44 protein-coding genes and 3 pseudogenes (1 of these 47 running past the window's edge) are annotated in these 57,671 nt (G+C 67.6%); 23 read left to right on the top strand and 24 right to left on the bottom strand.

Annotated features, from left to right (window positions below; genetic code table 11):
• The 3 genes from recF to dnaA all read right to left on the bottom strand — a co-directional run.
• A protein-coding gene (gene recF / locus ACGFZ3_RS15505) for a DNA replication/repair protein RecF (protein WP_392923041.1) crosses the window boundary here: on the bottom strand, positions 1 to 678 show its 5' portion. 420 nt of this gene lie to the left of the window's left edge; 678 of the gene's 1,098 nt are visible here — the first part of the coding sequence; the start codon lies at positions 676 to 678; its stop codon lies beyond the left edge, outside the window.
• Positions 679 to 1,475: 797 nt separating this feature from the next.
• Complete coding sequence (gene dnaN / locus ACGFZ3_RS15500; protein WP_068848019.1) at positions 1,476 to 2,576, bottom strand: DNA polymerase III subunit beta; 1,101 nt, start codon at positions 2,574 to 2,576, stop codon at positions 1,476 to 1,478.
• 276 nt (positions 2,577 to 2,852) lie between these two features.
• A complete protein-coding gene (gene dnaA / locus ACGFZ3_RS15495; RefSeq protein WP_392923038.1) occupies positions 2,853 to 4,187 on the bottom strand; it encodes a chromosomal replication initiator protein DnaA in 1,335 nt (444 codons plus the stop codon).
• Between the two features lie 253 nt (positions 4,188 to 4,440).
• Between dnaA and rpmH the strand changes: the two genes are divergently transcribed.
• From rpmH to ACGFZ3_RS15465, 6 genes and pseudogenes are all read left to right on the top strand, one after another.
• Entirely contained in the window at positions 4,441 to 4,581 is a 141-nt protein-coding gene (gene rpmH / locus ACGFZ3_RS15490) for a 50S ribosomal protein L34 (protein WP_006404565.1), read from the top strand.
• A gap of 5 nt (positions 4,582 to 4,586) precedes the next feature.
• Positions 4,587 to 5,075 carry a ribonuclease P protein component gene (rnpA, locus tag ACGFZ3_RS15485; protein ID WP_392923035.1) on the top strand — a complete coding sequence of 163 codons (489 nt, stop codon included), beginning with the start codon at positions 4,587 to 4,589 and terminating at the stop codon, positions 5,073 to 5,075.
• The gene (gene yidC / locus ACGFZ3_RS15480) at positions 5,075 to 6,766 is read left to right on the top strand and encodes a membrane protein insertase YidC (protein ID WP_392923032.1); all 1,692 of its coding nucleotides are present in this window, start codon (positions 5,075 to 5,077) and stop codon (positions 6,764 to 6,766) included. The genes rnpA and yidC overlap by 1 nt, the downstream gene beginning before the upstream one ends.
• A gap of 122 nt (positions 6,767 to 6,888) precedes the next feature.
• Positions 6,889 to 9,565, top strand: a pseudogene (locus ACGFZ3_RS15475) (polysaccharide deacetylase family protein).
• Between the two features lie 3 nt (positions 9,566 to 9,568).
• A complete protein-coding gene (mnmE, locus tag ACGFZ3_RS15470; RefSeq protein WP_392923028.1) occupies positions 9,569 to 10,912 on the top strand; it encodes a tRNA uridine-5-carboxymethylaminomethyl(34) synthesis GTPase MnmE in 1,344 nt (447 codons plus the stop codon).
• 157 nt (positions 10,913 to 11,069) lie between these two features.
• Complete coding sequence (locus ACGFZ3_RS15465; RefSeq protein ID WP_392923026.1) at positions 11,070 to 12,107, top strand: glycerophosphodiester phosphodiesterase; 1,038 nt, start codon at positions 11,070 to 11,072, stop codon at positions 12,105 to 12,107.
• Here ACGFZ3_RS15465 and ACGFZ3_RS15460 read toward each other — a convergent pair whose 3' ends face one another.
• Positions 12,108 to 12,878, bottom strand: a complete 771-nt coding sequence (locus ACGFZ3_RS15460) for a rhomboid family intramembrane serine protease (RefSeq protein ID WP_392923024.1) — start codon at positions 12,876 to 12,878, stop codon at positions 12,108 to 12,110.
• A gap of 99 nt (positions 12,879 to 12,977) precedes the next feature.
• Positions 12,978 to 13,934, bottom strand: a complete 957-nt coding sequence (locus ACGFZ3_RS15455) for a TerC family protein (protein ID WP_392923021.1) — start codon at positions 13,932 to 13,934, stop codon at positions 12,978 to 12,980.
• Between the two features lie 277 nt (positions 13,935 to 14,211).
• Between ACGFZ3_RS15455 and ACGFZ3_RS15450 the strand changes: the two genes are divergently transcribed.
• Positions 14,212 to 15,384, top strand: a complete 1,173-nt coding sequence (locus tag ACGFZ3_RS15450) for a class I SAM-dependent rRNA methyltransferase (protein WP_392923017.1) — start codon at positions 14,212 to 14,214, stop codon at positions 15,382 to 15,384.
• Between the two features lie 114 nt (positions 15,385 to 15,498).
• A complete protein-coding gene (locus ACGFZ3_RS15445; protein WP_392923014.1) occupies positions 15,499 to 16,767 on the top strand; it encodes a dipeptidase in 1,269 nt (422 codons plus the stop codon).
• A 102-nt stretch (positions 16,768 to 16,869) separates the two neighbouring features.
• Here ACGFZ3_RS15445 and ACGFZ3_RS15440 read toward each other — a convergent pair whose 3' ends face one another.
• The 4 genes and pseudogenes from ACGFZ3_RS15440 to ACGFZ3_RS15425 all read right to left on the bottom strand — a co-directional run.
• Positions 16,870 to 18,300, bottom strand: coding sequence for an amino acid permease (locus ACGFZ3_RS15440; RefSeq protein ID WP_392923011.1), 1,431 nt, complete (start codon positions 18,298 to 18,300; stop codon positions 16,870 to 16,872).
• Positions 18,301 to 18,364: 64 nt separating this feature from the next.
• Positions 18,365 to 18,784, bottom strand: a complete 420-nt coding sequence (locus tag ACGFZ3_RS15435; RefSeq protein WP_392923009.1) for a hypothetical protein — start codon at positions 18,782 to 18,784, stop codon at positions 18,365 to 18,367.
• A 164-nt stretch (positions 18,785 to 18,948) separates the two neighbouring features.
• Entirely contained in the window at positions 18,949 to 19,575 is a 627-nt protein-coding gene (leuE, locus tag ACGFZ3_RS15430) for a leucine efflux protein LeuE (protein ID WP_392923006.1), read from the bottom strand.
• A gap of 17 nt (positions 19,576 to 19,592) precedes the next feature.
• Positions 19,593 to 20,557 (bottom strand): annotated as a pseudogene (locus ACGFZ3_RS15425) (LysR family transcriptional regulator); the annotation flags it as partial.
• Positions 20,558 to 20,644: 87 nt separating this feature from the next.
• On the opposite strand from ACGFZ3_RS15425, the gene ACGFZ3_RS15420 reads away from it, so the two are divergent.
• Positions 20,645 to 21,652: a zinc-binding alcohol dehydrogenase family protein gene (locus tag ACGFZ3_RS15420; RefSeq protein ID WP_392923003.1), complete on the top strand. Its 1,008-nt coding sequence runs from the start codon at positions 20,645 to 20,647 to the stop codon at positions 21,650 to 21,652.
• A 3-nt stretch (positions 21,653 to 21,655) separates the two neighbouring features.
• Here the strand turns inward: ACGFZ3_RS15420 and ACGFZ3_RS15415 are convergent.
• A pseudogene (locus ACGFZ3_RS15415) lies at positions 21,656 to 22,275 on the bottom strand (glutathione S-transferase family protein).
• Positions 22,276 to 22,324: 49 nt separating this feature from the next.
• On the opposite strand from ACGFZ3_RS15415, the gene rmuC reads away from it, so the two are divergent.
• The 3 genes from rmuC to ACGFZ3_RS15400 are packed head-to-tail and all read left to right on the top strand — an operon-like array spanning position 22,325 to position 24,814.
• Positions 22,325 to 23,788, top strand: a complete 1,464-nt coding sequence (rmuC, locus tag ACGFZ3_RS15410) for a DNA recombination protein RmuC (RefSeq protein ID WP_392923000.1) — start codon at positions 22,325 to 22,327, stop codon at positions 23,786 to 23,788.
• Positions 23,789 to 23,846: 58 nt separating this feature from the next.
• Positions 23,847 to 24,224 carry a hypothetical protein gene (locus ACGFZ3_RS15405; protein ID WP_392922996.1) on the top strand — a complete coding sequence of 126 codons (378 nt, stop codon included), beginning with the start codon at positions 23,847 to 23,849 and terminating at the stop codon, positions 24,222 to 24,224.
• A gap of 29 nt (positions 24,225 to 24,253) precedes the next feature.
• On the top strand, positions 24,254 to 24,814 hold the full coding sequence (locus tag ACGFZ3_RS15400) for a glutathione peroxidase (RefSeq protein ID WP_392922993.1): 561 nt from the start codon (positions 24,254 to 24,256) through the stop codon (positions 24,812 to 24,814).
• Between the two features lie 36 nt (positions 24,815 to 24,850).
• Here the strand turns inward: ACGFZ3_RS15400 and ACGFZ3_RS15395 are convergent, their stop codons facing one another.
• From ACGFZ3_RS15395 to ACGFZ3_RS15370, 6 genes are all read right to left on the bottom strand, one after another.
• On the bottom strand, positions 24,851 to 25,867 hold the full coding sequence (locus ACGFZ3_RS15395) for a VacJ family lipoprotein (RefSeq protein ID WP_392922989.1): 1,017 nt from the start codon (positions 25,865 to 25,867) through the stop codon (positions 24,851 to 24,853).
• 1 nt (position 25,868) lies between these two features.
• Positions 25,869 to 26,180 (bottom strand): lipid asymmetry maintenance protein MlaB, encoded by a 312-nt coding sequence (locus tag ACGFZ3_RS15390; protein ID WP_392922986.1) that lies wholly within the window; start codon positions 26,178 to 26,180, stop codon positions 25,869 to 25,871.
• A complete protein-coding gene (locus tag ACGFZ3_RS15385; protein WP_392922984.1) occupies positions 26,170 to 26,829 on the bottom strand; it encodes a phospholipid-binding protein MlaC in 660 nt (219 codons plus the stop codon). Before ACGFZ3_RS15385 ends, ACGFZ3_RS15390 begins: the two co-directional genes overlap by 11 nt.
• Positions 26,826 to 27,350 carry an outer membrane lipid asymmetry maintenance protein MlaD gene (gene mlaD, locus ACGFZ3_RS15380; protein WP_282246564.1) on the bottom strand — a complete coding sequence of 175 codons (525 nt, stop codon included), beginning with the start codon at positions 27,348 to 27,350 and terminating at the stop codon, positions 26,826 to 26,828. Before mlaD ends, ACGFZ3_RS15385 begins: the two co-directional genes overlap by 4 nt.
• Positions 27,351 to 27,414: 64 nt before the next feature.
• On the bottom strand, positions 27,415 to 28,164 hold the full coding sequence (locus ACGFZ3_RS15375; RefSeq protein WP_068847974.1) for an MlaE family lipid ABC transporter permease subunit: 750 nt from the start codon (positions 28,162 to 28,164) through the stop codon (positions 27,415 to 27,417).
• Positions 28,164 to 28,952: an ABC transporter ATP-binding protein gene (locus ACGFZ3_RS15370; protein ID WP_392922979.1), complete on the bottom strand. Its 789-nt coding sequence runs from the start codon at positions 28,950 to 28,952 to the stop codon at positions 28,164 to 28,166. Before ACGFZ3_RS15370 ends, ACGFZ3_RS15375 begins: the two co-directional genes overlap by 1 nt.
• Positions 28,953 to 29,186: 234 nt before the next feature.
• On the opposite strand from ACGFZ3_RS15370, the gene recC reads away from it, so the two are divergent.
• Genes recC through recD form a run of 3 tightly spaced genes read left to right on the top strand, consistent with a single transcriptional unit; the run spans position 29,187 to position 38,058 of the window.
• Positions 29,187 to 32,531, top strand: a complete 3,345-nt coding sequence (recC, locus tag ACGFZ3_RS15365; RefSeq protein WP_392923580.1) for an exodeoxyribonuclease V subunit gamma — start codon at positions 29,187 to 29,189, stop codon at positions 32,529 to 32,531.
• Positions 32,528 to 36,175 (top strand): UvrD-helicase domain-containing protein, encoded by a 3,648-nt coding sequence (locus tag ACGFZ3_RS15360; RefSeq protein WP_392922976.1) that lies wholly within the window; start codon positions 32,528 to 32,530, stop codon positions 36,173 to 36,175. Before recC ends, ACGFZ3_RS15360 begins: the two co-directional genes overlap by 4 nt.
• Positions 36,172 to 38,058, top strand: coding sequence for an exodeoxyribonuclease V subunit alpha (gene recD / locus ACGFZ3_RS15355; protein WP_392922973.1), 1,887 nt, complete (start codon positions 36,172 to 36,174; stop codon positions 38,056 to 38,058). The genes ACGFZ3_RS15360 and recD overlap by 4 nt, the downstream gene beginning before the upstream one ends.
• Positions 38,059 to 38,085: 27 nt before the next feature.
• Here the strand turns inward: recD and ACGFZ3_RS15350 are convergent, their stop codons facing one another.
• From ACGFZ3_RS15350 to ACGFZ3_RS15325, 6 genes are all read right to left on the bottom strand, one after another.
• Complete coding sequence (locus ACGFZ3_RS15350) at positions 38,086 to 38,508, bottom strand: hypothetical protein (RefSeq protein ID WP_392922970.1); 423 nt, start codon at positions 38,506 to 38,508, stop codon at positions 38,086 to 38,088.
• A 36-nt stretch (positions 38,509 to 38,544) separates the two neighbouring features.
• Complete coding sequence (locus tag ACGFZ3_RS15345; RefSeq protein WP_392922967.1) at positions 38,545 to 40,569, bottom strand: FUSC family protein; 2,025 nt, start codon at positions 40,567 to 40,569, stop codon at positions 38,545 to 38,547.
• 3 nt (positions 40,570 to 40,572) lie between these two features.
• Positions 40,573 to 42,084, bottom strand: coding sequence for an efflux transporter outer membrane subunit (locus tag ACGFZ3_RS15340; RefSeq protein WP_392922964.1), 1,512 nt, complete (start codon positions 42,082 to 42,084; stop codon positions 40,573 to 40,575).
• Positions 42,081 to 42,995 carry an efflux RND transporter periplasmic adaptor subunit gene (locus tag ACGFZ3_RS15335; protein ID WP_392922961.1) on the bottom strand — a complete coding sequence of 305 codons (915 nt, stop codon included), beginning with the start codon at positions 42,993 to 42,995 and terminating at the stop codon, positions 42,081 to 42,083. The genes ACGFZ3_RS15340 and ACGFZ3_RS15335 overlap by 4 nt, the downstream gene beginning before the upstream one ends.
• Positions 42,992 to 43,201: a DUF1656 domain-containing protein gene (locus tag ACGFZ3_RS15330; RefSeq protein ID WP_392922959.1), complete on the bottom strand. Its 210-nt coding sequence runs from the start codon at positions 43,199 to 43,201 to the stop codon at positions 42,992 to 42,994. The genes ACGFZ3_RS15335 and ACGFZ3_RS15330 overlap by 4 nt, the downstream gene beginning before the upstream one ends.
• 82 nt (positions 43,202 to 43,283) lie before the next feature.
• The gene (locus tag ACGFZ3_RS15325) at positions 43,284 to 43,739 is read right to left on the bottom strand and encodes a MarR family winged helix-turn-helix transcriptional regulator (protein WP_392922956.1); all 456 of its coding nucleotides are present in this window, start codon (positions 43,737 to 43,739) and stop codon (positions 43,284 to 43,286) included.
• 129 nt (positions 43,740 to 43,868) lie between these two features.
• Between ACGFZ3_RS15325 and folE the strand changes: the two genes are divergently transcribed.
• The 4 genes from folE (at position 43,869) to ACGFZ3_RS15305 (ending at position 50,114) form a co-directional block, all read left to right on the top strand.
• Positions 43,869 to 44,471: a GTP cyclohydrolase I FolE gene (gene folE, locus ACGFZ3_RS15320; protein ID WP_068847956.1), complete on the top strand. Its 603-nt coding sequence runs from the start codon at positions 43,869 to 43,871 to the stop codon at positions 44,469 to 44,471.
• Between the two features lie 94 nt (positions 44,472 to 44,565).
• Positions 44,566 to 46,035 (top strand): DUF3375 domain-containing protein, encoded by a 1,470-nt coding sequence (locus ACGFZ3_RS15315; RefSeq protein ID WP_392922952.1) that lies wholly within the window; start codon positions 44,566 to 44,568, stop codon positions 46,033 to 46,035.
• Positions 46,022 to 46,723, top strand: a complete 702-nt coding sequence (locus ACGFZ3_RS15310) for a DUF4194 domain-containing protein (protein WP_392922949.1) — start codon at positions 46,022 to 46,024, stop codon at positions 46,721 to 46,723. The genes ACGFZ3_RS15315 and ACGFZ3_RS15310 overlap by 14 nt, the downstream gene beginning before the upstream one ends.
• A 19-nt stretch (positions 46,724 to 46,742) precedes the next feature.
• Complete coding sequence (locus ACGFZ3_RS15305) at positions 46,743 to 50,114, top strand: ATP-binding protein (protein ID WP_392922946.1); 3,372 nt, start codon at positions 46,743 to 46,745, stop codon at positions 50,112 to 50,114.
• Between the two features lie 5 nt (positions 50,115 to 50,119).
• Here ACGFZ3_RS15305 and ACGFZ3_RS15300 read toward each other — a convergent pair whose 3' ends face one another.
• Positions 50,120 to 50,896: a sulfite exporter TauE/SafE family protein gene (locus tag ACGFZ3_RS15300; RefSeq protein WP_392922943.1), complete on the bottom strand. Its 777-nt coding sequence runs from the start codon at positions 50,894 to 50,896 to the stop codon at positions 50,120 to 50,122.
• Positions 50,897 to 50,955: 59 nt separating this feature from the next.
• Between ACGFZ3_RS15300 and ACGFZ3_RS15295 the strand changes: the two genes are divergently transcribed.
• The 4 genes from ACGFZ3_RS15295 to ACGFZ3_RS15280 all read left to right on the top strand — a co-directional run bounded on the left by ACGFZ3_RS15295 (position 50,956) and on the right by ACGFZ3_RS15280 (position 55,926).
• Entirely contained in the window at positions 50,956 to 51,345 is a 390-nt protein-coding gene (locus tag ACGFZ3_RS15295) for a YchJ family metal-binding protein (RefSeq protein WP_392922940.1), read from the top strand.
• An 84-nt stretch (positions 51,346 to 51,429) separates the two neighbouring features.
• Complete coding sequence (egtB, locus tag ACGFZ3_RS15290) at positions 51,430 to 52,722, top strand: ergothioneine biosynthesis protein EgtB (protein WP_392922937.1); 1,293 nt, start codon at positions 51,430 to 51,432, stop codon at positions 52,720 to 52,722.
• Positions 52,719 to 53,693 (top strand): L-histidine N(alpha)-methyltransferase, encoded by a 975-nt coding sequence (gene egtD, locus ACGFZ3_RS15285; RefSeq protein ID WP_392922934.1) that lies wholly within the window; start codon positions 52,719 to 52,721, stop codon positions 53,691 to 53,693. The genes egtB and egtD overlap by 4 nt, the downstream gene beginning before the upstream one ends.
• A 67-nt stretch (positions 53,694 to 53,760) precedes the next feature.
• Complete coding sequence (locus tag ACGFZ3_RS15280) at positions 53,761 to 55,926, top strand: lytic murein transglycosylase (RefSeq protein ID WP_392922931.1); 2,166 nt, start codon at positions 53,761 to 53,763, stop codon at positions 55,924 to 55,926.
• A 13-nt stretch (positions 55,927 to 55,939) separates the two neighbouring features.
• Here ACGFZ3_RS15280 and ACGFZ3_RS15275 read toward each other — a convergent pair whose 3' ends face one another.
• Positions 55,940 to 57,133, bottom strand: a complete 1,194-nt coding sequence (locus tag ACGFZ3_RS15275; protein WP_392922928.1) for a benzoate/H(+) symporter BenE family transporter — start codon at positions 57,131 to 57,133, stop codon at positions 55,940 to 55,942.
• Between the last annotated feature and the right edge of the window lie 538 nt (positions 57,134 to 57,671).

The following is a 57,671-nucleotide window of genomic DNA, read 5'->3' as shown; positions in this document are numbered from 1 at the left end:
CAGGGTCAGCGACTGGATGCCCAGATTCGGGGCCAGATCCTGCGCCAGCCCGATGGTTCTGTCCTGGAGGCGGTCTAGATAATGCTGGCGACGGGTGGTGAGCGGCTCACCGGCTTCTGCCAGCTCGCGGTCCCACGCATCCAGCGCATTCGGGTGCCCGCCTTGCTTGAGCAATGCATTGCGCTGCTTCAGGGCCCGCGAATAGCGGCGCCAAAGGGCAAGGAAGTCTGGTTCCACGTGGAACAACCCCCAATCCAGGAAGCGGCGGCGTGGTTCGCCGCCGCCGCTCACCAGCGCGTGGCTGCCCGGCTCAAAGGTCACCACCGCCAAGGCAGCGCAGAGGTTTCCCAGTTGGGCAACATCCTCTCCATCCAGCCGGCCCTTCCATTCCTGCCCGCTGTGGCGCAGTCCGGCCTTGCGACGGGTGGCGGATTCCGCACCTGACCGCTGTTCGTCCCATTCAACGAACACATCCAGCGCCTCCTGGCCTTGGCGTACCAGCCCATCGCGCACGCGACCGCGGAAACTGCGTCCATACGCCATCACATGCAGGGCCTCAAGCACGCTGGTCTTGCCCGCGCCATTGTCGCCCGTGATCAGGTTGATCCCCGGTTGCGGGGCCAGTTCCACGCTGTCGAAGCGGCGAACCTGGTGCAGGAACAGACGACGGATGTACATGCGATCGGATCTGGGCCGCAGATGCGGCAGATGGGTTGGGGGAATCGATCAGCTTACTGCATCGGGGTGATTTCGCCGCACCTGTGAGACACCGTAAATTCTTTGAAATCTGCGAAAGCACCAGGGGTGCAGCCACGCAGATTTCAAGGAATTAGCGCGCTTTCGGAATGGGAGGCCACGCGGGCCGATGCGGTGACCCGCTCGATTCTTTGAAATCTGACGGGCGGGGCGGGTAGGGGTTCTCAGATCTCGCGAGATTGACCGGTTGGATTTCCCGCTGTCCACAGGGGGGTCTGTAAGACTTATGCACAATCTCTGTGCAATCTGTGGATAAAAAAGAGACCGTGGTTACCCCTGAAAGATATCCACAGGTTGAACCCCAGGCTCAGACCGGGTTTTACCGGGGGTTTCAGCACCTGATTCCTCTTTTAATTCAATGAGATAAGCTACTTTTCAACCAAATCTGCCGCTACCACCACCACCTAGCTTTAGATTTATATACAGTTTTTAAAAGCTTAGAGCTGGGAATCAGGCAGCAAACCAACGCATTCTGCGAACCCCGTAGAGCGACGCCCTGCGTGGCTGCTCTTGCCGTGCAATCCGACCAATCCCTGCCACGAAGACGATCGGCTTGTGCAACCGCAGAGCCAAGAAGCAAGATCACAAGCAGCCACACAGGGCGTGGCTCTACACGCGTAGTTCGTCGGAGGATCCACGTGGAACGCTTGCGCAAAAAGAAACCCGGCACTTGGCCGGGCTTCCTGGTAACCACGGTTCCACGTGGAACCAAGCCTCGGTCAGAGACGCAGCGGCATCACCACGTGACGCGACTTCTCGCTGCTGGCTTCGCGCACCAACGCCGATGAGTTGGAGTCGCGCAGCTGGATGACCACATGTTCATCGCGCAGCGCGGACAAAGCGTCCAGCAGGTAATTCACATTGAAGCCAATGGCCAGATCGCTGACAGTGGTATCCGCTTCGATCTCTTCCTGCGCTTCTTCCTGCTCCGGGTTGTGCGCGCTGATCTTCAGGTTGCCCGGCGAGACCTCCACGCGAATGCCGCGGTACTTCTCGTTGGACAGAATCGCAGCACGCTGCAGCGATGCACGCAGGGCTTCGCGATCAACCTTCACTTCGCGATCAGCGCCGATCGGAATCACAGCCTCGTAATCCGGGAAACGGCCGTCGATCAACTTGGAGGTGAAGGTCACATCGTCACGCTTGACGCGCACGTGGCTGCGGCCGACTTCCAGCTCGATCTCGCGGTCACCGCTTTCCAGCAGTCGCTGCAGCTCGGTCACGCCTTTGCGCGGCACGATGATCTGGCGCTTGGCGCCACTGGCCTTTTCCAGGTCGGTCTCGCAGAGCGCCAGGCGGTGGCCGTCAGTGGCGACGGTGCGCAGCGCATCGCCGCGCAGGTCGAACAGCAGGCCGTTGAGGTAGTAGCGCACGTCCTGCTGGGCCATCGCGAACGCAGTGCGTTCGATCAGTTCCTTCAGAGTGGCTTCGCCAATAGCGACGCGTTCGGTCGCTTCCACCTCGTCCACCGACGGGAAGTCGTTGGCCGGGAGCGTTGCCAGGGTGAAGCGGCTGCGGCCGGCCTGCACGGTGATCTTGTCACCGGTCTGCGAGACGGTGATCCGGCTGCCGTCGGGCAGGGCGCGGATGATCTCGAACAGTTTGCGTGCCGGGATGGTGGTCTCGCCGTCCTGGGCATCGTCCACCGCGATCCGCGACACCATCTCCACTTCCAGGTCGGTACCGGTCAGCGACAGCTGCCCGTTCTGGACCTGGACCAGGAAATTAGCCAGAACCGGCAAGGTCTGGCGGCGTTCGACCACGTTGACGACTTGTGCCAACGGCTTGAGAAAGGCTTCGCGCTGCAGTGTGAAACGCATGTGGTTCCGTGCCCCTATGCTTTAAAAAGATGTGGAATAAATCAAAAGCTTGGTGGTGATGGTAGAGCCAGAATTGCGGGAAAACACATCTAAGTATTTGTAAATTAAGGCTTTTAAGGCCTCGAAACCCTCTGCACTACTACCCCCCAAGGGGTGGGGAAGCCTGTGGATAAAAATTCCGCCAACTCAAACGTGTTTTTTATCCACAGCCTGTCCCTCGCTTACACCCGGATTTTGCACCGTTTTATGCGATGACGCCTATGCGGCGTGCATGCATCATTCGCTCAACTTCCGGATCAGCTTGTCCCAGTCTTCCCGCAACTTGCCGTCGGTTTCCATCAACGTCCGGATCTGACGGCACGCATGCAGCACCGTGGTGTGGTCACGACCCGCAAAGGCATCGCCGATTTCAGGCAGGCTGTGCTCGGTCAGTTCCTTGGTCAGGGCCATGGCGACCTGTCGCGGACGGGCAAGCGAACGGGTCCGACGCTTGGACAGCAGATCCTTGATCTGCAGCCCGTAGTAGTCGGCCACGGTTTTCTGGATGTTGGGAATGCTGATGGCCTGCTGCTGGGCACGCAGCAGGTCGCGCAGGGTTTCCTGGGCGAAGTCGGTGGTGATCGCACGGCCGGTGAAGTTGGCACGGGCGGTCAGCGTATTGAGCGCACCTTCGAGGTCGCGAACATTGGAGCGCATCTTCTTGGCAATCAGAAACGCCACATCGTCGGGAATCTCAGCACCGCGTTCGCGGGCCTTGGCCAACACGATCGCCGCGCGCGTCTCGAAGTCCGGTGGCTCGATGGCGACCGACAGGCCCCAGGCAAGCCGCGACTTCAGGCGCGCTTCCAGCCCTTCGACTTCGCGGGGGTACCGGTCACAGGTGAGGATGATCTGCTGCTTGCCGTCGAACAGGGCGTTGAACGTGTGGAAGAACTCTTCCTGGGTTCGATCCTTGCCGGCAAAGAACTGGATGTCATCGATCAGCAGCGCGTCCACCTGCTGGAACTGGCGCTTGAACTGATCCATGGTCTTTTCCTGCAACGCACGGATCATGGCGCTGAAGAACTGTTCCGAGCGCAGGTACAGCACCTTGGCGGCCGGGTTGGCCTGGCGCATGGCGTTGCCGGCGGCGAACATCAGGTGGGTCTTGCCCAGGCCCGTGCCGCCGTACAGCAACAGCGGGTTGTGCGCCCGGTCGCCCGGTTTCTGCGCCGCCTGGAATGCCGCGGCCAGGCCAAGCTGGTTGCTGCGGCCTTCCACGAAGTTGGTGAAGGTGTAGTGCGAATCCAGGTTGCCGGCGAACGGCACCAGCGGCTCGACCGGCGCAACGGGCGCAGCATGGCCCGGAATCGGCGCGATCTGCGCCTCCACGGGCCGCGGTCGCGAGCCGATTTCAAGAAAAACGTCGCCAAAACCGGCGAAGTGCGCCAGCAATTCCTTGATCCGGGCCAGGTACAGCTCGCGGACCTGGTCGACGATGAAGGCGTTCGGTGCATAAAGCACCAGGCTGTCCGCGCGCAGATCGGCCTGCAGCGGCTTCAACCAGGTGTGAACATCTTCGGGCGGGAACTCCGCCTCAAGGCGTTCGAGACAACGGGACCAGGCATCCATCGGCAATAATCGTCTGGGGCCAGCGGTTGGGGCGCAGAAACTCGCCGTGCCGCAGGCCGGAAGGGGAAAGAATGGATGGCGCAGACTACCACCGACGCGGGGTGCCGGGAATGCTTGTCCCGAAGTTATTCACAAAATGATCCACAGCTATTGCACAGGCCGGTGAAATCCCGTAGTGACACAGGCTTGACGCGCCCCGGGGTAGGTCTATAGAATTTCCGGTTCTTTCCGTCCCCTTCATATAGAGGCCCGCATGGCCACCAAGCGCACTTTCCAACCCAGCAACCTCAAGCGTAAGCGCGACCATGGCTTCCGTGCCCGTATGAAGACCGCTGACGGCCGCAAGATCCTGTCGCGTCGCCGCGCCAAGGGCCGTAAAGTCCTGAGCGCTTGATTGCAATGCCGCTTCCCGCGGCAGACGCAATCCTGACTGTGAGCAGTTCCGACCCGCGCAAGCGATTTCCTCGCTCTGCGCGGGTTCGTACGCGTGCCGAATATACAACGGTCTTCAACGGCGCCCGCCGTGTGTCCGAACCGCTGATGACCCTGCACTGGCTGAAGAGCGACACGCCGGCCAGGCTGGGTCTTGCCGTTTCGCGAAAAGTCGACCCCCGAGCCGTGGGTCGCAACCGTATCAAGCGTGTGCTGCGCGACGCCACACGTCACCTACGGCCGTGGATGGCTGCCGGCGATTACGTCGTCGTTGCCCGTAGTTCCGCTCGTACCGCAAGCAATTCCGAGATCCGCCAGGCCTTTGAGCGCCTGCTGCGCCGGCTGGGCGCATTGCCCATGCCGGGCGCGGACGGCACAATGCCGCCGCCCGGGGTTGCACCCCTTTCCCAGTCCGAGCCGGCACCTGTTGCCGGCCCCGTCGAGCCTGCACGCTGATGAACCAGACCCGCGTTTTCCTGATTGTTGCCTGGCTGATGGTAGCCATCCTGCTGTGGATGCAGTGGGGTAGCGACAAGGCCCAGCCGGCACCAAGCGCCCCGGTGGCCGCCCAGACCCAGGCACCGGTGCCGGGTGCAACGGGCTCGGTGCCCGCTGCCAGCGTGCCGCAGGCTCCGGGCAGCGCCCCGGCTACCCAGCCGACCGCGCAGGCCAAGGCCGGCGCGCCGCGCGTGACCGTCACCACCGACGTGCTGCGCCTGGTGCTTGATGGTGGCACCGTGCTGGATGCGGAGCTGCTCCAGTTCCCGCAGACCAAGGACGACGGCAGCCCGCCGGTCCGCCTGCTGACCGAAGACCCCGCCCACCCGTACCGCGCCGTGACCGGCTGGACCAGCCAGGACAAGAGCATGCCGGTGCCGGAAGCCAATGGCTTCACGCTGGTGGGCGATGCCAAGGACTTCGTACTGGCCAAGGGCCAGAATGAACTCCAGATCCCGTTCGTGTGGAATGGCCCGAACGGCGTGAGCATCCGCCGTACCTTCACCGTCAACCGCAATGAATACGCGGTCAAGGTCAAGGACGAAGTGATCAACGCCGGCACCACCCCGTGGAGCGGCTACGTGTACCGCACCCTGGACCGCACGCCGACGATCCTGTCGCGCAGCATGACCAACCCGGACTCGTTCAGCTTCAACGGCGCGACCTGGTTCGACAAGGACGGCAAGTACCAGCGCCGTGCCTTCAAGGATTATCTGGACGATGGCCCGCTCAACCAGCAGGTCACCGGCGGCTGGGTGGCGATGCTGCAGCACCACTTCTTCACTGCGTGGGTGCCGCAGAAAGACCAGGCCGCGAACTATTCGTTGTCCCAGCATGATGGCCGCGACCAGATCCAGGCCACCGGCCCGGCGTTCACCGTGGCCCCGGGCCAGCAGGTGAGCAGCGAGGCACGCCTGTGGGTGGGCCCGAAGCTGGTCAATCAGATCGCCAAGGAAGATGTGCCGGGCCTGGATCGCGTTGTCGATTACAGCCGCTTCTCGATCATGGCCGTGATCGGCCAGGGTCTGTTCTGGGTGTTGAACCAGGTCCACAAGGTCGTCAACAACTGGGGCTGGGCCATCGTCGGCCTGGTGGTGCTGCTGAAGCTGGTGCTGTATCCGTTGTCGGCAGTGCAGTACAAGAGCGGTGCCAAGATGCGCCGCTTCCAGCCGCGTATCCAGCAGTTGAAGGAACGCTATGGCGATGACCGCCAGAAGTTCCAGACCGCGATGATGGAGCTGTACAAGAAGGAAAAGATCAATCCGATGGGCGGCTGTCTGCCGATCCTCATCCAGATGCCGATCTTCTTCGCGCTGTACTGGGTGCTGGTGGAATCGGTGGAATTGCGCCAGGCCCCGTGGCTGGGCTGGATCCAGGACCTGACCGCACGCGATCCGTACTTCATCCTGCCGGTGATCAACGTGGCGGTGATGTGGGCCACCCAGAAGCTGACCCCGGCCCCGGGCATGGACCCGATGCAGGCCAAGATGATGCAGATGATGCCGCTGATCTTCGGCGTCATGATGGCCTTCATGCCGTCCGGCCTGGTCCTGTACTGGGTGGTCAACGGCGGCCTGGGCCTGCTGCAGCAGTGGTGGATGACCAAGCGCCACGGCGGCGACCCGGTCCCGGCCACCGCCAAAAAATAACCGGTAGCAGACGACCGTTGGTCGTCTGGCTGTCGAAGAGAAACCCGCCACCCGGCGGGTTTTTCTTTGCCAGCGATACAATCGCCGACACCACACCCCCCGCACCACCCACCGAGCCCCCCATGCCCCGCGCGTCGTCGTTGTTCCGCCTGCCGTCCCTGCTGCTGCTGACCCTGGCCGTTGCCAGCTGCGGCAACAACGACCCCGCCGCCCCGGCAACGCCGACCCCGCCGCAACCCAGCGCGCAGGCCGCAGCCTCCGCCGACCCCGCGGCCGCGCCGCTGCTCACCGCGTTGCAGAAGCAACTGGACGGCCACCGCCGCATCATCGTGCTGCTGGCCGACGAAGCACAGCAGTCCGCGCGCGATCGCGACAGCTCCAGCCGTATCGGCCAGCAGCTGTTCCACGACGGGCTGGACCAGCGCCAGTCCATCGCGACCCAGTTCGATACACTGCTGCGCGGGAGCAGCCCGCAGCGCTTTGCCACCCTGGGCACGGTGCTGGACTACATTGAATCCGCGCCGGAGCTGTACGACGCCGACCGCCTGGCATTCCGCGAAGTACTGCGTGACCTGCACGCGCGCATCGGCACCGATTCCTCGCTCCCGGCGGTCAAGCTGCACCAGCGCGTGGGCGAGGACCTGGACGCGCTCGATGAGATCGAGCGCAACTACAACCAGGAAATCACCAACATCTTCAGCCGCTTCGACCGCACCCGCGCGATCACCCTCAAGCGCGAGAAGTGGGACGACTACCTGGCCCACCTGCACAAGCAGTACAGCCGCGAGGCGATCCTGCGCGATTACGGCGTGATCGAGCCTTATCCGATGTCGATGAAGGACAGCGACCGCGAGATCTTCGGCCGCGACCTGCCGCCCAGGACGGTGGTGCTCACCTTCGACGATGGCCCGCACAAGGCCTACACCGACGAAGTGGTGGCCATCCTCAAGCGTTACGACGTACCCGGCGTGTTCTTCGAAGTGGGCCGCAACCTGGGCGAAGTGCATGCCGATGGCAGCGTGAAACTGGGCCCGATGGCCGGCATCAGTCGCAACCTGATGGAACAGGGCTACGCGGTGGGCAACCACAGCCTGACCCACGCGCAACTGTCGCGCACCACCGGCGAGGCACTGCGCCAGCAGGTGCTTGCAACGGACACGCTGCTCAAGGACGTGGACAAGCGCCGCGCGCCGCTGTTCCGCTTCCCCTATGGTGCGCGCAACGCCGAAGGCCTGCAGCTGCTCAACGAAGCGGGCCTGAAGTCGATCATGTGGAACATCGATTCGATGGACTGGGCCGACCCGGTGCCCGAATCGATCGTGCAGCGCGTGCTGGGGCAGGTGCAGAAGGAGCAGCGCGGCATCATCCTGTTCCACGACATCCACGACCGCGCGGTGAAGGCATTGCCGCAGATCCTGGACCGCCTGATTGCCGAGGGCTACCAGTTCGCCGGCTGGAATGGCCGCGAGTTCACCGTCAGCCGGCCGCGCAGCGCTGCCGCCAGCGACGCCACCGTCACCACCGGCTACGAAAAGTCGTGGGCCATCGTGATCGGCATCGACGAGTACGCCAAGTGGCCGCGGCTGGAGTACGCCAGCCATGATGCGCAGGCCATCGCCGATACGTTGACGGGGCAGTTCAAGTTTCCGTCCTCGCAGGTGATCGTGCTGAAGGATGGACAGGCTACCCGCAACAACATCCTGGCCGCCTTCCACGACCGCTTGGCCGACAGCCGCACCGGCCGCAACGACCGCGTGTTCGTGTTCTACGCTGGCCATGGCGCGACGCGGCGGTTGGCGTCGGGCCGCGACTTGGGCTACATCATTCCGGTGGATTCGGACCCGAACGAGTTCGCCACCGATGCCATCGCGATGACCGACATCCAGAACATTGCCGAAAGCATGCAGCAAGCACGTGATGTTCGTCATGGACGCCTGCTATAGCGGCCTGGGCCTGACCCGGGGCGGTCCGTCATCGTCGGCATTCCTGCGCGAGAACGCCAGGCGCAGCGCGCGGCAGATGCTCACTGCCGGTGGCAGCGATCAGCAGGTGGCCGACAGCGGCCCCAATGGCCATTCGGTGTTCACCTGGGTGCTGCTGCAGGCGCTGGCAGGCAAGGGCGACCTCAACGGTGATGGCCTGATCACCGGTACCGAACTGGCGGCCTACGTCGCACCGGCGGTGTCGGCGGTATCGCGGCAGACCCCGGCGTTCGGCAGCCTGCCGGGTTCGGAGGGCGGCGAGTTCGTGTTCGAGGTGCCCGACAGCCAGGAATACCTCAATGCCGATACCAGCCAACTCTCGCCGGACGCGATCGCGCTCAACAACCGGGTGGATGCGGCGCAGGATGCCAAGCCGCCCGGCGAGGGACCGGTGACCGTGGCCGACCTGCAAGGCGGCAAGAGCACGCTGGTGGTGCCTGCGGCCGTGCCAACCTCCGACCGCCAGCGCGCGCAGCAGGCCAACGACCGTGGTCTGCAGCTTTATCGCGAGAAGCGCTACGACGCGGCCGCCGCCCAGTTCACCGAAGCACTGAAGCTGCGCCCGGACTTCGCCCAGGCGGCCAACAACCTCGGCTTCGTCTACTACCGCCAGCAGCGTTACGCTGAAGCGGCGCGCTGGCTGGAAAACACGCTGAAGATCGACCCGTCGCGTGCGGTGGCCCACCTCAACCTGGGCGATGCGTACTTCCACGCCGGCGACAAGACCAAGGCCAAGCAGGCCTACACCACCTACCTGGCGCTGCAGCCACAGGGCAGCGGCGCTGCCCAGGCCCGTGCGCAGCTGGAGAAGCTCTGAGCCATGAACGCCGCTACCGACACCATCGTTGCCATCGCCACCGCGCCCGGTGCCGGCGGCGTGGGCATGCTGCGGGTGTCCGGTCCGCAGGCGCTGCGCATCGCCGTGGATCTGGGCTGCCCGCAACTGCAGCCGCGGCACGCGCACTACGCGCGCTTCCGGGATGCCGCCGGCGAGGTGCTGGATGACGGCATCGCCCTTTACTTCCCGAATCCGCGCAGTTTCACCGGCGAAGACGTGGTGGAGCTGCAGGGCCACGGCAGCCCGGTGGTATTGCAGCAGCTGGTCGGTCGCTGCATCGCGCTGGGCGCGCGACAGGCGCGGCCCGGCGAGTTCAGCGAGCGCGCCTTCCTCAACGGCAAACTCGATCTGGCCCAGGCCGAAGCCATCGCCGACCTGATCGCGGCCAGCGACACCCGTGCCGCGCGCGCCGCGCGCCGTTCACTGGACGGCGTGTTCTCGCGCCGCGTGGACGAGGCCGGCGAGCAGCTGGTGCGGCTGCGCATCCATGTCGAAGCGGCGATCGACTTCGCCGACGAGCCGCTGGATACGCTGGGCGGTGAGCAGGTGCGGCTGGGCCTGGGCGAGGTGCTGCGCGCGCTGGTGACCCTGCGCGACGATGCCGAACGCGGCCGCCGCCTGCGCGATGGCCTGCACGCCGTGCTGGTCGGGCCGCCCAACGCAGGCAAGAGCTCGCTGCTCAACGCGCTGGCCGGCAGTGAGCGCGCCATCGTTACCGACATTGCCGGTACCACCCGCGACACCCTGCGCGAAACCATCCGCATTGATGGACTGGAGTTGACCCTGGTCGACACCGCGGGCCTGCGCGATGGCGGCGACGCCATCGAACGCGAAGGCATGCGCCGTGCGCGCGCGGAGATGCAGCGCACCGACCTGGCCATCATCGTGCTCGACGCGCGCGACCCGCAGGCCGGCCACGCCGCCGTGGCCGACGCCATCGCCGAGGTGCCGCTGCAGCTCTGGATCCACAACAAGAGCGACCTGCTGGAGGCGCTGCCGGCCGACATCGACGCCAACGTCGTGCACGTTTCGGCCGCCACCGGCCAGGGCCTGGACCGCCTGCACACCCGCCTTCGCGAGCTGGCCAGCGGCAGCGCCGGTGACAGCGTGGAGGGCGAGTTCTCGGCCCGCGCCCGCCACGTGGACGCGATCACCCTGGCCATCGGCCACGCCGAGCGCGCCGAAGCCGAGCTGGTGCATGAACACCTGGAGTTGGCCGCCGAAGAGCTGCGCCTGGCGCACGAAGCGCTGGGCGAGATCACCGGGCGGATGAGTGCCGATGACCTGCTGGGGCGGATCTTCTCGAGCTTCTGTATCGGGAAGTAAGGTCTTCTTCCGGCTGTAACACCGCACTGGCAGAATGCGCCACGTCTTATCCGGCCCCGCCGCATCGGCGGGGCGGCACCAACAGGGGTTTGCAGTGTCGAAGTCGTTGTGGGGTTGTGCGTTGCTGTTCTCACTGGCCGTGGCACCATCGGTGGCCATGAGCGCTGAATCTTCCCCACCCGCGCCGCGCAAGGCGGCGGTGTACGGCCATCGCGGCGCCAGCGCCCTGCTGCCCGAACACACCCTGGCCGCCTACGCGCAGGCCATTGCCGACGGCGCCGACTACATCGAGCCGGACCTGGTGATGACCAGGGACGGGGTGCTGGTGTCGAGGCACGAGAACGAGATCAGTGGCACCACCGACGTGGCCACCCACCCCGAGTTCGCCGACCGCAAGACAACCAAGACCATCGATGGCGAACGCGTCGAAGGCTGGTTCACCGAAGACTTCACCCTGGCCGAGCTGAAGACGCTGTACGCCCGAGAGCGCCTGCCGCAGCTGCGCAGCACCGCCTTCGATGGCCAGTTCCGCATTGCCACGCTGGACGAGATCATCACCTTCCTGGTGCAGCAGGCCGGTCGCGCCGGGCGCGGGATCGGGCTGGTGCCGGAGATCAAGCACGGCACCTACTTCAATGGCATTGGCCTGCCGATGGAAGACCTGCTGGTGAAGACGCTGCAGGCCAATCCGTACACCCGCGTGGCGCCGGTGACGATCCAGTCGTTCGAAGTAGGCAACCTGCGCTACCTGCGCACCAAGCTTGGGCGGGACAGCAACATCCGCCTGCTGCAGCTGCTCGGCGACCCCAAGCAGCAGCCGGGCGATGTGCTGGCCGCCAAGGGCAGCCAGCACTACGTGGACATGATCACCCCGGCCGGGCTGGACCAGATCGCCGGCTACGCCGATGGGATCGGGCCGAGCCTGCGCCTGGTGATTCCGCTGGATGCCAACGGTCGCCTCGGCCCTCCCACCTCACTGGTGCGCGATGCGCACGCGGTCGGGCTGATGGTGGTGCCGTATACGTTCCGCCCGGAGAATGCCTTCATGGCCGCCGAATTCCGCAAGGGCGAGCCCAATGCGCGCAATCCCGAAGGGTCGGTGGCGGAGATGCGCGCCTACCTGGCCACCGGCATCGATGCGTTCTTCACCGATGACCCGGCATTGGGCCGGCGTGCGGTGGACGGGAACAATTGATCAACGTTCGTCGGGCCGACGGAACGGCAACACGACGAAATCCTGCCCTTCGCGCGGCTGCCACAGCACCGGCACGCGGTGCGGGGAGGGTGGTTCGAGGTCGCTGTCGCGCTGGGCGTCCAGCGCGTCCTCGTCTTCCTCTTCCCAGCTGTAGCGCTTGCGCGGCGCCATCGGGTCGGACAGACGGAACAGCAGCGCGCTGATGATGCCGGCGAAGGCGCCACCCATGTGCGACTGCCAGGACACACCCGGCTCATGCGGGAGGATGGTGATCAGCATGCTGCCGTAGAACAGGAAGGCGATCAGGCCGGCGGCAATGGCCGGGCGGTCGCGGCGCAGCAGGCCCAGCACGAATACCAGGAACATCAGGCCGTGGGTGATGCCGCTGGCGCCCAGGTGGCGGCTGCCGATATCGCCCAGCAGCCATGCGCCCAGCCCGGAACCGATCCACAGCAGCGGGAAGGCCCGCAGGGTCGCCTTTGGATAGACGCTCCCTGCCAAAGTGCCAAGAATCAATAGAGCGAAGCTATTGGCGGCCAGATGCTGGACCGAGCCATGCAGCACCGGCGCACCGAGGATGCCGAGCAGGCCGTCGCTTTCCAGCGGGGCCACGGCCCAGGGGCGCCAATCGAAGTGGCCCTGCGCGGTGAACACCGCCACCAGTACCAGCACGAAGGCCAGGCTCAGGTTGAACGCCCGCACCACGCGGCCACGGTCGTTGCGGGGAGAGACCGGCGGCTCGCCGGCAGGCAGGGGCAGGTTGGCGTTCATACCCAAAGGGATTGCGTCGCGTCCGCCTGAACACAAGGGCAACGCGACGGGAGACAGAGGTGCCGCCGACGGGACAATCCCGCCGGCGGCGATCAGGGGTTACGCGTCGCCGGTCTTCGGCGGGTTCTTCAGGCTCAGCACCACGGTGGCGGCAATGATCACCGCGACCACGCCCAGCGAGATCGGGGTGGGGATCTTGAAGATGTCGATCAGCATCATCTTGGCGCCGATGAAGGCCAGCACCAGGGCCAGGCCGTACGGCAGCAGGTGGAAGCGGTCGGCCATGCCGGCCAGCAGGAAGAACATGGCGCGCAGGCCCAGCACCGCGAACACGTTGGAGGTGAGCACGATGAACGGGTCGGTGGTGATGGCGAAGATCGCCGGGATGCTGTCCACCGCGAAGATCACGTCGGTGACGGCAATCAGGATCAGCACCACGAACAGCGGGGTATACCAGCGCTTGCCATCGCGCATGACGCTCATGGCGTTGCCCGCGTACTCGGGCAGCAGGCGCAGGTGCCTGCGCATCCAGCGCAGGGCCGGGTTGGTCTCCAGGTCAGGCTCCTGGCCGGCCGAGAACCACATCTTCCAGCCGGTGAAGAGCAGGAACGCGCCGAATACGTAGAGCAGCCAATGAAACTTGGTGAGCAGCACGCTGCCGGCGAAGATCATGATCGTACGCAGCACGATCGCACCCAGGATGCCGATGATCAGCACCTTCTGGCGTTGCTCCTCAGGCACGGCGAAGTAGCCCATGATCATCAGGAACACGAAGATGTTGTCTACCGCCAGGGCCTTCTCGACCAGGTAACCGGTCAGGAACTCCAGGCCCACCTTGTTGGCCACCGCCTGGCCAGCGGTTTCGCTCAGGTAGTACCAGAGGCCACCGTTGAAGGCCAGGGCGAGGGCGACCCAGCCGATCGACCACCACAGGGCCTCCTTGAAGGTCACCTTGTGCGGGCCGCCGTGTCGCATGAGTACCAGATCGACCAGCAGCGCGATGATCACCACCGCGCCGAAGCCGCCCCACAACCACACATTACCGATCGTCTGCATGAGCTTGTCCGTTGAATGAATGAAATGCCTCAAGCCGGACGGCGAGGATCTGCAACGGAGGATCGGAGGGGATCCGGGGACAGAGCTTCGCCATGCGGCGAAGGTCTCGCTCGCAGTCCCACCGGGTGGGACTGCCGTTGCACCGGAGCCTGCGGGCTCGAATTGACGGCGACAACGTCTGGGAGCTACTCCCCTTCTGGGGCCGATTCTGCGGGTTGGATGGGTTGGCGTCAAATCGGCGGCCTGCCGGGCCGTGGCGCCCGTCTACAATAGGGAGATGAATACCGTCCCCACTCCCGTTGTCCGCCTTAAAAACGCCTGGCGCTCCAGCCACCCGTGGATCTTCCAGAAACTGGTCGAAAAGCCCGCCGTCCGCCCGAAACCCGGCGCCATCGTCGATGTGGTCGGCGTGGATGGGGAGTGGATCGGGCGTGGCTTCTACAACGGTCATTCGCGCATCGCCGTGCGTATCCTCGAGACCGACCAGCGCGTCCCCGTCGATGCAGGCTGGTTCTCGCGGAAGATCGCCCAGGCGGTGTCGCTGCGCCGTGACGTTCTGAAGCTGGATGCCATCTCCGATGCCTGGCGCGTGGTCCACAGCGAAGGCGACGGCCTGTCTGGCCTGGTGGTGGACCGCTATGGCGACCTGGTGGTGGTGGAGTTTTTCGCCGCCGGCATGTTCCGCCACCGCGAGTGGATCTACGAGGCCCTGCGCGAGCAGTTCCCGGGCTGCCGCTTCCACAGCTTCGCCGACGAACACGTGCAGAAGCAGGAAAGCTTCGACTTCCATGGCAACACCACCACCGAAGCCTCGGTCATCACCGAGTACGGCGTGAAGTTCCGCGCCGACCCGGCCGGTGCGCACAAGACCGGCTTCTTCGCCGACCAGCGCGAGAACCGCCAGTGGCTGAGCCAGGAGGTGGAAGGCAAGTCCGTGCTGGACCTGTGCTGCAACACCGGTGGCTTTGCGGTGTACGCCGCCGCGCGCGGTGCATCGGACGTGCTGGGCATCGATATCGATGAAGACGTGATCGCCATCGCCAAGGGCAACGCGCGTCTGAACAACGTGCGGCCGCGCTTCGTGCAGTCCGACATCTTCCCGTGGCTGCGCGATGCGGCCAACCGCGGCGAGCAGTTCGATGTGGTGATCCTGGACCCGGCGAAGATGACCCGCGACCGCGACCAGGTGATCACGGCGCTGAAGAAGTACCTGGACATGAACAAGCTGGCCCTGGGCGTGGTCAAGCCGGGTGGCCTGTTCGCCACGTTCTCGTGCACCGGTCTGGTGGCCGAGGACCAGTTCCTGGACATGCTGCGTCGCGCGGCGTTCTACTCCGGCCGCACCATCCAGATCCTGAAGGTCTCCGGCGCCGGCCCGGATCACCCGTTCATGGCCCACGTGCAGGAATCGCGCTACCTCAAGGCCGTGTTCTGCCGCGTGCTCGATTGACCTTCGCGTGCCGACCAACGGTCGGCACCTACCGCAGAATGGCGGGGCAGGTACCGACCGTTGGTCGGTACGCTTTGCTATGGTCTGACGCATTCCCATCTGAAGAGAGGCGTCATGACGTTGCGCAGTCTGTCCCTGCTGGTGTCACTGGCGCTGTGCGCGCCGCTGTCGGCCCACGCCATTGAATTCAGCGCGCAGGAACTTGCGCGCGCTGCCACCCTGCAGAAGAAACTGCTGACCCTCGACAGCCACCTGGACACGCCGGCGAACTTTCACCGTGAAGGCTTCGACATCCAGCAACGCCACGACCATAACGCGTTGTCGCAGGTGGACCTTCCGCGCATGGTGGACGGCGCGCTGGATGGCGGGTTCTGGGCCATCTACACCGACCAGGGCGACCGCAGCCCGGCCGCGCAGCAGCACGACCGCGATGCGGGCCTGCTGCGGCTGATGGAAATCCGCGAGATGCTCGCCGCGCATCCGGATACCTTCGCGCTGGCATTGACCGCCGCCGACGCCGCCCGGATCAAGGCGGCTGGCAAACGTGTGGTCTATATCAGCATGGAGAACGCCAGTCCGCTGGTCGACGATCCCACGCTGCTCAGCTTCTACCACAAGGCCGGCCTGCGCCTGCTCAGCACGGTGCACTTCGCCAACAACGAGTTCGCCGATTCGGCTACCGACAGCAAAGGCGCCGAATGGAAGGGCCTGAGCCCCGCCGGCAAGACGTTGGTGGACGAGGCGGTACGTCTTGGCATCGTGATTGACCAGTCGCATGCCTCCGATGCGGTGTTCGACGACCTGATCCAGCGCATGCCGGTGCCGTTCGTGTTGTCACACAGTTCCGCCAAGGCGGTCTACAACCACCCACGCAACCTGGACGATGTGCGTCTGAAGCAGCTGGCCAAGGCCGGCGGGGTGATCCAGGTGAACGCCTATGGCGGCTACCTGATCGACACCGGCAAGAATGAGGCACGCGCGCAGGCCGAAGACGCGCTGATGAAGCAGATCGGCGCCGATTACGATGACCTGAGCATGGCTCAGGGCGTGCAGCTGAAGCAGGGTCTGGCCGAGATCGATCAGCGCCTGCCGCTGCGCAAGGCCACCTTGGACGACTTCTTCGCCCACTTCGAGCACATCCTGGCCGTGGTCGGCCCCGAGCATGTGGGTATCGGGCTGGACTGGGACGGCGGCGGCGGGCTCACCGACCTGCAGGACGTGAGCGATCTGCCGAAGATCACCGCCTGGCTGTTGCGCAAGGGCTACACCGAGAAGCAGATCGCGGGGATCTGGGGGAGCAACCTGCTGCGTGTGCTGCAGCAGGCGCAGGACTTCGCTGAGCAGAAAGCGCGCACCACCAACGGTGGCGCGCTACCGCGGTAGGTACCGCAAGGAACGGCACCGCCGTTCCTGACGTCGCTTGCGACGGCCTGAAGGGGGCCCGCCAACGGCGGGCGTACCGTTGGTCGGTACTCCCCCAATACCTTAACGGCCGATCAGCGCATTGCGGCGGCTGTAGAGGAAATACACCGCCAGGCCAATCACGTTCCAGATCAGGAAGTACAGCTGGGTGCTGGTTGGCAGGCTGACGAACAGGTAGATGCAGCCCAGTGCGGCCGCCGGGCCGATGAACCAGGCGATCGGCGTGCGGAATGTGCGTTTGGCGTCCGGTGCACGGCGGCGCATCACTACCAGGCAGATACCCACGGCCGTGAAGGCCGCCAGCGTGCCGGCATTGGCCAGTGCGGCAATTTCGTCCAGCCGCGCCACGCCGGCCAAGGCCGACACCACGGCGGCACTGAACAGCGTGGTGGCCACCGGGGTACCGGTGCGCTTGTTCACTGCCGACAGGCCGCGCGGGAGCAGGCCATCGCGGCCCATGACGAAGAACACGCGGCTTTGGCCAAACAGGAAGGCCAGCAGTACGGTGGGCAGCGCAATGATGGCCACCACCCCGATGACCGCTGCCGCCTTGGGCTGGCCCAGTTCACGCATGATCAGGGCCAGCGGTTCGGCGCTGCTGCCAAACACCGCGTAGCTCATCGCGCCAACGGCGGCCAGCGCCACCAGCATGTAGATGATGGTGCAGCCGACCATCGAGCCGATGATGCCGATCGACAGGTCACGGCCCGGGTTCTTGGTCTCTTCGGCTGCGGTGGAGATGGCATCGAAGCCGTAGAAGGCGAAGAAGATGATGGCCGCCGCGGCCATCACGCCACGCTCCACGCCATCCGGGCCCAGCGTCTTGGCGAAGCCGTGCGGCATGAACGGGTGCAGATTGGCCGAATCGAACGCGGGCAGCGCCACGGCGACGAACACGCCCAGTGCGATGATCTTCAGCACCACCAAGATGGCATTGAGCGTGGCGCTTTCCTTGGTGCCCAGCATCAGCCCCCCGGCGACCACCCAGGTGATGAGCACCGCCGGCAGGTTGAACACGCCGCCTTCCACATGCGGGCCCGCCGAGAGCGCCAACGGCAGCCGGATGTCGATGCCGAAGTTGCCGTGTATCCACTCAAGGAAGCCGACGAAATACCCCGACCACCCCACCGCCACGGTGCTCACCACCAGCGAGTACTCCAGGATCAGGCTCCAGCCGACCACCCAGGCGAAGATTTCACCCAGCGCGGTGTAGCTGTAGGTGTAGGCGCTGCCGGCGGCCGGCATCATGGTGGACAGTTCGGCATAGGACAGTGCCGCGCAGGCACAGACCGCACCGGCGATGGCGAAGGAGATCAGCACCGCGGGGCCGGCCAGGTTGGCACCCACGCCGATCAGGGTATAGATGCCGGTGCCGACGATGGCACCGATGCCCATGGCGATCAGGTGCGGCCAGCTGAGGGTACGAACCAGGCTCCTGCCGGCTTCATGGACGGTGACGGAATCGAGCGGCTTGCGCCGTAGCAGCGATGACATGGAACCTCACAGAGTGACGGGTATCGACAATTTTCCGAGTGTGACCGAACGCGGCGCAGCATTACTACTGCCGGACGTCGTGAATCCCTTGACGATCATTTGAAACAGCCTGCGGCGACGAATGTGGCACAACCCGGCTTGCCGCGATCAGGGGGCCCCAGCGCGCCACATCACAGGCGCCCTGTGGGTAGATGACGCAGGTGTCATCGGGGAGTTTCTTGCAGCGCAGAATCCCCCGTTCATCGAATACCCGCCAGCCGCAGGCGTCTGCCTCGGCTTCGCAGATGCGCCGGCGCAGCCCCAGCAACAGGCTGGCGGCGCAATCGAAGCGGCAGCCCCGTAGCTCGATGCGATCCAGCGGCTGCAGGTCCGCCACGATCCGCTGCACCGACGGGTGCGCCAGGTCGACGCGGTCGGTGCTCAATGCCAGCAGGCGCTCGTCGTGGCCGGTCAGGTGCTGTACGAAGTACACGGGGGTGGTCATCTCGCAATTGCCTCGCCACGGGTCGGACGCCCGTGATGGCAACGATTGGACACCTGCCCGCGATCCGGAAGAATTACGCGCTTTTGATCGGCAGGCCGCGTTTCGATGACAGGCTCTATCGCAGCAGGCGGGGGGCGCGGGTCAAACGTCCACCTCGCAAGGGTTCAGCCACTCAGCCCCAAGCGCACCCCGAATCCGATCAGGAAAATCCCCGCCACGCGCTTCAGTATCACCCCTACACGTGGATGCTGGATGATCCGACGGCGCAACAGGTTGCCCACTCCGATCAGGACCGAGCAATACGCCAGACTGAGCACGAAGATCAGCGTTGCCATGCTCGCGAACGTCAACACGCCCTGGTGCCCCAAGGGGTCGATGAACAGCGGCAGGAAGGCCATGTAGAAAATGATCGCCTTGGGGTTGAGCAGGCTGATCAGCACGGCCTGGCGGAAGTAGTGCCCCGGCTGCAGGCGGACGCCGCCGGTTTCACCGCTGGCAGGCGCGGGCCGCAGCAGGCCGATGCCCACCCACACCAGATAGGCCGCACCGAGGTACTGCACGGCGTGGAACACCACCGGGTTGGCCTTGAGCAGGGCGGCCACGCCGGCCACCGCCAGCCACATCAGGATCTGGTCGCCCAGCAGCAGCCCGAACAGCGCGGTGTAACCGCCGCGCACGCCGCCACGCCCGGTGGCGGTGAGCAGGGTGAAGGTACCCGGGCCGGGCAGCGCCAGGAACACCAGCACGGCGATGACAAAGGTCCACAGGTCCTGGATGCCCATCCACGGCATGGCGGCGACTCGAATACGGGGCCGCCATTGTCGGCTACCCGGCCGGGTGCCGACAGCGCTATGGCGCCGGAACCGGCAGATCGGCCAGCATGGGCTGCAGGCGCTGGGCGCACAGCCCATGCAGTTGGCGGATCGCGGGCGAAAACTGCTTGCGATGCGGGCAGACCAGATTCAGCGGCAGGTTGTCGCCTGCGCCCCCCATCAGCACCTGCAGGCGCCCGGCGCGCACATCGTCTGCGACATCCAGCCACGACTTGAACACGATGCCCTCGCCGGCCACCGCCCAGCGCCGCACCACGTCGGCGTCATCGCACACCAGCTGGCCGCGCACCGGTACCACCACGCGCCGGCCGTCCTGTTCGAAACTCCAGCGGTCGTAGGGGCGCCCGGCCAGCTGGTAGACCAGGCAGTGATGGTCCTTCAGCGCCTCCAGCGATGCGGGGGTGCCATGACGCGCCAGGTAGGACGGTGCGGCACACAGCACCCGCCGGTTGCCGGGCAGCAGCGGCAGCGCCACATAGCTGGCGGCGTCAAAGCGGCCCAGCCGGAACGCGATATCCACCGGATCGCGGAACACGTCGGCCACCTGGTCCGAGAGCAGCAGGCGCAGCTGCAGCTTCGGATGCGCGGCGCGGAACTCGGTGAGCCAAGGCAGCAGCACGTTGCGGCCCAGGTCCGATGGCGCGGCCACCTGCAGCACGCCGTGCAGCTCGGCATCCTCACCGCGAACCCGGGCCTGGCCCTCGTGCAGGGTGTCCAGCAGGTCCCGGGCGTAGGGCAGGTAAAGCACGCCTTCGGCCGTGAGACGCAGGCTGCGCGTGGAGCGCACGAACAGCCGCAGGTCCAGCTCCCGCTCCAGCCTGGCCACGGCCGCGGCCACCTGGCCGGGCAGCAGGTCAGCCTCACGCGCCGCACTGGAAAAACTGCCCAGCGCGGCGGTGCGGACGAACAGCTGCAGATCCTCGAAGCGGACCATTTTCATTTCCGGAGTGAAAGTGCTGCTGCATTCTGCTCCTTTCCGGGCGGGGCAGGGCAGGCGACCCTGAGCGCCTCTTCCAAAGGATCTCCCATGAAAGCCATCGCCTATACCCAGCACGGCCTGCCCATCACCGATCCGACTGCGCTGGTCGACCTCACCCTGCCAGTGCCGGTCCCGGGCCCGCGCGACCTGCGCGTGCAGGTGCGCGCGGTGTCGGTGAACCCGGTCGACACCAAGGTCCGCCGTGGCGTGGCCGTCGAGGCCCCGCGCGTGCTGGGCTGGGACGCGGTAGGCATCGTGGACGCGGTGGGCAGCGAAGTGACCCTGTTCCAGCCTGGCGACCCGGTTTTCTACGCCGGCGACATCAACCGCCCGGGCAGCAACGCCGAGTACCAGCTGGTGGATGAGCGCATCGTGGGTCGCAAGCCGGCAAGCCTGGACGATGCCGCCGCCGCGGCGCTGCCGCTGACCGCGATCACCGCGTGGGAGCTGTTGTTCGACCGCCTGCGCATCGCCGAAGGCGGCGGCGAAGGCCAGACCCTGCTGGTGATCGGCGCCGCCGGCGGGGTGGGTTCGATCCTGGTCCAGCTGGCGCGCCAGCTGACCCGGCTGACCGTGATCGGCACTGCCTCGCGCCCGGACACCCAGGACTGGGTGTACGCGCTGGGGGCCCACCACGTCATCGACCACAGCCAGCCGCTGACCGAAGGCCTGGCCCGGATCGGGATCGAGGCCGTCACCCACGTGGCCAGCCTGACCCACACCGACCAGCACTACGCCCAGATCGTCACCGCGCTGGCACCGCAGGGCCAGCTGGCCCTGATCGACGACCCCGGCCAGCTCGATGTGATGGCGCTCAAGCGCAAGAGCCTGTCACTGCACTGGGAATCGATGTTCACCCGCTCCAGCTTCAGCACGCCCGACGTTCAGCAGCAGCACGTGCTGCTGAACCGGGTGGCCGATCTGGTCGACAGCGGGGTGCTGCGCACCACGCTGGGCGAGAACTACGGCCGTATCGATGCGGCCAATCTGCGCCGCGCGCACGCGCACATCGAAAGCCACCGCGCGGTGGGCAAGGTGGTGCTGGAAGGCTTCTGAGTTTCAGGCCACGCCGTTGTCGCAGTGGCGGGCAAACCCGGGGCGCGGGCCGAGGCGGTGGAACCACGCCGCCACGGCCGGCAGTTCGGGTCTGTCGCCCGGGGTCAGCCGCCAGCGCTGGGTGGAAAGCCCCAGCACGATGTCGGCGAGTGTGAACTCGTCCCCGGCCACGTACGCGCCGGTCCCGGCGAGCTGCTGATCCAGTTGCTGCATGAGCCGGTTCCACTGCACCAGACTGGCCTGCGCGGCGCCATCGTCAGGGTAGGCGGGGTGCTGGCGCACGCGGGCCATGAACACGTGCCGCCAGGCGGTGTTGAGGTCGGTGGCCTGCCAGTCATCCATTGCTCCACCCGGGCCCGCGGCCGCGGGTCGCGCGGCAGCAGGTCGTGGCGGCCGGCTGCCGCGGCCAGGTAGCGGCAGATGCTGTTGGATTCCCACAGCACGAAGTTGCCATCGCGGATCACCGGGACCTGGCCGTTCGGGTTGAGCGGGTGCAGGGCCGCGAGGAAATCCGCATCGTGGCCGTCGGCCCCGAGCTGCCGGTATTCCAGGCCCAGCTCGGCGCACAGCCAGAGCACCTTGCGCACGTTGATCGAGGTCGACTTTCCCAGGACATCCAGCATGGAGCGATCCGGCGCAGCGAATGAGACCGGCTCAGCCTACACTTCCTCCATGCAATCTGAATTCCTCATCCTTGGCGGCCTGCTGTGTGCCGTCCTCATCCTGCAGCTGGTGTCCCTGCTGCGGCGTTCCGGCCATGGCGACCTCGAGCAGAGTCTGCGTGAGGAGGCGCGGACCGGCCGCAGTGAGCTGCGCGAGCAGCTCGAGGGGCTGGGCCGGCAGCAGGACGCGCGGCTGGAAACCTTCGCGCGCGCGCTGACCGACCTGTCCACCCGCACCGACCAGCGCCTGGACCTGCTGCGCGATGCGCTCGGCGAAGACGCGCGCAAGGCCCGCGAGGACGCCGGCCAGGCCCAGCAGCGCAACGACGCGCACCTGGCCGCGCTGCGCCAGACACTGGCCGACGACGCCCGCCTGGGGCGTGACGAAACCGCGCAGTCGCAGCAGCGCCTGGCCGAATCGCTGGGCCTGCGGCTGCAGGAGATGACCCAGCGCAACGAGCAGCGCATCGGCGAGATGCGCGCCACGCTGGAGCAGCAACTGCAGAACCTGCAGGCCGACAATGCGCAGAAGCTGGACCAGATGCGGGTCACGGTGGACGAGAAGCTGCAGACCACGCTGGAAGCGCGCCTGGGGGCGTCGTTCCAGCTGGTGTCCGACCGCCTGGAGCAGGTGCAGCGCGGGCTGGGTGAAATGCAGCAGCTGGCCACCGGCGTGGGCGACCTCAAGCGGGTGCTGACCAACGTCAAGAACCGCGGCAGCTGGGGCGAAGTGCAGCTGGACAACATCCTGGAGCAGACCCTCACCCAGGAACAGTACGCACGCGGCGTCAAAGTGCGCCCGGACAGCGGAGAAATGGTGGACATCGCGGTGCGCCTGCCCGGGCGCGGCCATGACGACACTCCGGTGTGGCTGCCGATCGACTCCAAATTCCCGCGCGAAGACTACGAGCGCCTGCTCGATGCGCAGGAGCAGGGCGACGCCGACGGCGTGCGCGTGCAGGGCGCGCAGCTGGAACGCGCGATCCGCATCCAGGCCAAGTCGATCTGCGACAAGTACATCGTGCCGCCGCACACCACCGATTTCGCGGTGATGTTCCTGCCCACCGAAGGCCTGTACGCCGAGGTGATCCGCCGCCCGGGGCTGGTGGACCTGCTGCAGCGCGAACACCGCGTGGTGGTGGCCGGGCCGACCACGGTCACCGCGCTGCTCAACAGCCTGCAGATGGGCTTCCGCACCCTGGCCATCGAACAGCGCTCAAGCGAAGTGTGGAGCCTGCTGGGCGCGGTGAAGAGTGAGTTCGGCAAGTTCGCCGGCATCCTGGAAAAGGCTGAAAAGCAGATCAGCACGGTCGGCCGCAGCCTGGGCGAGGCCAGCCGCAAGACCCGCACCATCGAGCGCCGCCTGCGCGGGGTGGAGTCGCTGGGCAGCGAGCAGACCGATCTGCTGCTGGGCGATGCCGGTGGCGACGACGACGACACCGGCGTGGACGAGACCACCATCGCGCAGGACTGACACCTGATGCCTGCACACTGCACTCCCTGCCTTCATTGTCTCCAAAAGGATTGAACCGATGCGCTTTGGCTTGATGCTGTCCCTGATGTTTGTGCTTGCCGGCTGCAGCACCGCACCCCACGCGGCCGGTCCCACCGCGCCTGCGCCCGGCACCGACGCTGCGGTCGCCGACGCGGCCAGCTGTGCCGCCGCCGGCGGTGAAATGAAGCCGCTCGGTCGTCTGCAGCGCCTGCAGTGCGTGAAGCCTTACGCGGATGCCGGCAAGACCTGCAGCGCCAAAGCCGATTGCACCGGACAGTGCCTGGCCGACGGCGAAACCGAGCTCGTGGCCGGTGCGAAGGCGCGCGGCATCTGCCAGGCCGATGTGAGCCAGAACTTCGGCTGCCGCCAGCGCATTGACAATGGCGTGGCGCAGGGCACGATCTGCGTCGATTGATTCCGCTCCATCCCCCTCCAGGATTTCCCGTGAGCCAGACCGTCTACGACATTCCCGTTTCCACCATCGATGGCCAGCCGAGTTCGCTGGCCGACTACCGCGGCAAGGTGCTGCTGGTGGTCAACGTCGCCTCCAAGTGCGGCCTTACCCCGCAGTACGAAGGCCTGCAGGCGCTGTACGCCGACAAGCACGCGGCCGGCCTGGAAGTGCTGGGCTTCCCGGCCAACAACTTCCTGGCCCAGGAGCCGGGCAGCGACGCGGAGATCCAGCAGTTCTGCCAGCTGGAATACAACGTGGGCTTCCCGATGTTCGCCAAGATCAGCGTGGCCGGCGCTGACATCCACCCGCTGTACCAGCAGCTCACCCAGGCCCAGCCGGCCGCCATCGGCGAAGGCCCGATGCGCGAAAAGCTGCAGGGCGCAGTGGCCAAGTACCCTGACCTGGCCGTCAACCCGGCCCCTGCGGTGTTGTGGAACTTCGAGAAGTTCCTTGTTGGCCGCGACGGTCAGGTGATCGCCCGCTTTGCCCCGGACGTACCGGCCGACGATGCGCGCCTGGTCGCGGCCATCGACGCCGCACTCGCCGCCTGAAAAAGAAACCCCGCGAGAGCGGGGTTTTTCTTTCGATCAGTTACCCCAGTCGGGCATCGGCATCGCATCGACCGGAATCGGCGCGCTGTCGTCGTCGTGGCCGCGATCGCGGCGGCTGCGCAGGTCGTTCTGGATCTGGTAGTTGCGGCGCTGCAGCCAGGCATCGCGGGTCAGCGCGTACTCATCCACGGCGTTGTCGCGGATGTCGTCCAGTGCCAGCAGCTGCGAGCGCATGTCCACCAGCTGCAAGCCCTGCAGGGGGATGCGGATCTTGTCTTCCTCGATTGTGCGGATCGGCGACAGCGGAATGTCGCCGGCCAGGCCGAACACGTCGCGCACGGTACGCGGGCCAAAGAACGGCAGCTCCACGTAACGCGAGCTGCGCCAGCCCCACGCGCCAAGGGTCTGGCCGAAATCTTCACTGCGGCGCGGTACCAGCGCGCGGCTGGCCGGGTCGAACAGACCCCCGATGCCGAGCGTGGAGTTCATCAGGAACCGGCCCAGGCTGTCCCAGGCGTCGCCTGGGCGGCCCTGCAGCAGCTGGTTGGTGATCGTCACCGGGGCGCGCAGGTTGCTGAAGAAGTTGGTCACGCCGGTGCGTGCGAAGCGCGGCACCACGTTGGTGTAGGCGGTGGCCAGCGGGCGGGCCACGGCGCGGTCGACCACGTTGTTGAACGCGTGCACGCGGCGGTTGAAGCCTTCCCACGGGTCGTACGGCGAGCGGCCCGGTTCGGCACCGTCGGCGGTCGGCGCCGGACCGCCGTACAGCGCGGCGAAGTCGTCCTCGGCACCGGTCGGCGGGGCTTCGGTCGTCGCGGCCGGTGGCGTGGCGCCATCGGTGCCTTCAGCGGCAGCCACAGGTGCTGCAGCCGCATCGGTTGCCCCAGCGGTGGCGGCTGGCGCGTCGGTACCCACGTCAGTGGCTGCGGCAGGCGCGGTCGCAGCGGGCGGCACCGCCACGCTGGCCGGCGCGCTCTCGCGTGCAGGCTTGGCCGCACAGGCGCTGAGCGCCAAGGCAAGCAGGAGAAAGAAAGCGTTGCGTACGACGTTCATGTCAGCTCGCGGCAGTAGGGGCATTGAAATCCAGGGACGGCGCCAGCCGGTAGGCAGCGCTGAGTTCATTGAAACCGGCAGGCATGCCGTTGAGGGCCAGCGTACGCCCGTTGGCGCGCGCGTGTGCGGACAGCTCGGCCAACAGCGCCAGGCCGGCGCTGTCCACACGCTCCACGGCGGTCAGGTCGAGCTGGGTCACTGCCTCGGGCAGCGCCTTCAGCTTGGGCCACAGCGCGACCACCGCGTCACGGTCCAGCACGCCCGCGATGCGGGCGCTCGGGCCATCCAGCTGGACGGTGGCGTTACTTGCCATTGCCGGCCGGCCCGGCCTGCAGGGACCCGCTGCGCAGGTCGTTGGCCACGGCCTTGATGCCCTTCTGGCGCAGCGGCGCGTCGAACTGGGTACGGAAGGTCTGCACGTAGGAAATGCCTTCGATGTTCACGTCGAAGATTTTCCACTGGCCGTTCACGTTGCGCATCATGTATTCAACCGGGGTGGACTCGCTGCCGGCGCGCAGCAGTTCGGTGGAGACCTTGACACCGCGGTTGCCGGGCAGCGGCTGCTCACCCTTCAGGCGGAAGCTGGGCTTGCCCTGGATGGTCAGCAGGGCCGAACCGTAGCGTTGCATGAGGTTGTCGGCCATGGCGTCGGCGAACAGCTTCACGTCCGCGTCGGAAGCACCGCGCGCATTGGCACCCAGCACCAGGCGGGCCGCGTAATCACGGTCGAAGGTCCGGTTGAGTTCGCTGTCGATGTAGCTGCGCAGGGCGGCCGGGTTCTTGCTGAACTCCGCCTTGCGCTGCTGCAGGGTGGACAGGATGCGCGTGCTGGCGGCGAGCACTTCCGTGCCAGCCCCCTGCGACGCGGCGGTGGCGGCCGGTGCCGCCTGGGCGAACGACAGCGAGGGAAGGGCGGCGAGCAGCGCCGACGCGAGCAGTGCCTTGATCAGGGTCTTTTTCATTTCTGCGGTTCCGTTGCCGGCGCTTCCGCGCCGGGAGCTTCCTGGGAAGCGGCGCCGGCATTGCCCGGGCCGCTGAACATGTATTTGCCGACCATCTGGATCAGGTCCACGGCCGGCTGGGTGAAGACAATCTCGTCACCGGACTTGAGGACCTCCGGGTCACCGCCCGGCTGCAGTCCGATATAACTTTCGCCGAGCAAACCGCTGGTGAATATGCCGGCGGAGGTGTCGGCCGGCAGATCCTTGAACTTCGGGTCCAGCTTCAGGGTCACGATCGAATCAAAGCGGGTCGGGTCCAGGTCGATGTTGCCCACCTGGCCCACCACCACCCCGCCGATCTTCACCGGGGCCTGCTTGCGCAGCTGGCCGATCTGCGTGAAGCGTGCCTTGAGTTCATAGCCCTCGCTGCCGAAGCCCCAGCGCTGGTTTGTCGATGCCATTGCCAGCACCAGCAGCGAGGCCAGCGCCAGCAGCAGGAAAGCGCCGACGGAAAATTCGAGTCTGGGACCGCGGATGGCCATGTTCATCTCACCGTATCTGATCAGGTGCCCGAAGCCGAAGCCCAGGCGGAAGGTTGGTTGGGCGTCAGCGGAACATCATGGCCGACAGCACGAAGTTGAACATCAGCACCAGCAGCGAGGCGTTCACCACTGCGCGGGTGGTGGCCACCGACGTGCCTTCGATGGTCGGCTCGGCATGGAAGCCCACGTATGAGGCGACCAGCGCGGCGGTACCGCCGAAAATGGCCGATTTCAGCATTGCCACGCCGAAATCGTCCCAGAAATCCACACTGTTGCTCAGTGCCGACCAGAACACGCCGTTGTCCAGGCCCAGCACGTGCACGGCCTCGAAGTAGCTGGCGCTGATCGCCAGCGAACAGAAGATGCCGGTCAGCAGCGGCACGGTCAGCACCGCCGCCCAGAAGCGCGGCGCCACGACCTTGGCTACCGGATCGATCGCCATCAGCTCCAGCGCCTTGATCTGGTCGGTGGCGCGCATCAGCCCCAGTTCGGCGGCAATGGAACTGCCGGCGCGGCCGATGAACAGCAGTGCGGTCAGCACCGGCGCAAGCTCGCGGTACAGCGACAGGCCCAGCAGGGTAGACAGCGCATCGGCGGCACCGAACGTGGTCAGCGTGCGGTAGCCCTGCAGGGTCAGCACCAGGCCGACAAAGGCACCGCCGACGGCGATGATCGGCAGCGAACGTGCGCCCACCTTGTAGATCTCGCGGGTCAGCTCGGCCAGGAAATCGGCGGTCGGCAGCGAACCGCGCAGCACGGTCAACGAGAACAGGCCGGCCCGGCCCAGCGAACGGGTGCTTTCAACGAACGGCATCAGGCCACCTTCGCGCGGGGCGCGGCATCGAACGGGATCGGGCCGTCCGGCTGCCCGTGCAGGAACTGGCGCAGCAGCGGGTCCTGGCTCGACTCCAGCGCGGCGGGGCTGCCCTGGAAAACCACGCCGCCATTGGCGATCGCGATCACCTGGTCGCAGATCGGCAGGGTCTCGTGCACATGGTGGCTGACGATGATGCTGGTCAGGCCCAGGCTGTGGTTGAGGCGTTGGATCAGGCTCATGATCACGCCGCTGGCGATCGGGTCCAGCCCGGTCAGCGGTTCGTCGTAGATCATCAGCGGCGGGTCCAGTGCCAGCGCACGCGCCAGTGCCACCCGGCGCGCCATGCCGCCGGACAGCTCGCGCGGCCAGGCATCGGCTGCGGCCAGCAGGCCCACCGCGTGCAGCTTCATGTCCACCAGCCGGCGCAGCACCGGGGCTGGCAGCCTGGTATGCGTGCGCAACGGCAGCGCCACGTTCTCGGCCACCGTCAGGTCGGTGAGCAGGCCATTGCCCTGCAGCAGCACGCCGACACTGCGGCGCATCTCACGCAATGCGCTGCTGCCGGTGGGAATCGGCTTGCCGAACAGGGTCACGGTCCCCGCTGCGGGGCGCAGTTCGCCGGTCAGGGCGGCCAGCAGCGTCGACTTGCCGCTGCCCGACGGACCCAGCACGGCGGTGATGCTGCCACGCGGTACCGACAGCGAAACGTCGCGCAGGATCGCCCGACCGCCGCGATCAATGCGCACGTTCTCCAACTGCACCAGCGATTCTGCAGAAGCCGTCATGGACGCCATTAACAAAATTCCAACGTTGTAAGATCGTGGTGGGCGGCTGAACAAAACCGAACTGGACCGTGCAGTATTGTCGCATGTCGGGGTCCCAAGCCCCGCCACGGCGCGGTTGCCAGCCCGCAACAGTGCGTACCGCCTCGATCCGTGCTGGAGGTCACAGACGTCACCGGCCTGCCGCCGGTATCGGCGAGGGTCGAGATTGCCGCCGGGCTGCGGCACACTGCCGTGATGACCGACCCTGCTTCAGACTTCCGCCTGTACCACTCCAATTCGCTCGACGTGCTGGCCGCGCTGCTGGCCCGCACCCTGCGCGAGCCGGTGGTGGGGCAGTCGATCCTGGAGCCGGATGTGGTGCTGATTCCCCAGGTGGCAATGCGGCGCTGGCTGCAGTCCACCCTGGCGGCGGAGTATGGCATTGCCGCCAACCTGGCGTTCCTGACCCCAGGCGAGTTCGTGGCCCGCGCGCTCAATGCCAATGTGCCCGGCGAGCACGACGATCTCACCGCTGCCGCGCTGCACTGGAAGCTGTACGCCGCGCTGACCCACCCCGGCCTGATGACGCAGCCGCCGCTGCGCGCGCTCCAGGCCTACCTGTCGCAACCCGACCCGCTCAAGCCGTGGGCGCTGGCCGGTGAGCTGGCCTCGGTATTCGAGAAGTACCAGGCCTGGCGCCGCGACTGGCTGCTGCGCTGGGAGGCGGGGGCCGACCCGCTGGATCCACAGGCGATCCTGTGGCGCCACATCGGCAGCGGCCACCAGTACCGCGCGCGACGCATCCATGCCTACCTCGAAGGCTTCGAAGGCGCCGACCGTCCGCTGCCTGCAGGGCTGCCACCGCGTCTGTTCGCCTTCGCCACCTTGAATGTATCGCCGGATGTGCTGCGGGTGGTGGCCACCCAGGCACGGGTCGGCACGCTGCACTTCTACCTGCCTACGCCGACGCGTTCCTACTGGGGCGACCTGCAGACCCTCGGCGGGCGGCTGCGCTCCGGCGCGGCCGATCCGTTCGGCAACGGCAGTGACGAAAACCGCCTGCTGCAGGCCTGGGGCGCGGCTGGCCGCGACTTCATGGCGGTACTGGGCAGCTATGAAGTAGTGCATCCGTCCGGTGAGATCGCCGCTTACGACGATCCTGAAGATGACGGGCGCCCGGACATGGCGCACGGCGGCCTCGCCGACAGCCTGCTGCACCGCCTGCAACGCGACCTGTTCCACCGCCGCCCGCAACCCGCAGGTGCGTTGCGCCCGGCACTGCTGCGCAACGACCCCAGCCTGCAGGTGCATGCCTGCCACACGCGCCTGCGCGAGCTCCAGGTGCTGCATGACCAGCTGCGCGCGCTGCTGCAGGACCCGCGCTTCGACCCGCCACTGCAGGCGCGCGACATCGCCGTGCTGGCTCCGGACATCGACCCCTACGTGCCGTACCTCGAAGCCGTCTTTGGTGGACGCAGTGGTGGCGAAGACCATATTCCCTACGCGCTGGCCGATACCAGCCCGCTGACCGGCGAACCGCTGGCCGATGTGTTCGTGCACCTGCTCGGCCTGCCGGTATCGCGTTTTGGCCTCAACGAAGTGCTGGACCTGCTGTCGAGTGCGCCGCTGGCCGAAGCCGCAGGGCTGGACGCGGCCGCGTTCGACCGCCTGCACGACTGGCTGCAGGCCGCGGGCGCGCGGTGGGGCCTGAGCGCGGCGCACCGGACCCAGCACCAGGCGCCCGAAGATGACGCCTACACATGGCAATTCGCGCTGGACCGCTTGCTGATTGGCCATGCCAGCGGCAGTGACGGCGACATTGCCGGGGTGGCGCCATGGCCGGAGCTGGAAGGCAGCGCGCTGGAGGCGCTGGACCGCCTGCTTCGGCTGCTGCGGGTGCTGGCCCACTACCAGCGCGCGCTCGGCCAGGCGTTGAGCCCGGCGCAGTGGCGCCAACGCCTGCTGGCGATGCTGGATGCGCTGCTGCCCGGCACACCGGAAGCGGCCAGCAGCCAGCGCGCGCTGGAACGGCTGCGCAAACTCATCAGTGAATTCGCCCGCGATGCCGAATGCGCTGGGTTCGCCGGCACCGTTCCCCCGGAGGTGGTGCGCGCGCACTTCGCCGGTGCACTGAGTGAGGCCGACACGCGCGCGCCGCTGCTCACCGGCGGCATCAGCTTTGGTCGCATGGTGCCGATGCGGCTGCTGCCGTTCCGGGTGATCTGCGTGCTCGGCCTGAACGATGGCGACTTCCCGCGCCGCGACCCGGCCGCCGGGCTCAACCAGCTCACCGCCGAACTGGGTACCGACAAGCGCCGCCACGGCGACCGCTCGCTGCGCGAGGACGACCGTTTCCTGTTCCTGCAGCTGTTCGCCTCGGCGCAGGATGTGTTCTACCTGAGCTACCTGGGCGCGGACCCACGCGATGGCAGCGTGCGCGAGCCATCGGTGCTGGTCAGCGAGCTGATCGATGCCGCCGCCGAATACCACGAGGATCCGCCGGGGGCTGCAAAGCAGCTGACCGTGCGCCACTCGCTGCAGCCGTTCTCGCCTGCCGCGTTCGGGGGAGGCGACGAGCCGCGCCGCTTCAGCTACCGGCGGCAATGGCACCCGGCCGCCGGTTCGCTGGGCAGCATGCGCCGCGCGCCACCGCCGTGGTTCGAGCAGACGCTGCCGCCGCTGGACGTTGAGGCCGCGCCGGAACTGTCGCTGGATGCACTGCGCCGCTTCCTGGTCGATCCCGCCGGTCAGTTCCTGTCGCAGCGACTGGGCCTGCGCCTGCCTGATGAACTGGCTGCCGCTGACGACCTGGAGCCGCTGGTGCTGGCCGGCCGGGGCCTGGAACAGCGCCTGCTGCAGCACGCGGTGATCGAGGCCACCCTGCAGGGCGACGATACCCCCCTGTATGCCCGCCTGCGCGCCCGTGCGCTGCTGCCGTCCGGCGCACTGGGCGAACGCCAGTTCCACGCATTGCAGGAGCAGACCCGCCCGTACGCCCTGGCGCTGTCCCAATGGCGCGGCAGCAGCGACGCCGACAGCCGCCGCTATGAGGTGGAGGTCGGTGGGGTACGACTGCATGGGCGAGTGGACGACATCCATCCGCAGGGCATCGTGCGTCTGCGCGCGGGCAGCTTGAACGGCCCGGCCGCGATCCGGCACGGACTGGACTGGCTGCTGGCCAATGCAGCCGGCGACGCGCTGCCGCTGGTCGAGTTCCACGACGGCGGCGAAGACGGCATCGGGCCGCACGTACTGCCGGCATTGCCCGCGCCCACTGCCAGGGCAGCGTTGCAGGCGCTGCTGCAGCTGCGCCGCGATGGCATGCGCGCGCCGCTGCTTTACGGGCCGTACACCGCCTGGACGCTGTACCGCGCGCCCGTCGCCAAGCGCGAGAGCGAAGGCTGGGCGCAATGGCATGGCGGCGACCGCCGCTGGGGCGAGGCCAGCGGCGATGCCGTGCAGCTGGCCCTGCGTGGCCGTGACCCCTTCGCCGACCCCGACAGCTATCAACAGCTGCTGCACACCAGCTTCGTGGTGTTCAGTGCGGTCCGCGAGAGTCGGGTGTTCCAGGGTTTCAACGACGAAGGCGCCGTGGCATGAGCGGGCAGATGCTGCACGACGACCCCTACCTGTCGCTGCCGCTGGAGGGCGTGCGTCTGATCGAGGCCAGCGCCGGCACCGGCAAGACCTTCACCCTGGCCACGCTGTTCACCCGGCTGGTGGTGGAGCAGGGTTACCGCATCGGCCAGATCCTGGCGGTGACCTTCACCGACGCGGCCACCCAGGAACTGCGCAAGCGTATCCGCGAGCGCCTGGCGCTGGCCGCGCAGCTGCTGGCGCACGCACCGACCGCCGACGAGGCCCCCGAGGTGCAGTTGACCCGCTACCTGCTGCAGCGCGAACTGGCGCTGGGCCGGGAAACACCCGTCGCGCTGGCGCAGCGCCTGCAGACCGCCGCCGACGAGATCGATCTGGCGTCGATCTTCACCATCCACGGGTTCTGCACCCGCGTGCTGCGTGAGCACGCGCTGGAAAGCGGGCACACTTTCGACCCGCCAACGCTGCTGCCCAGCGAACGCGAGCTGCACGACCAGTTGGCCGCCGACCTGTGGCGCGTGCACGCCAACGACCCGGCCACGGTGGATGCGTTGACCCGCCTGTGGTCCACGCCGGATGGGCTGGCGCGCGACCTGCCGACGCTGATCAAGCCGTTGCCGCTGTTGCCCGCGCCGCCCCGGCAGCATCGTGAGGATCCCAGCGCCGCGCTGCACGCGGCAGCCGACGCGCTCGCCAGCGCGGTCGATGCGCATGTCGAAACCGCCCAGGCCAGCATCGTCAACGCCTTCGACCGCAAGATCTTCGACGGCCGTCGCGCACGCCGGCCCAGCTTCGACAAAGCCTTCGCCGAGCTGCAGGCCGGTCGTGCGGCCCGCAACTGGCCACGCGGCGCCACCTCCCACCTGGGCAAGCTGCTGCCGGTGGCGCTGCTGGGGTTCTGCAGGGAGGACCAGCAGGGCCATTGTCCCGCCTCGCCCCTGTTCGAGGCGCTGCAGAGCTGGTGGCATGCCGCCGATGCCTACGACCAGTGGTTGCGCCAGCAGGCCCTGCTGCTGCTTCACGAGCTGCGCAGCCAGGCCCGCGAGCGGCTCCACGAGCTCAAGCGCGTTGGCCGCGTTCAGACCTACGATGACCTGATCGACGGCGTGGCCGCCGCACTGGACGGCCCGCACCGCGCGGCGCTGGTGCAGCAGCTGCGCGCGCAGTACGCCATCGCGCTGGTGGATGAGTTCCAGGATACGGACGACCGCCAGTGGAGCATCTTCGAGCGAGTGTTCGGCGATTCGCCCGAAACCCGCGAAGCCGGGCTGGCCCCGGCGCTGTTCCTGATCGGTGACCCCAAGCAGGCCATCTACGGCTTCCGCGGTGGCGATATCCACACCTACCTCAAAGCCAAGCGCGAGGCGGTGGCCGCGCCGCCGTTGAAGCGCAACTTCCGCTCGCGCCCCGGCGTGCTGCGCGCGCTGCAGGCGCTGTACGACGCCGCTGGCGAGCGCGCGTTCCTGGAAGCAGGCATCGCCTTCGAACCGGTGCTGCCCGGCAGTACCCGCACCGATGCCGATTACCTGCGCGATGGCGCGCCCGCGCCGGGCCTGACCCTGCGCCTGCTGCGCAGCGACGACGGGGCCGACCTCAAGGCCGATCCGTCGCGGCAGCAGGCCACCGATGCCTGCGTGGCCGCGATCCACCACGTGCTGCTGGAGGGCCGCGAAGGCCGTGCGCTGCTGCGCGGCGAACCGGTGCAGCCGGGCGACATCGCGGTGCTGGTGCGCCGCCACCACGAAGCCACCCGAATCCAGCGCGCGCTGAGCGCGGTGGGCATCCCGGCGGTCGCAGCCGGCAAGCAGAGCCTGTACGCCACCGCCGAAGCCCGCGAACTGCGCGTGCTGATGCTGGCCCTGCTGCAACCGGCCGACGAAGGCCGCCTGCGCGCTGCGCTGTCAACCGTGTTGCTGGGCGAAAACGCTGCCTCCATCGATGCGATGGAACGCGACGGCGACCCGCAGCGCGCGTTCCAGACCCGGCTGCTGCTGTGGCGTGAGCGCTGGCTGCGCGGCGGGCCGTTCGCGGTCATCGCCGACCTGTGTGCGGACAACGCCGAGCGCCTGCTGGGCCTGCTCGATGGCGAACGCCGGCTCACCAATTACCTGCAGCTGGGCGAGCTGCTGCAGCAGGCCGCCGGCCAGGCACTGGGGATGCACGGCCTGCTGGACTGGCTGCAGGTGCAGATGGCGCATGCCGACCAGGACGACGAACAGCAGCTGCTGCGGCTGGAATCGGACGCACGCCGGGTGCAGATCATCACCCTGCACAAGAGCAAGGGCCTGGAATACCCGCTGGTGTTCCTGCCGTTCGTGGGCATCGACAGTGGTGGAAGCAACACCGATTCCAACTGCACCGTGTACGCCGACGGTCGTCGCGAGCTGCACTGGAAGCTGGACAAGGACGAAGCCTGGAGCGCGGCCAGCGAGCGCAGCGCACAGGAACAACGCGCTGAAGACGCGCGCCTGCTGTATGTGGGCCTGACCCGCGCTGAGCACGCGTTGTGGATCGCAGCCGGCGACCTGGCCGGGCTGGCGAAGACGCGGCTGGCGCCGATGCTGTCCGACCTGGAGGCGCTGCGCGCGCACCCGGACATCGCAGTGATCGAAGGCCCGGTGGAGCCACGCCCGGCGCAGCTGCCGGTGCAGCGCGAAGGCGAGCTGCCGCCGGTGCGTGCGATCACCCGGCGGGTGCCGCACGACTGGTGGGTGTACAGCTTCACCCAGCTGGCGCATGCCGATGCCGGCCACGACACCGACGCGGTAGCCACTGAAGCACCGGCCCCTGCCGCCGACGAACCGGCAGGCCCGGAGCTGCCACTGGAAGTGGAACCACCCGCAGCCGGTGAACTGCCGCCGGAGACCGACCCGCGGTTCACGGGCAGCCGCTTCGGCAACGTGCTGCACGATGCTCTGGAGAACACCGATTTCGCGCGCTGGGCCGACTGGCGCGCGGGCGACCCGGCACCGGGCGATGAGGCGGAGGTGCTGCGTGAATCGCTGCGCAGCGAAGGCTACGCCGATGCGGACCTGGACGACGGCGTGGCGGTGCTGGTGCCGCTGGTCGGCCAGACCCTTACCGTGCAGCTGCCCGAAGGCGGCGCGCTGCACAGCTTGCCGCTGCACGACAGGCGGGCCGAAATCGAGTTCCACTTCGCCATGCAGCCCACCGCGGTGCCGGCGCTGCTGCAGCTGCTGCACCAGTACGGGCTGGTGCCGGACCGCCGCGGCTTTGGCCCGCGACGCCAGCTCGAGGGGCTGATGACCGGCAAGATCGACCTTACGTACGTAAGGGACGGACGCTGGTACGTGCTTGACTACAAATCCAACCGGCTGCCCGGCTACGACGCCGCACGCCTGGCGGCCGCCATGCAAAGCAGCGAGTACGACCTGCAGGCGCTCATCTATACCGTGGCGCTGCATCGCTGGCTGCGCTTCAGGCTGGGCCGCGACTACCAGCAGGCGCGCGACCTGGGCGGCATCCGTTATCTGTTCTGCCGGGGTCTGGTGGCCGGGCGCGCGGATGCGCCGGGCGTGCACGCGCAGCGCTTCGATCCCGCGTTGGTCGAAGCAATGGATGTCCTGTTCGCCGGCGGGCCGCAGAAGCACGCCGAACTGGTGGCACGCGCCTGGGGTGAGGCATGAGCCTGCTTGAGGCACTGCTGAAGCAGGGCACCCTGCGCATCCTGGACCACGCCCTCGCGCAGAGCCTGCGTCGGCTGCAGCCGGATACCCCCGATGCAGTACTGGCCGCTGCCGCGTTGGCGTCGCTGGCCGTAGCGCAGGGCCACGCGGGCTTCGACCCGGCCGCGCCCGCAAGGCTGGTAGATGCCGAGCTGGACTGGCCGGCGCCAGAGGGGTGGCTGGCGCAGCTGCGCGCATCGCCCTGGGTGGCATTGCCCGACAGCGACGACGCGCTGGCTGCCGATGCGCCACTGGTCCTGGAACATGGTCTGGTGTACCTCCGGCGTTACCGTGAATACGAACGTCGCTTGGCGCTGGGATTGCAGCGCATCGCCTCGCAGCCGCTGCCTGCGCATGATCCTGCCGGGCTCTCCACGCTGTTCGCACAGTTGTTCCCCCAGGCGCTGGACGGCATCGATCACCAGGCGCGCGCGGCGGCGGTAGCGCTGCGCCACCCGCTGGTGCTGGTTACCGGCGGCCCCGGTACCGGCAAGACCACCACCATTGCGCGCCTGCTGGTGCTGCTGGCCGCGCAGGCGCGGCAGGCCGGTGCGTCGCTGCCGCGCGTGGCACTGTGCGCGCCCACCGGCCGCGCCGCCGAACGCATGGCCGAAAGCCTGCGCCAGGCCCTGCAGCGGTTGCGCCTGGTCGGGGTGGCCGCCGAACTGGCCGAGGCCATGCCGACCACCGGTGCCACCCTGCACCGGCTGCTGGGCGTCATTCCCGATTCGCCGCGCTTCCGCCACCACGTCGACAACCCTCTGCCGTACGACATCGTGGTGGTGGACGAGGCTTCGATGATCGACCTGCCGCTGATGACCAAGCTGGTCGAAGCGGTGGCCAGCGGCACCCGGCTGGTGCTGCTGGGTGATCCTGACCAGCTGCCGTCGGTGGAAGCCGGCGACGTGCTGAGCGCGATCCTGCAGGCCAGTGGCGACGGACTGGGTACCCAGGCTGATGATGCGGCCGCCCTGCGCCCGCTGCTGGCGGCTCCCGCTTTACTGCCGCTGGCACCGCCGCAGGCGTTCGCCGGCCGCCGCGTGCAGCTGCAGCGCGGCTACCGGCAGAGCGATGCGCTGGACCTGGTGCCGCTGGCACGCGCCGTGCGCGAAGGCGACAGCGCTACCGCGCTGCAGCTGCTGCGCGGCGGCACGCTGGCCGGCGTGGCCTTCCACGAGGACCAGGTCGATCCCCTGCTGCAGCACCGCCACACCCTGCTGGCGCACTGGCGCGGACTGGGTGAGGCTGACGATCCGGTGCAGGCGCTGGCGCAGGCCGGTCGGCTGCGTCTGCTTACCGCCCTGCGCGAAGGTCCACAGGGCGCGCGCGGACTCAACGAGCGCATCGAAGCAGCCCTTGCCGGAAGCGCGCGCCCGGGCGCTGGACCGCGTTACTTCCACGGCCGGCTGCTGCTGGTTACCGAGAACAGCTACCGGCACCGCTTGTTCAACGGCGATATCGGGCTGTGCCTGCGCAGCCGCGAAGGCGCGATGCTGGCCTGGTTCCCCGGGGACAGTCCGGAGCAGCCGCGCGCGTTCCACCCGGCTGCATTGCCCGCGCACGAAAGCGCCTTCGCCATGACCGTGCACAAGGCCCAGGGCTCGGAGTTCGATGAGGTCTGGCTGCAGCTGCCACGGCGCGACAACCGGGTGCTGTCGCGCGAACTGGTGTACACCGGCATGACCCGCGCGCGGCAGGCCTTGCATGTACTGGGCAGTGCAGAGGTGTTGCAGGCCGCGTTGGCGCGGCATGCCAGCCGGTTGTCCGGGCTGGCCCAACGGCTGGGCGCGGGCGCCACGATCACTGATGTGGCGGCGGCGCCCGCCCAGGGCGAACTCTGGTAGAGAACGGCTCTACCAGACCTTCCAGAATCAGGCGTCGCCTTCCTCTTCTTCTTCTCCCCCGGGAATCAGCACGGTACCGTCCGGGTACACGATCGCACCGTCGCCGCTGACATCGAAGAATCCTACCTGGTGCTTGTTGGCCAGGATCTGCACCTGGCCATGCGCGTCTTCGGCCACCTCATCATCGAACGAGGCATAGATCACATGGGTGCCGATGCTGTAGTCGGTCACCTGCGGGCGGTCGTCCTCGTCATCGGACAGCGGACCGTCCATCGGCGGGAAGTCTTCGGCGAGCTCGGTGAAGAAGGCCTGCAGCGCCGGCACCGAGACGGCAGCGTCGTCGTACCCGTGCTTCTCGTTCCATTCGGTCTGCGCGTCATACCACTGCAGGAATGCCTCGGCGTCGCGCGGCGCCACGGCCGGGTCGAATACCATCACGTCGTAACTCATTGGGGATCACCTTGTTCCATGCAGGAATGCAGGGCGTCAGGATACTCCCCCCTGTGTGACCGCCGGCGGTTCCGGGAACAACGCATAGCGCAGTCCGAGCACCCCCATCAGCGCTTCATCACGCGCCTTGCCGGCCTCCACCGTCTGGACCCGCTTCAGCGACGCCTCCAGCCTGGCCTGCAACGTGGGCGATGCAGGCTGTGGCCGGCGCAGCGCCACCTGGGCGCGGTAATGTGTCGCCACATCGTCCAGGATCGCCTCGATCGCCTGCCTGCTCGCCGCCGGCAAACCATGCCGTGCGCGGCGCAACTGCAGGATGTTCAGACCGATGCGCGCCTCGGTGAGCATGTCCACCGAAGCGATGTCGCTTCCTTCGGGCGTGGCGGCCAGGCGCGGCGCGAGCAGGCCCAGCAGGTCCAGCATGCGCGCCGCGAACTGCTGGCGGTCCTGCCGGCCGCGGCCCTCGGCCGCTTCAGCCAGCGTGTTCCAGCCTTGCCGCACCAGCCGGCGAGCCGTCCATTCAGCGCCCACCGAGCGGAACAGGCGGGTCATCACCACGGCAAAGCCAATGCCGATGAACATCGCCACCGACGAATTGATGAAGCTCTGGATGTTGGCGCTGTAGGTGTTCTGTACGTTCAGCAGCGCCACCAGGTTGACTGTCAACGGCAGCCCGATCAGCGCGGTCTTGGGCTGGTGCAGCAGCAGCCCCAGTGGCAGGAAGATCACTGCCAGCACCAGTGCCAGGCTGCCGAAATCATGCACCGCCGGGAACACGCCGAACAGGTACACCGCCGCCACCAGGCTCGCAACGACGGCCCAGAGCAGGAACTGCAGCATGCTCGGCGCCGGGTCGTCCTGCGCGGCAAAAAACGCAGCGGCCACCGCGGCCATCATCGCGCCGTTGCCACCGCCTTCCCAGCCCAGCCCGATCCACAGCGCGCAGTAGGTCATCAGCGCGACGCCGGCGCTGGCGGCAGAAAACAGCGCCATGCCGTAGTCCACGTGGCGCGCGCCGCCCACGCGCTTGGCCCGCACCCTGAAGTGGGCGGCATCGCGTGGCGCGCTGCCGTGTTCAATGGCGTCCTGCAGGGTGGCGCAGTCCTGCCACAGGTCCACCAGCTCTTCCAGGCGCAACAGCAGGGTCACCAGCAGCAGGTGGTCCAGTTCCCCATCCACCGCCGGCTTCAGCGCCAGGATCCGCGCGCGCAGGGCGGCGGACTCCTCGGCAGTGGAACGGCCGGGCCGCTCCAGCCAGTGCGTGATGTCGTCCACCAGCGGTTCCAGCCCCGGCGGCAGCGCGCGGCCCCCGGCGCGCAGCGCGCCCAGCCGGTCGGCAATGGATGACAGCACCGGCAACATGAGCAGCATGCGTTCGCGCAGCCGTTCCATCGACACCGCTGCACCGGCATGGCGCGGATCATCGCGGCGCAGGAACGCGATCAACGCCTCGAACTGCACCAGGTCGGCCGCCAGCCGGTTGCGCGGGCCGTGCGCCTGGCCGCGCAGCAGGATCTGTCGGCACCACTGTGCAGCATCGTCCATCCAGTTGCCGATCCGCGCGCGCAGCATCGGCCGTACCGAGGTGGGGAAGAACAGCGAGGCGAACAGCACCGCCACCACCGTGCCCAGGATGATTTCTTCACTGCGCGCCACCACTGTGTCGAAGATGGTGTCCGGCGAGGTCACCGCGGGGAAGCCGATGAACGCGGTGGTGTAGCCGGCCAGCAGGAACGCGTAACCGCGCGGGCCGCGGTTGAGCAGGGCGATGAACAGGCACGCCGACAGCCACAGCGACATCGCCGCGCTCAGCAGCAGCGGGGTTTCCACCAGGTGCGGCAGCATCCACAGCGTGGCCGCGCCGGCAATGAGCGTGCCGACGATGCGGTAGACGCCCTTGGCCCGGGTCGGGCCCAGCATCGGTTGGGTCACGATGTAGACGGTGGCCATCGCCCAGTACGGGCGTGACAGGTTGCCGGCCAGGCCGATGTAGAGGGCGGCGAGCGCGGCCAGGAAGGTCTTTACCGAAAACAGCCAGGCGTGGCGGTCTAGCAGGAGCATGGGTCAGTTCTGCCGATTGACCGCACCCCGACCAACCGTGGGCACTACCGTCGGTGTCGGTGCTACCTGGGCCTTGGCCATCGCATCGGCGTTCCAGCCGCCGCCGAGGACCAGGAACAGCTGGATCTGGTCGCGCGAGACCTGCGCCTGCTGCTGCGCGAGCGTGGCATCGGCCGACACCAGGGTCCGGTCGGCGTCCAGGCTGGACAGGTACGGGGTGCGCCCGCCCTGGTACAGCCGGCGGTTCTGCTCGGCGGCCAGCGCAGCCTGCGCCTGCGCCTGCTGCAGCGATTGCAGGCGCTGCAGGTCGTGTGCATACCGGCTCAGTGCGGTCTGGGTTTCGCGCAGCGCCTGCAGCACGCTGTGGTCGAACTCGGCCAGCGCCGCATCGGCCCCGGCTTCGGTGGCGTGGATGCGCGCGTGGGTGCCCGAGGACGGCAGCGTCCACGAGATCAGCGGCCCCAACGACCATTGCTGTGTCAGCGGCTCGCCAAAATCGGCGAGCAGGCCGGCCGCGCCCAGCGACGCGCCCAGGCGGATGTCCGGGTACAGCTCGGCGGTGGCCACGCCGATCCGAGCGGTGGCGGCGGCCAGCTTGCGTTCGGCTTGGCGGATGTCGGGGCGGCGCTGCAGCAGCGCGCGGCCATCGCCCACCGGCAGCGGCTGGGCCAGGGTCGGGGCCTGGTCGCACGCGCTCACGCCCTCGGGCAGCTGGCCCGGGGTGCGGCCGAGCAGGGCGGCCAGCTGGTATTCGGAGGCCTGGCGCTGCGCCTGCAGCGGCGGCAGCGCGGCTTGCAGCATCGCCACCTGCGCATTGGCGCGTGCCAGCTCCGGTGGCGTGCCACGTCCTGCGCTGATGAGCCGCTGGGTCACCTCGCGGCTGCGCTGCTGCAGCTGCAGGGAATGTTCGGCCACGTGCAGTTCGTGGTTGGCGTGGCAGATCTCCACGTAGCTGCCGGCCACCTGGGCCACCAGCGAAACCCGCGCCAGGTCCATCGCAGCGGCCACCGACTGCTCGTCGGCGCGCGCGGCTTCGGCCGCTCGCTTGAGCTTGCCGAACAGGTCGACCTGATAGGACACCGCGAACTTGCCGTCGGCCAGGTTGATTGGCGGCAGCTCGTGTTCGAGCAGGAACGATTCGGCCGACAGCTGCGCGCGGCTCACCCCGGCCTCGGCTTCGTATTCGAAACCACCGGCATCCAGCGCCTGCTCGTACACGGCGGCGGCGCGGCGCAGGTTGGCATCTGCCACCTTCAGTTCAACGTTGTCGCGCAGCGCCTGTTCCACCAGCCCATTGAGCGTGGCGTCCTGGTACAGCTCCCACCAGCGTGCCGGCAGCTCGGCGCCCGCTGCCACCTGCGGGTTGGCGGTGTCGATGAACGCCGCATTGGCCTCGGGGCGTTGGAACGCCGAACCGGCCGGTACCGCGTAATCCGGGCCGACCGTGCGGCAGGCGGCCAGGCTGCTGGTCAGCGCCAGGGCGAAGGCGATGCGGTGCAGGGTCGGGCGGTTCACAGGGCCGCCCGTGCCGGTTGCGCCGGCGTGGGGGAGGGCGTGGCGGTGTCCGGCTCGATGGTGACCGTGGCGGTGCGCCCGGCAATCAGGTTCACGCCGGTGGGAATCGTGTCGATGTGGATGCGTACCGGAATGCGCTGGGCCAGCCGCACCCAGTCGAAGGCCGGGGTCACGTTCGGCAGCAGGCTGGAACCCTCGCTGCGGTAACGGTCCTCGATGCCGGCAGCGATGCTCTGCACGTGGCCCTGCAACGGCTGCGCCTCGCCCATCAGGCGGATGTCGACCTTCTGCCCGGCATGCACGCCGCGCAGGCGGGTTTCCTCGAAGTAGCCGTCCACCCGGAACGAACCGGTGTCCAGGACCGCCATCACCGGGCGGCCGGCGGTGACGTAGTCGCCGGCGCGCACGGTGCGGTCGTTGACGTGGCCGTCGCTGGGGCTGCGCACCTCGGTCCGGGCAAGGTTGAGCCTGGCCAGGTCCACCGCGGCCTGCGCGGTGGCCATGGACGCCTGCGCGGCCTGCAGCTTGGCGCGGCGCATTTCGGCGTCCTCCGCCGCCACCAGGTCCTGCAGGCGGCGGTCGCGGGCGGTCTCGCGGCGCAGCTGCTCCAGCGTGGCGCGACGTTCGCCCAGCGTGGCCTGGGCCTGCTCCAGCGCGATCTGGTAACGCGCGCGGTCCACCACGAACAGGACCTCGCCGCGTTTCACCGGCTGGTTGTCGGCCACTTTCACCGCTTCCACCAGCCCGGACACATCCGGGGCGACCTGCACCACGTCGGCGCTGACGTGCGCATCGCGGGTCCACGGTTCGTCCATGTAGTACGACCACAGGTGGCGCAGCACCAGCAGGGCGGCAATGACGGCGACGACGGTCAGGACGACCGGGAAGGTGTGCTTGAGGATCTTGTTCACGATTGCATCCAACGCATCAGGGAAAACAACCCGCCGAGCACGATCACGTACACGGCCAGGTTGAACAGGGCGGGGTGCCAGATGTGGCGGTAGGCGCCGGTGCGCTGCAGGACCAGGCGCAACCCGCTGGTGAGCAGGTAGGCCAGCAGCATCAGCCCGAGCAGGGTCGGGATGAACACACCATAGAGACTGAATTCACCGTACATCGGGGCAGGAAGTTCGCAGGAAGCGGAAAGGGGAAACCACGGCGTCGCAGGACAACACCGGGAGGTGGGGCAGGACAGCGGCTTACGTCACGCGGTCGGAGGCATCGGCCAGCAGCTTCCACAGCTTCAGCACGGTGCGCAGCTCATCGGTGGTCAGCTCGCCGAACACGTCCTGGCGCAGGCCGATCAGCTGGCTTTCCAGCTCGCTCACCAAGGCCTCGCCCTTATCGGTCAGCCACAGCAGGTTGGCCCGGCGGTCGCTGGCATCGCACTCGCGGCGGACCAGTTCACTGGCCGACAGCTTGTCCAGCAGGCGCACCAGAGAGGGGCCTTCCATGCCCAGCTGCTGGGCCAGGGTGACCTGGCGGATACCACCGCCGGCACGGCCGATCATCAGCAACGGCATGGTGCAGGCGGCCGAAATGCCATAGCTGCCCAAGGCCTGGTCGGCCAGGCGCTGCCATTGCCGCCCTGAGTGGAGCAGGCCGGAGCTGAGCTGCATCTGCAGCTGGGTGCGTTCGTCGAGGGAGCGTTTCATGGCAGATAGATAGGATACTACTAATTTCATTCCTATCTATACCTCCAGCCCAACCGCAGCCCAACGCCCGGGGGACGCCCGGGGGGTCTGTCGGGTACGATGCTCGCCCCCCTTCGGGTGCTGTATGTAATGAGCAAACAAGACAACGACGTGACCCCGGTGACCCAGGATGAGGCCGAATCGGCCGTGCGCACCCTGCTGCGCTGGGCCGGTGAAGATCCCACCCGTGAAGGGCTGCTGGACACCCCGCGGCGCGTTGCCGAAGCCTACGGCGACTGGTTCAGCGGCTACCGCGACGACCCGCGCGCCTACATGGAACGGACTTTCGAAGAGGTTGCCGGCTACGACGAGCTGATCGTGCTGCGCGACATCGAGTACGAAAGCCACTGCGAACACCACATGGCGCCGATCATCGGCCGCGTGCACGTCGGCTACCTGCCGGCCGGCAAGGTGGTGGGCATCAGCAAGCTGGCCCGCGTGGTGGAGGCCTATGCCCGCCGCTTCCAGGTCCAGGAAAAGATGACCGCGCAGATTGCCCAGTGCATCCAGGACGTGCTGCAGCCGATCGGTGTGGGTGTGGTGGTGGAAGGAGCGCACGAGTGCATGACCACCCGCGGCATCCACAAGCGCGGCGTGAGCATGGTCACCTCCAAGATGTTGGGCAGCTTCCGCGAGGATGCCCGCACCCGGGCCGAGTTCCTGCGCTTCATTGAAGTGGGCGGCAAGCGCTGAATATCCCGCGCGCCCGGCATGATCGTGCCGGGCCGGTGCCCCTCCCGCTGCGCGGCACCTGGCCGTGCGGCGTCTATTCGGATGTCCTGGCTGCATGAAGCACCGCGAACGTATCACCCGTTACCGCGCCCTGCGCGAACAGCCCCAGTGGAAACTGTTGGCCGCCGCCAACGCCCCGGAGATCATCGGCCTGCTGCAGAGCCTGCTGATGGACGGCGAGCGCACCCTGCCGGCGGCGGTGCTGCACGAGCGCCTGCAGCGCGCACTGGACCAGCTCAACGGCGAAGAACTTTCGCGTGAGCTGCCGCGCACCGCCCAGGCCTACATTGCCCATTGGCTGTCGCAGGGGTGGCTGGAGCGGCGCCTGCCCGAGGGCGCCGACCAGGAGCAGTACGAGCTCTCCACCCGGGCGCTGCAGGCGATCCGTTTCGCCGACAGCCTGGAGCAGAGCCGCGTGGCGGCCACCGAAAGCCGGTTGGCGCTGGTCATCGAGCAGCTTTCGCAGCTGGCTGCGCAGACCGAATCGGACCCGGACGCGCGCCTGTCGGCCCTGCGTGACGAGCGCGACCGCATCGACGCGGAGATTGCGCGGGTCGGCGTTGGCCGGGTGGCGACCCTCGATGGCAAGCGCGCGCTGGAACGGGCGCGGCAGATCATTGGCCTGGCTGACGATCTCACCGAAGACTTCCGCCGCGTCCGCGACGACTTCGAACGCCTGAACCGCGAGTTCCGCGAACGCATCATCGACGACGAGAGCGAGCGCGGCGACGTGCTGTCGCGGCTGTTCGAAGGGGTGGACGTCATTGGCGACAGCGACGCCGGGCGCAGCTTCCAGGCCTTCTGGCGCCTGCTCAACGATGCCGAACAGAGCGCCCAGCTGGATGCAGCGCTGGAGACCGTGCTCGCCCGCGGCTTCGCCCGCAAGCTGGACCGCGACGAGCGCGCGTTCCTGCGCGGCTTCACCGCCACCATGCTCGAGCGCGGCGGCCAGGTCCACGATGTCCTGCAGCACTTCGCCCGCAGCCTGCGCGGTTTCGTGCAGAGCCGTGGCTACCTGGAACAGCGCCGGCTCAACCAGCTGCTCAAGCAGGCGCAGTCCGAAGCATTGGCGCTGCGTGACGAGTTCACCGCCCAGCGCCCGATCGGCCGTGACCTGCAGCTGACCACCAGCCGCCTGCGCTCGTGGTCGCAGTGGAAACTGCATGACCCGCGCAGCGCCCATATCGATGGCAGCGTGCAGCGCAATGAGGCCGCAAGTATTTCGCTGGAAAGCGTCGGCGACCTGGTGGCCTCGTCAGAGATCGACTTCCGCACGCTGCGCCGCGACCTGCATGACCTGCTGGCCATCCAGCCGAAGCTGAGCATCGCCCAGGCCCTGTCGCAGCGCGACGCGCCGCAGGGGTTGGGCAGCGTGATCGGCTACCTGTCGCTGGGCACGCGCCACGGCACGGTAGTGGAAGGCGAACAGGAAACCGCGCATTGGCGTGGTGGTGATGGACAGTGGCGGCGGGCCCGTATCCCGTTGGTTTGGTTCACCCAGGAGAAACGCCATGAACTGGCATGAAGATTCCAACGACGCCGCCCTGATCGACGGTGCCGCCCACGACCTTGACGCAGAGCCGGTGGTGGTTACGCCGCTGCCGCGGCGGAACAACGACGTCTATTACCTGGGCGATACCGGCCGCCTGCCGCTGGATGGGCGCCGCGCGCTGTGCCAGCTGCTGATCGGCCCGAGCATCGACCAGTTGCGCCACCCCAAGCTGTGGCCTGCGCTGATCCGCAGCGAGGCGGCCATCCGTTCGTCGCTGGCCGACCTGTTCCTGGAACTGGTGCTGGACCGTGACAGCGGCGTGGCCTTCACCCGCCAGGCCGACACCGAAGACGTCGAAGCGCCGGTGCTGCTGCGCAGCTCGCCGTTGACCTTCATCGACTCGGTGCTGCTGCTGTACCTGCGCCAGCAGCTGGCCGAGGCCGACGCCCGCGGTCACCGCGCCGTCGTGGCCGACAGCGAGATGGCCGAAGCGCTGGCGATCTATGAGAAGAACCTCTCCACCGACCGCGCCGGGTTCAACCGTCGCGTCGCGGCGGCGGTGCAGAAAATGAAAGAGAACCACATCCTGACCCGCCTGGCGGGTCAGGAAGACCGGCACGAAGTATCGCCCGCATTGAAGCTGCTGTTCTCTGCCGAGGATGTGTCCGCACTCTCGTCGGTATACCGCCAGTTGCGCGAAACCCCTGCTGCCAAAGCCTGAACGGAACGACCGATAACGCATGGCCATCTCCAAGAACACTCCCGCCCTGTTCACCGAAGGGCTGCCGGATCCGCGCCAGCAGCAGTTCCGCATGCGCCGGCTGCAGGTGCATAACTGGGGCACTTTCAACGGCCTGACCGAAGTCCCGATCGCCGAGCGCGGCTTCCTGTTCGTCGGCCGTTCCGGCTCGGGCAAATCGACCCTGCTTGATGCCATGTCGGCGATGCTGGTGCCGCCGTCGATCGTGGACTTCAACGCAGCGGCACGCGAAGCCGAACGCAGCGGCCGCGACCGCAACCTGGTGTCCTACGTGCGTGGCGCGTGGGCCGACCAGCAGGACCGCGGCACCGGCGAGATCGCTACCCAGTACCTGCGCAAGGGCGCGACCTGGACGGCGCTGGTGCTGGAATACCGCGCCGGCGATGGTCGCGTGGTCAGCCTGGTACGGCTGTTCTGGATCGCCGGCAATGGCGCGGCCGCCGCCGATGTGCGCAAGCATTACCTGATCGCCGAGCGCCCGTTCGATATCGCCAGGGACCTGGGCGGCTTCGACCTGGACCTGCGCAAGCTCAAGCAGCGCCTGGGCGATGTGCACCACTTCGACAGCTTCACCGGCTACGCCGAGCGCTTCCGGCACCTGCTGGGCATCGACAATGAGATGGCGCTGCGCCTGCTGCACAAGACGCAGTCGGCCAAGAACCTGGGGGACCTGAACGTCTTCCTGCGCGATTTCATGCTCGATACGCCGCGCACCTTCGATGCCGCCGAACGGCTGGTCAGCGACTTCGCCGAACTGGATGGCGCGCACAAGTCGGTGGTCACCGCCCGCCAGCAGGTCGAAACCCTGCTGCCGGCGCGCGCGCTGCATGCCGAACTGAAGGCGTTGAACCTGCAGCGTGCCGACGAGGAAACGCTCAAACTCGGACTGGACAGTTTTCGCGAGTCGCGCCTGCAGCTGCTGCTGGAGAAGCGGCTGCAGGAAATCGACGTGCGCAACCGGGGGCTGCAGGGCGAAGAATCCCAGCGCCGGCAGGCCTTGGCCAACCATGAGGAGCACCTGGCCGAGCTCGAGCTGCAGCGCCGCCAGCAGGGCGGCGAGCGCATCGAGGAACTCGAACGCGAACAGGGCCGGGCCCAGGCCGAGCAGGATCGCCGCCAGTCCAAGCGCGAGCAGGCCCGCCAGGCCGCCGCCAAGCTGCAGAACGAGCTTCCCGATGACGCCCATGCTTTTGCTGCGTTGATCGCGCGCGCGCAGGGCGAACTCGACAATCGCCAGCAGGCCGCCGCAGCGCTGGACGACGCCATCTCGGAGCGCCAGGCAGGCAAGCAGGACGATACCCGCCGTTTCGCCGATGTCCGCGCGGAACTGGAGGCCATGGAGCGCAATCCCTCCAGCATTCCCGCGCCGCTGCAGAAGCTGCGCAGCCGGATGTCCGAAGAAACCGGCGTGCCCGAGTCCGCACTGCCGTTCGTGGGCGAACTGATCCAGGTCCACGAGGACCAGGGTGCCTGGCAGGGAGCGATCGAGCGCGTGCTGTTTGGCTTTGCACAGTCGCTGCTGGTCGAAGACAAGCACTACAACGACATCAACGCCTGGGTGAATCGCACCCAGCTTGGCATGCGCCTGACCTACTACCGGGTCCGCCGCAACGAAGACGCAATCGCGCGCTCGCCGTCCGCGCGCTCGCTGCTGCACAAACTGGAGCTGCGCGACAGCGTGTTCGAGCCATGGCTGCGCCGCGAGCTGGGCAAGCGCTTCGACTATGAGTGTGTTGACGCCAAACAGCTGCGCGATGTCGAACGCGGCATTTCGCGCGAAGGCCAGGTCAAGCACCCCGGCGACCGCTTTGAAAAGGATGACCGCAGCGCCATCGGCGATCGCCGCCGCTGGCTGCTGGGCTTCAACAACCAGGAAAAGCTGGCGTTGTTCCGCCGCGAAGCGCAGGAACTGGCACAGCGCATCGCCGCCTGCGATGAAGACGTTGCGCGTCTGCGCGGCCAGCGTGACCTCGACAACGAGCGTCGGATGGCCTGCCACCAGCTGGTGAACGTGGTATGGGAAGAGGTGGACGTCGCCACGGCGATGCAACGCCTGCAGGACATCGAAGCGGCGCTGCGCGAACTGCGCGAAGGCAATACCGACCTGGCCCGGCTGGCCCAGCAGATCGACCAGGCCCGTGCGGACATCGTGCAGGCACGGCGCACCTACGAGGACACCCGGGTCGAGCTCATCCAGCTCTCGCGCGAACGCGACAAGCTCGATTCCCAGCGCCAGCGCAGCCGCGCCCTGGTGCTGCCGGCGCTGGGCGCCACCCAGGAAGCCGGGCTCAAGAAGCGCCTGGATCTCCTCGGCGGGCTGAGCCTGGAGACGCTGGAAGCGCACATGCGCGAGATCAGCAAGGGCATCAACGAAAGCCTGGCCGCGTCCCAGCAGGACGTACACCGGGTCGAGACCCAGCTGGTCGGCTGCTTCCGCCGCTTCGCGCAGGCCTGGCCGGAGGAGTCCGGTGACTTCACCGCCTCGGTGGCTTCCGCAGAGGACTACCTGGCGCGTCTGGCGCGTCTGGAACGCGATGGCCTGCCGCAGCACGAGGAACGCTTCTTCGACCTGCTGCAGAACCAGAGCAAGAACAACCTGCTTGCGCTGCAGCGGCACAGCGCCGAAGCGCGCAAGTCGATCGGCCAGCGCCTGGATGAGGTCAATGCCTCGTTGGAGCAGGTGCCCTTCAACCGCGGCACCCTGCTGACCATCGAGCTCAGCGACCGGCGCCTGCCGGAAGTGCTCGAGTTCCACCAGCACCTGCGCGAAGTGCTGTCGCATCACCAGACCGAAGAGCGCGACGTCGCCGAGAACCAGTTCGCGGTGCTGCGCGAGCTGGTCAAGCGGCTGGGCTCGCAGGAGGGCGAGGACAAGCGCTGGCGCGAGAACGTGCTCGACGTGCGCCTGCATGTGGAGTTCATCGGCGTGGAACTGGACGCCGCCACCCGCCAGCAGGTCGAGATCTACCGCAGCGGCGCCGGCAAATCCGGTGGCCAGCGCCAGAAGTTGGCCACCACCTGCCTGGCCGCGGCCCTGCGCTACCAGCTCGGCGGAGCGGACAGCCAACTGCCCAGTTACGCTGCCGTGGTGCTGGACGAAGCGTTCGACAAGGCCGACAACGAGTTCACCGCCCTGGCAATGAACATCTTCGAGAACTTCGGCTTCCAGATGGTGGTGGCCACCCCGCTGAAATCGGTGATGACGCTGGAGCCTTTCATCGGCGGCGCCTGTTTCGTCGAGATCAGCGGCCGCCACGACTCCGGCGTGCTGTTGATCGAGTACGACGAAGAAGGCAAGCGGCTCAAGCTTCCTGAGCGCACCCGCGCCGTTGCCGGGCAGGTCGAGGACTGACCTGCCTAGCCGGCGAACGTGTCCCAGCCCATCCGGGCGATCAGCACCACCACCAGGCCCACGAACAGCTTGCGGATGAACGGCGTGCCGCCGCGCAGGGCAAGCCGGGTCCCGACCACCGAACCGACGATGTTGGCGGTGGCCATCGGAATCGCGAACAGCCACAGGATGTTGCCGGTCGGCACGAAGAACGAGATCGCGGCCACGTTGGTGGCCAGGTTGACTACCTTCGAGGCGGCCGAGGCGCGCAGGAAATCCAGCCCGAAGAAGCGCACGAACAGGAAGATCAGGAAGCTGCCGGTACCCGGGCCGAAGAAGCCGTCGTAGAAGCCGATCACCGCCCCGATCGCCAGCGCCGCGGCAAGTTCCTTCCGGCCGATCTCGCGCGGCCGGTGCAGGGCGCCGAAGTCCTTCTTCCACAGCGTGTAGCCCAGCATCGCCACCAGCAGCACCAGCACCAGCGGGCGCACCGCGTCCTTGGGCAGCAGGCTCACCGCCGTGGCGCCGGCGAACGAGAACACGAAGGCCGTGGCGGCCGCGAACAGCACCGGTCGCCAGGGGAAGCGCACATTGCGCGCGTAGCGGAACGCCGCTGCGGCGGTGCCGAACATCGAACTGAACTTGTTGGTACCAAACAGCATCGCCGGGGTGTGCTGCGGCAGCACCGTGAACAGCCCGGGCAACTGCACCAGCCCACCGCCACCGACGGCGGCATCGACCAGGCCGGCGATGAAGGCGATCGCCACCAACCACAACAGCTCAGGGGGAACCAGCTCGAACACGGCAGCGCATCTGGGCGGAAAGCGCGCCAGCATACGCCTCCTCGCGGCACAATACGCCCATGACCCCTGCCGATCCCTGTCCCTGCGGCCGCCCCGTTGCCTACGCCGCGTGCTGCGCCCGCTTCCACGCCGGCGAGGCCGCACCCGATGCGGAGGCGTTGATGCGCTCGCGCTACAGCGCTTACGTGCGGCAACGGCCGGCGTACCTGCTGGCCAGCTGGCACCCCGATACCCGCCCGGAAACCCTGTCGCTGGACGAACCGGCCGGGCAGCGCACGCGCTGGCTGGGCCTGACCGTGCACGAACACACCCTGCAGGATGCCGACCACGCCCAGGTGCGCTTCACCGCGCGCTACCGGATCGGCGGCGGCAGCGCGGTGAAGATGCAGGAGCACAGCCGCTTCGTGCGCTTCGATGGGCGCTGGTTCTATCTCGACGCGCTGCCCTGACCGCCTATTCAACTTGGGCGGCGTAACACCGCGTACGCCGCGCCGTGACATCGCGCTCACCCGTGCTCGCCGATCCTTCGTGCGATGAACGCCGTCGTTGCCCCGCCCCCTTCCGCCGCCACCGCTGCCGCCGCACTGGCGGCCCAGTTCGCCCGGGTACGTGCCCGCAGCGTGGCCCTGGCCGCACCGCTCAGCGCCGAAGATGCGATGGTGCAGAGCATGCCCGATGCCAGCCCGAGCAAATGGCACCTGGCCCACACCACGTGGTTCTTTGAACGTTTCGTGCTGGCGACCCAGCCGGGCTACGTCCCCTTCGACGCCGATTGGCATTATCTGTTCAACAGCTACTACCAGAGCATCGGCCCGGCCCATGCACGGCCACAGCGCGGCCTGCTGTCACGGCCGTCACTGGACGAAGTGCTGCGATTCCGCAGCCTGGTCGACCAGCGCGTATTGGCCGCGCTTCAGGCAGATGCACTGGATCAACAGGCCACCCGGCAGCTGGTGTTGGGCCTGCACCACGAGCAGCAGCACCAGGAGCTGCTGCTTACCGACATCAAGCACGCGCTGTGGAGCAACCCGCTGCAGCCGGCCTACCGCGACGACCTGCCGCGCAGCACCGGCACCGCCTCGCCGCTGGCGTGGATCCACAGCCCGGAACAGATCGTGGAGATCGGCGCGCCCGCGTGGCCGGCGCATGCTGCCTTCGCCTACGACAACGAATCGCCCGTGCACCGTGTGCTGGTGCCCGCCCATGCACTGGCCAACCGCCCGGTCAGCAACGCCGAGTTCCGCCGCTTCGTCGAAGCAGGGGGTTATCGCGAGCCCGCCCATTGGATGAGCGAGGGCTGGAGCCTGTGCCAGCAGGAGCACTGGCAGCACCCGCTGTACTGGGATGAGGCACTGGCGCGCGAGTTCACCTTGGCGGGTTGGCGCGCGCTCGACCCCGATGCACCGGTCTGCCACCTCAGCTACTTCGAAGCCGACGCCTACGCCCGCTGGGCCGGTGCGCGCCTGCCCACCGAATTCGAATGGGAAGCCGCCGCCGCGGGGCAGGCGCCGCAGGGCAACTTCGCCGACAGCGAGCGCCTGCATCCGGCCGCGCCCGACCAGGACAGCGCGCACGACCGCCCCCTGCAGCTGTTCGGCGATGTGTGGGAGTGGACCAGCAGTGCCTACGGGGCCTACCCCGGTTTCCGCACCTTCGAGGGCAACCTCGGCGAATACAACGGCAAGTTCATGTGTGGGCAGTGGGTACTGCGCGGCGGCAGCTGCGCCACCCCGGCCGACCACATCCGTCCCAGCTACCGCAATTTCTTCGCACCGTCGGCGCGCTGGCAGTTCGCCGGCGTGCGCCTGGCCAAGGATGCCGCATGAGCACTGTGAGTGATGCCCTGGATGCGTTGACCGACCTGCAACCGGACCGCGCGCGGATCACCGCCGACATCCTGCACGGTCTGTCGCAGGACCCGCGGCAGTTGCCTTCCAAGTATTTCTACGACGCACGCGGGTCGCAATTGTTCGAGCAGATCACCCGCCAGCCCGAGTACTACCCCACGCGTACCGAGCTGCAGCTGCTGCAGCAGGTCAGCCCCGAGATCGCCCGCGCCGTGGGGCCGCACCTGCACGTGGTGGAACTGGGCAGTGGCAGCGGTCGCAAAACCGAGCGGCTGCTGCATGCGCTGGCCGATCCGGTGGCCTACACCCCGATCGAGATCTCGCGCGCGGCGCTGCTCGACAGCGTCGCACGCCTGGCCGAAGCGCTGCCGGAGATCGAGATGCTGCCGGTCTGCGCTGACTTCACCCGCCCGGTAACGCTGCCCGAACCGCAGCGCGAACCGGCGCGTCGGCTGTTGTTCTTCCCCGGTTCCACGCTCGGCAATTTCGCCCACGACGATGCCGTGGCATTGCTCGATGCCATGCGCCAGACCATGGGTCGCACCGGCCTCGCGCTGATCGGGATCGACCTGCACAAGGATCCGGCGCAGATCGAAGCGGCCTACAACGACGCGGCCGGGGTAACGGCGGCGTTCACCCTCAACCTGTTGCGCCGGCTCAACCGCGAGATCGGCAGCGACTTCGACCTGGATGGCTTCGAGCACCGCGCCCGTTACAGCGTGCCGCGCCTGCGCATTGAAACCGAACTGGTCAGCCGCTGCGCACAGCGGGTGCACGTGGCCGGCCGCGCGTTCGATTTCGCCGACGGGGAAGCGATGACGGTGGAATACAGCCACAAGTACACCGATGCCTCGTTCGCCGCGTTGATCGCCGAAGCCGGCCTGCGCGTGCGCACGCAGTGGAACGCCGATGCCCCGGCATTCGGCCTGCGCCTGCTGGAATGGGCCTGAACCGCACGGGTTGCCGCTATGATGCGGTAACACTTGGCTGCAGGGATTCACGCCAATGAGGATCACCATGGTCGGCTTGCTGGGCGCGCTGTGCCTGGCCGGCACCCCTGCCGTTGCCGCGCCGCAGGACGATTTCGATCGCTGCCTGGCCACGTTGCAGCCGCAGGCGCTCAAGCAGAGTGTCAGCGCGGCCGGGTTCACCCGGCTCACCGCCGGCCTCACCCCGGACTTGAGCGTGCTGCCGCTGCTGGATGCGCAGCCCGAATTCACCACCCCGCTGTGGGATTACCTGGCCGCCCTGGTCGATACCCAGCGTGTCGACGACGGCCGCGCCCGCCTGGACCAGCACCGCGACCTGCTCGCGCGCGTATCCGCGCAGTACGGCGTCGATCCGGCCACCATCGTCGCGGTCTGGGGCGTGGAGAGCGATTACGGCCGCGTATTCGGCAAGCGCCCGCTGCTGCAGTCGCTGGCAACCCTGTCCTGCAACGGCCGCCGCCAGCCGTTCTTCCGCGGCGAGCTGCTGGCCCTGCTCAAGCTGCTGGACGCCGGTGATCTGAGTGCCGATGGCCTGACCGGCTCCTGGGCCGGCGCCTTCGGCCATACCCAGTTCATGCCCTCGACCTATGCGCGCATCGCGGTGGACGGCGATGGCGATGGCCGCCGCGACCTCGTGGCCAGCATTCCCGATGCGCTGGCCTCCACCGCCAACTATCTCAAGCAGGCCGGCTGGCGTACCGGCCAGCCGTGGGGCATCGAAGTAACGATCCCCGCCGGCTTCAACGCCAGCTTGGCCGGGCGTACCCAGCGCAAGCCGCTGGCGGCCTGGCGGGCATTGGGCATCGCCCCCATCGGCGGCGGCACGCTCGCGCCTGCGGGACTGCCCGAGGATGCCAACGCCGCGCTGCTGCTGCCCACCGGCGCCAAGGGCCCGGCCTGGCTGGTGTTCCGCAATTACGATGCGATCTACGCCTACAACGCCGCAGAGAGCTATGCCCTGGCCATTGCCACCCTGGCCGACCGCCTGCGCGGCGGCCCCGGCATCGTGGCCGCCTGGCCCACCGACGATCCCGGCATTGGCCGCACCGAACGCCGCGAGCTGCAGACCCTGCTGCTCGCACGCGGCCACGATATCGGTGCCGCCGATGGCATGGTCGGCACCGCAACCAGGCGCGCCATCCAGACCGAACAGCAGGCGCTGGGCTGGAGCAACCCGGACGGCCGCGCCGGCCAACGCATCCTTACCGCGCTGCGCAGCGCACCCCCTCTACCCAAGCTCACTACCGCCATGCCCGACAGCACCGCGTTCTCCCTGCCGCCCAACCACGCCCGCCTCGTGCAGTCGCCGGCTGCCCCCGGCGCCGCGCTGCCCAGGCTCGACGGCCTGAGCATGGTCGACATCCAGGGCTTCCCGGCCTGGAAGGTGGAAACCCCGCTGGCCACCGCCGCGATCTCCGTGTTTGGCGGGCAGCTGCTGTCCTTCATTCCCAAGGGCGGCCAGGACGTGCTGTGGCTGTCGCCCACCGCGCAGGCGCTGCCCACCCCCATCCGCGGCGGCAGCCCGGTGTGCTGGCCGTACTTCGGCAAACAGGGGCAGGGTGGTGACGTGCCCTCGCACGGCTTCGTGCGCAATGTGCCGTGGACCCTGCAGACCGCGCAGCGCGAAGCCGACGGCACCGTGGTGCTGACCCTGGCCCCGCCCGCGCTGGAGACCCTGGACCTGCGCCTGAGCATGCAGCTGCGGATCGGCCGCACGCTCGAACAGCGCCTGGTCACCGAGAACACCGGCCGTCAGCCGGTCACCTTCACCCAGGCCCTGCACAACTACTTCAAGGTCAGCGATGCGATGCAGGTCAGCGTGTCCGGGCTGGATGGCCTGACCTATCTGGACAAGTTCGAGAACTACGCCACCCCGCGCACCCAGCAGGGCGACTGGTCGCTCAACGACCCGCGCGACCCCGGCCGCAGCGACCGCATCTATACCCAGGCCGGCGGCCGCTACGTGCTGAAGGACCCGGGACTGAAGCGCAGCATCGAGATCACCACCCTGGGCAGCCGCTCGCTGGTGGCCTGGAACCCCGGTGAAGCAGGCGCAGCCAGGATGGCCGACGTCGGTGCCGGCTGGAAGGATTACGTGTGCCTGGAGGCGGCCAACGCCGGCCCGGACGTGGTCACCCTGGCCCCGGGCGCGCGGCACAGCCTGGTACAGACCCTCCGCGTCCTGCCCCTGTAAGCGCGGCCAGCGCTCAGGGCAGGGCGCGAGCGCGCGGCCGCAGTGCCACCAAGCAGATGCCGCCGGCCACCAGGCCCCAGAACGCCGAGCCGATTCCGGCCAGCGACAGCCCCGAAGCGGTCACCAGGAAGGTGACCAGTGCAGCCTCCCGATCGCTTTCCTCGCGCAGGGCCATGCCCAAGCTGTTGGCGATGGTGCCGAACAACGCGATGCCGGCCACGCAGGCCACCAGCTCCTTCGGGAACGCCGCGAACACGGCGGCCACCGTCGCCCCGAACAGGCCCACCACGATGTAGAAGGCGCCAGCGGCCACGGCGGCCGTGTAACGCCGGGCCGGATCCTCATGCGCCTCGCGTCCCATGCAGATGGCTGCCGTGATCGCCGCGAGGTTGAGGCCGTATGCGCCGAACGGAGCCAACACCGTATTGACCACGCCGATCCAGCCGATGACGGGGGAGATCGGGGTGTCGTAGCCGGAGGCACGGATCACTGCGACCCCGGGAATGTTCTGCGAGGCCATGGTGACCACGAACAGGGGCAGGGCGATGCCGAACACCGCCGGCCACGACAGGGTGGGCCACGTGAACACCGGCGTGGCCAGTTCCACCCGCAGTTGTTCGGCATGCAGCAGGCCCTGTGCGGCAGCAACGCCCACGCCTACCACCAGAGTGGCGATCACCGCGTAGCGGGGGAACAGCCGCCGGCCCACCAGCCATGTGGCGAACATCGCCAGCGCCATGCCCAGCTGCGTTCCCATGGAGACAAACACGTCCAGCCCGAAGCGCAGCAGCACGCCGGCCAACATGCCGGCGGCCAACGCCATCGGCACGCGGCGCATCACCTTGGCGAACACACCGGAGAACCCGGCCAGCATCCCCAATACCGCAGCCAGCACGAAGGCCCCGATGGCATCGCTGTAGGCCACCGCGCCGGTGCCCACCACCAGCATTGCCGCGCCGGGGGTCGACCATGCAGTGACCACGGGCACGCGGTAGCGCAGCGAGAGCCCGATACAGGTCACGCCCATGCCCAGCCCCAACGCCCACATCCAGGAGGCAATCTGCGCCTGCGTTGCACCGACCGCCTGTGCGGCCTGGAACACGATCACCGCGGAACTGGCAAAGCCCACCAGCACGGTAATGAAGCCGGCGACCACCGCGGGCAATGAGAGATCGCGCAACAACGAACGCTTGGCAACCGCAGACATGACGCATGCTTCCCTGGCCACAAGAAGCTGCATTGTTGGCAGCCCTGCGCAGCACGCGCAACGCGCGTGCTGCGCATCGCCGTTGGCGCTGTGCCCACACACGGCAGGTACCGGCCGTTGGTCGGTACGATTTGAAAAAAGCGCTTGACGAATTTCGAGAAGTCTTTAGTATTCGCTCCCTCGCTGCGACGCGGTCTTCACCCCGGTGAACACCACGCCAAAGCGGCGGCGACATCCTTCGAAACAAGGTGTTGACGGAAACGAAAAGCCTGACATAATAGGCGGCTCGCTTCGACGAAAAGGCCTTCGGGTCGCACGACGAAGCAGCATCGGCAACAACGTCCACTTCGGTGAGGCGGCCCTCGAAAAAGGGTGTTGACGAAGCGGAAAAGCCGGCTATAATGGGCGGCTCGCAACGACGGAAACGTCGGGGCATACGGAGAAAGGCGCTGAGGCCGACTCCCACGTTCTTTGACAGTATGCGCAGGTATCTTGTGAAGGCGCCTGCAGGAAGGATGATTTGTCCATCTTGCAGACG

The organism is Stenotrophomonas sp. NPDC047960 (genome assembly GCF_043204395.1).
GTDB lineage: Bacteria > Pseudomonadota > Gammaproteobacteria > Xanthomonadales > Xanthomonadaceae > Stenotrophomonas.
The sequence above is the reverse complement of the archived record's forward strand: the minus strand, read 5'-3'. Positions and strand labels throughout refer to the sequence as shown.

Bases quoted from the DNA above. Each gene is read 5' to 3' on its own strand.
- dnaN (WP_068848019.1), bottom strand. From the start codon at position 2,576: ATGCGTTTCACACTGCAGCGCGAAGCCTTTCTCAAGCCGTTGGCACAA.
- dnaA (WP_392923038.1), bottom strand. From the start codon at position 4,187: ATGGATGCCTGGTCCCGTTGTCTCGAACGCCTTGAGGCGGAGTTCCCG.
- rpmH (WP_006404565.1), top strand. From the start codon at position 4,441: ATGGCCACCAAGCGCACTTTCCAACCCAGCAACCTCAAGCGTAAGCGC.
- rnpA (WP_392923035.1), top strand. From the start codon at position 4,587: ATGCCGCTTCCCGCGGCAGACGCAATCCTGACTGTGAGCAGTTCCGAC.
- yidC (WP_392923032.1), top strand. From the start codon at position 5,075: ATGAACCAGACCCGCGTTTTCCTGATTGTTGCCTGGCTGATGGTAGCC.
- mnmE (WP_392923028.1), top strand. From the start codon at position 9,569: ATGAACGCCGCTACCGACACCATCGTTGCCATCGCCACCGCGCCCGGT.
- ACGFZ3_RS15465 (WP_392923026.1), top strand. From the start codon at position 11,070: ATGAGCGCTGAATCTTCCCCACCCGCGCCGCGCAAGGCGGCGGTGTAC.
- ACGFZ3_RS15460 (WP_392923024.1), bottom strand. From the start codon at position 12,878: ATGAACGCCAACCTGCCCCTGCCTGCCGGCGAGCCGCCGGTCTCTCCC.
- ACGFZ3_RS15455 (WP_392923021.1), bottom strand. From the start codon at position 13,934: ATGCAGACGATCGGTAATGTGTGGTTGTGGGGCGGCTTCGGCGCGGTG.
- ACGFZ3_RS15450 (WP_392923017.1), top strand. From the start codon at position 14,212: ATGAATACCGTCCCCACTCCCGTTGTCCGCCTTAAAAACGCCTGGCGC.
- ACGFZ3_RS15445 (WP_392923014.1), top strand. From the start codon at position 15,499: ATGACGTTGCGCAGTCTGTCCCTGCTGGTGTCACTGGCGCTGTGCGCG.
- ACGFZ3_RS15440 (WP_392923011.1), bottom strand. From the start codon at position 18,300: ATGTCATCGCTGCTACGGCGCAAGCCGCTCGATTCCGTCACCGTCCAT.
- ACGFZ3_RS15435 (WP_392923009.1), bottom strand. From the start codon at position 18,784: ATGACCACCCCCGTGTACTTCGTACAGCACCTGACCGGCCACGACGAG.
- leuE (WP_392923006.1), bottom strand. From the start codon at position 19,575: ATGCCGTGGATGGGCATCCAGGACCTGTGGACCTTTGTCATCGCCGTG.
- ACGFZ3_RS15420 (WP_392923003.1), top strand. From the start codon at position 20,645: ATGAAAGCCATCGCCTATACCCAGCACGGCCTGCCCATCACCGATCCG.
- rmuC (WP_392923000.1), top strand. From the start codon at position 22,325: ATGCAATCTGAATTCCTCATCCTTGGCGGCCTGCTGTGTGCCGTCCTC.
- ACGFZ3_RS15405 (WP_392922996.1), top strand. From the start codon at position 23,847: ATGCGCTTTGGCTTGATGCTGTCCCTGATGTTTGTGCTTGCCGGCTGC.
- ACGFZ3_RS15395 (WP_392922989.1), bottom strand. From the start codon at position 25,867: ATGAACGTCGTACGCAACGCTTTCTTTCTCCTGCTTGCCTTGGCGCTC.
- ACGFZ3_RS15390 (WP_392922986.1), bottom strand. From the start codon at position 26,180: ATGGCAAGTAACGCCACCGTCCAGCTGGATGGCCCGAGCGCCCGCATC.
- ACGFZ3_RS15385 (WP_392922984.1), bottom strand. From the start codon at position 26,829: ATGAAAAAGACCCTGATCAAGGCACTGCTCGCGTCGGCGCTGCTCGCC.
- mlaD (WP_282246564.1), bottom strand. From the start codon at position 27,350: ATGGCCATCCGCGGTCCCAGACTCGAATTTTCCGTCGGCGCTTTCCTG.
- ACGFZ3_RS15375 (WP_068847974.1), bottom strand. From the start codon at position 28,164: ATGCCGTTCGTTGAAAGCACCCGTTCGCTGGGCCGGGCCGGCCTGTTC.
- ACGFZ3_RS15370 (WP_392922979.1), bottom strand. From the start codon at position 28,952: ATGACGGCTTCTGCAGAATCGCTGGTGCAGTTGGAGAACGTGCGCATT.
- recC (WP_392923580.1), top strand. From the start codon at position 29,187: ATGACCGACCCTGCTTCAGACTTCCGCCTGTACCACTCCAATTCGCTC.
- ACGFZ3_RS15360 (WP_392922976.1), top strand. From the start codon at position 32,528: ATGAGCGGGCAGATGCTGCACGACGACCCCTACCTGTCGCTGCCGCTG.
- recD (WP_392922973.1), top strand. From the start codon at position 36,172: ATGAGCCTGCTTGAGGCACTGCTGAAGCAGGGCACCCTGCGCATCCTG.
- ACGFZ3_RS15350 (WP_392922970.1), bottom strand. From the start codon at position 38,508: ATGAGTTACGACGTGATGGTATTCGACCCGGCCGTGGCGCCGCGCGAC.
- ACGFZ3_RS15345 (WP_392922967.1), bottom strand. From the start codon at position 40,569: ATGCTCCTGCTAGACCGCCACGCCTGGCTGTTTTCGGTAAAGACCTTC.
- ACGFZ3_RS15330 (WP_392922959.1), bottom strand. From the start codon at position 43,201: ATGTACGGTGAATTCAGTCTCTATGGTGTGTTCATCCCGACCCTGCTC.
- ACGFZ3_RS15325 (WP_392922956.1), bottom strand. From the start codon at position 43,739: ATGAAACGCTCCCTCGACGAACGCACCCAGCTGCAGATGCAGCTCAGC.
- folE (WP_068847956.1), top strand. From the start codon at position 43,869: ATGAGCAAACAAGACAACGACGTGACCCCGGTGACCCAGGATGAGGCC.
- ACGFZ3_RS15315 (WP_392922952.1), top strand. From the start codon at position 44,566: ATGAAGCACCGCGAACGTATCACCCGTTACCGCGCCCTGCGCGAACAG.
- ACGFZ3_RS15310 (WP_392922949.1), top strand. From the start codon at position 46,022: ATGAACTGGCATGAAGATTCCAACGACGCCGCCCTGATCGACGGTGCC.
- ACGFZ3_RS15305 (WP_392922946.1), top strand. From the start codon at position 46,743: ATGGCCATCTCCAAGAACACTCCCGCCCTGTTCACCGAAGGGCTGCCG.
- ACGFZ3_RS15295 (WP_392922940.1), top strand. From the start codon at position 50,956: ATGACCCCTGCCGATCCCTGTCCCTGCGGCCGCCCCGTTGCCTACGCC.
- egtB (WP_392922937.1), top strand. From the start codon at position 51,430: ATGAACGCCGTCGTTGCCCCGCCCCCTTCCGCCGCCACCGCTGCCGCC.
- egtD (WP_392922934.1), top strand. From the start codon at position 52,719: ATGAGCACTGTGAGTGATGCCCTGGATGCGTTGACCGACCTGCAACCG.
- ACGFZ3_RS15280 (WP_392922931.1), top strand. From the start codon at position 53,761: ATGGTCGGCTTGCTGGGCGCGCTGTGCCTGGCCGGCACCCCTGCCGTT.
- ACGFZ3_RS15275 (WP_392922928.1), bottom strand. From the start codon at position 57,133: ATGTCTGCGGTTGCCAAGCGTTCGTTGTTGCGCGATCTCTCATTGCCC.